The 57,671-nt window shown below is 54.5% G+C and carries 49 protein-coding genes, 1 rRNA gene and 2 other annotated features (1 of these 52 running past the window's edge); all 50 genes read left to right on the top strand.

Annotation, left to right across the window (positions count from 1 at the left end; translation table 11 throughout):
- Nucleotides 1-721, top strand: the 3' portion of a protein-coding gene (locus EHV15_RS00250; RefSeq protein WP_128629512.1) for a hypothetical protein. The gene continues 161 nt to the left of window position 1, outside the view; 721 of the gene's 882 nt are visible here — the last part of the coding sequence; its start codon lies beyond the left edge, outside the window; it ends in the stop codon at nt 719-721.
- A 181-nt stretch (nt 722-902) separates the two neighbouring features.
- Complete coding sequence (gene tig / locus EHV15_RS00245) at nt 903-2,339, top strand: trigger factor (protein WP_128629511.1); 1,437 nt, start codon at nt 903-905, stop codon at nt 2,337-2,339.
- Between the two features lie 270 nt (nt 2,340-2,609).
- Nucleotides 2,610-3,194, top strand: coding sequence for an ATP-dependent Clp endopeptidase proteolytic subunit ClpP (gene clpP / locus EHV15_RS00240; protein ID WP_036620457.1), 585 nt, complete (start codon nt 2,610-2,612; stop codon nt 3,192-3,194).
- 19 nt (nt 3,195-3,213) lie between these two features.
- On the top strand, nt 3,214-4,470 hold the full coding sequence (gene clpX / locus EHV15_RS00235; RefSeq protein ID WP_128629510.1) for an ATP-dependent protease ATP-binding subunit ClpX: 1,257 nt from the start codon (nt 3,214-3,216) through the stop codon (nt 4,468-4,470).
- Between the two features lie 18 nt (nt 4,471-4,488).
- Nucleotides 4,489-5,610 (top strand): flavodoxin-dependent (E)-4-hydroxy-3-methylbut-2-enyl-diphosphate synthase, encoded by a 1,122-nt coding sequence (ispG, locus tag EHV15_RS00230; RefSeq protein ID WP_128629509.1) that lies wholly within the window; start codon nt 4,489-4,491, stop codon nt 5,608-5,610.
- A gap of 480 nt (nt 5,611-6,090) precedes the next feature.
- Complete coding sequence (lonB, locus tag EHV15_RS00225; RefSeq protein ID WP_128629508.1) at nt 6,091-7,809, top strand: ATP-dependent protease LonB; 1,719 nt, start codon at nt 6,091-6,093, stop codon at nt 7,807-7,809.
- A 137-nt stretch (nt 7,810-7,946) separates the two neighbouring features.
- Entirely contained in the window at nt 7,947-10,283 is a 2,337-nt protein-coding gene (gene lon / locus EHV15_RS00220) for an endopeptidase La (protein ID WP_128629507.1), read from the top strand.
- Nucleotides 10,284-10,368: 85 nt separating this feature from the next.
- Complete coding sequence (gene yihA, locus EHV15_RS00215; RefSeq protein WP_036620467.1) at nt 10,369-10,965, top strand: ribosome biogenesis GTP-binding protein YihA/YsxC; 597 nt, start codon at nt 10,369-10,371, stop codon at nt 10,963-10,965.
- Between the two features lie 172 nt (nt 10,966-11,137).
- Nucleotides 11,138-11,725 carry a non-ribosomal peptide synthetase module gene (locus EHV15_RS00210; RefSeq protein ID WP_128629506.1) on the top strand — a complete coding sequence of 196 codons (588 nt, stop codon included), beginning with the start codon at nt 11,138-11,140 and terminating at the stop codon, nt 11,723-11,725.
- Between the two features lie 324 nt (nt 11,726-12,049).
- Nucleotides 12,050-12,448 carry an adenosylmethionine decarboxylase gene (gene speD, locus EHV15_RS00205; RefSeq protein WP_128629505.1) on the top strand — a complete coding sequence of 133 codons (399 nt, stop codon included), beginning with the start codon at nt 12,050-12,052 and terminating at the stop codon, nt 12,446-12,448.
- A 206-nt stretch (nt 12,449-12,654) separates the two neighbouring features.
- Nucleotides 12,655-14,049: a glutamyl-tRNA reductase gene (hemA, locus tag EHV15_RS00200; protein ID WP_128629504.1), complete on the top strand. Its 1,395-nt coding sequence runs from the start codon at nt 12,655-12,657 to the stop codon at nt 14,047-14,049.
- A 164-nt stretch (nt 14,050-14,213) separates the two neighbouring features.
- Entirely contained in the window at nt 14,214-14,870 is a 657-nt protein-coding gene (locus EHV15_RS00195; RefSeq protein WP_128629503.1) for a precorrin-2 dehydrogenase/sirohydrochlorin ferrochelatase family protein, read from the top strand.
- Nucleotides 14,867-15,862 (top strand): hydroxymethylbilane synthase, encoded by a 996-nt coding sequence (gene hemC / locus EHV15_RS00190; RefSeq protein WP_128629502.1) that lies wholly within the window; start codon nt 14,867-14,869, stop codon nt 15,860-15,862. The genes EHV15_RS00195 and hemC overlap by 4 nt, the downstream gene beginning before the upstream one ends.
- Before the next feature lie 6 nt (nt 15,863-15,868).
- The gene (gene cobA / locus EHV15_RS00185; protein WP_128629501.1) at nt 15,869-17,413 is read left to right on the top strand and encodes a uroporphyrinogen-III C-methyltransferase; all 1,545 of its coding nucleotides are present in this window, start codon (nt 15,869-15,871) and stop codon (nt 17,411-17,413) included.
- A 958-nt stretch (nt 17,414-18,371) separates the two neighbouring features.
- The gene (gene hemB / locus EHV15_RS00180; RefSeq protein ID WP_128629500.1) at nt 18,372-19,376 is read left to right on the top strand and encodes a porphobilinogen synthase; all 1,005 of its coding nucleotides are present in this window, start codon (nt 18,372-18,374) and stop codon (nt 19,374-19,376) included.
- 62 nt (nt 19,377-19,438) lie between these two features.
- The gene (gene hemL, locus EHV15_RS00175) at nt 19,439-20,740 is read left to right on the top strand and encodes a glutamate-1-semialdehyde 2,1-aminomutase (RefSeq protein ID WP_128629499.1); all 1,302 of its coding nucleotides are present in this window, start codon (nt 19,439-19,441) and stop codon (nt 20,738-20,740) included.
- The gene (locus EHV15_RS00170; RefSeq protein ID WP_128629498.1) at nt 20,737-21,678 is read left to right on the top strand and encodes an RluA family pseudouridine synthase; all 942 of its coding nucleotides are present in this window, start codon (nt 20,737-20,739) and stop codon (nt 21,676-21,678) included. Before hemL ends, EHV15_RS00170 begins: the two co-directional genes overlap by 4 nt.
- Nucleotides 21,679-21,761: 83 nt before the next feature.
- The gene (locus tag EHV15_RS00165) at nt 21,762-22,352 is read left to right on the top strand and encodes a TetR/AcrR family transcriptional regulator (RefSeq protein WP_128629497.1); all 591 of its coding nucleotides are present in this window, start codon (nt 21,762-21,764) and stop codon (nt 22,350-22,352) included.
- Nucleotides 22,353-22,412: 60 nt separating this feature from the next.
- Complete coding sequence (locus EHV15_RS00160; RefSeq protein WP_218571208.1) at nt 22,413-23,354, top strand: ATP-binding cassette domain-containing protein; 942 nt, start codon at nt 22,413-22,415, stop codon at nt 23,352-23,354.
- Between the two features lie 15 nt (nt 23,355-23,369).
- Nucleotides 23,370-24,503 carry an ABC transporter permease gene (locus EHV15_RS00155; RefSeq protein WP_128629496.1) on the top strand — a complete coding sequence of 378 codons (1,134 nt, stop codon included), beginning with the start codon at nt 23,370-23,372 and terminating at the stop codon, nt 24,501-24,503.
- Nucleotides 24,504-24,521: 18 nt separating this feature from the next.
- Nucleotides 24,522-25,634: an ABC transporter permease gene (locus EHV15_RS00150; RefSeq protein ID WP_128629495.1), complete on the top strand. Its 1,113-nt coding sequence runs from the start codon at nt 24,522-24,524 to the stop codon at nt 25,632-25,634.
- Nucleotides 25,635-25,759: 125 nt separating this feature from the next.
- Nucleotides 25,760-27,118 carry a LysM peptidoglycan-binding domain-containing protein gene (locus EHV15_RS00145; RefSeq protein ID WP_128629494.1) on the top strand — a complete coding sequence of 453 codons (1,359 nt, stop codon included), beginning with the start codon at nt 25,760-25,762 and terminating at the stop codon, nt 27,116-27,118.
- Between the two features lie 86 nt (nt 27,119-27,204).
- Nucleotides 27,205-27,478 (top strand) — a binding site (T-box leader).
- A 156-nt stretch (nt 27,479-27,634) separates the two neighbouring features.
- Nucleotides 27,635-30,307, top strand: coding sequence for a valine--tRNA ligase (locus EHV15_RS00140; protein WP_128629493.1), 2,673 nt, complete (start codon nt 27,635-27,637; stop codon nt 30,305-30,307).
- Nucleotides 30,308-30,622: 315 nt separating this feature from the next.
- Nucleotides 30,623-32,002, top strand: coding sequence for a bifunctional folylpolyglutamate synthase/dihydrofolate synthase (locus EHV15_RS00135; RefSeq protein ID WP_128629492.1), 1,380 nt, complete (start codon nt 30,623-30,625; stop codon nt 32,000-32,002).
- Between the two features lie 59 nt (nt 32,003-32,061).
- A complete protein-coding gene (gene murC / locus EHV15_RS00130; protein ID WP_246061876.1) occupies nt 32,062-33,384 on the top strand; it encodes a UDP-N-acetylmuramate--L-alanine ligase in 1,323 nt (440 codons plus the stop codon).
- 608 nt (nt 33,385-33,992) lie between these two features.
- Nucleotides 33,993-35,267 carry an SPOR domain-containing protein gene (locus tag EHV15_RS00125; RefSeq protein ID WP_246061225.1) on the top strand — a complete coding sequence of 425 codons (1,275 nt, stop codon included), beginning with the start codon at nt 33,993-33,995 and terminating at the stop codon, nt 35,265-35,267.
- Nucleotides 35,268-35,432: 165 nt separating this feature from the next.
- Nucleotides 35,433-36,035 carry a Maf family protein gene (locus EHV15_RS00120; protein ID WP_128629490.1) on the top strand — a complete coding sequence of 201 codons (603 nt, stop codon included), beginning with the start codon at nt 35,433-35,435 and terminating at the stop codon, nt 36,033-36,035.
- 181 nt (nt 36,036-36,216) lie between these two features.
- Nucleotides 36,217-36,906, top strand: a complete 690-nt coding sequence (gene radC, locus EHV15_RS00115; protein ID WP_128629489.1) for a RadC family protein — start codon at nt 36,217-36,219, stop codon at nt 36,904-36,906.
- 39 nt (nt 36,907-36,945) lie between these two features.
- Nucleotides 36,946-37,980, top strand: coding sequence for a rod shape-determining protein (locus EHV15_RS00110; RefSeq protein WP_128629488.1), 1,035 nt, complete (start codon nt 36,946-36,948; stop codon nt 37,978-37,980).
- A 104-nt stretch (nt 37,981-38,084) separates the two neighbouring features.
- Entirely contained in the window at nt 38,085-38,990 is a 906-nt protein-coding gene (gene mreC, locus EHV15_RS00105) for a rod shape-determining protein MreC (RefSeq protein ID WP_128629487.1), read from the top strand.
- Nucleotides 38,987-39,517 (top strand): rod shape-determining protein MreD, encoded by a 531-nt coding sequence (mreD, locus tag EHV15_RS00100; protein ID WP_128629486.1) that lies wholly within the window; start codon nt 38,987-38,989, stop codon nt 39,515-39,517. Before mreC ends, mreD begins: the two co-directional genes overlap by 4 nt.
- A gap of 80 nt (nt 39,518-39,597) precedes the next feature.
- Nucleotides 39,598-40,257 carry a septum site-determining protein MinC gene (gene minC, locus EHV15_RS00095; RefSeq protein ID WP_128629485.1) on the top strand — a complete coding sequence of 220 codons (660 nt, stop codon included), beginning with the start codon at nt 39,598-39,600 and terminating at the stop codon, nt 40,255-40,257.
- A gap of 3 nt (nt 40,258-40,260) precedes the next feature.
- Nucleotides 40,261-41,055 (top strand): septum site-determining protein MinD, encoded by a 795-nt coding sequence (gene minD / locus EHV15_RS00090; protein ID WP_128635093.1) that lies wholly within the window; start codon nt 40,261-40,263, stop codon nt 41,053-41,055.
- Nucleotides 41,056-41,061: 6 nt separating this feature from the next.
- Nucleotides 41,062-42,207 (top strand): FtsW/RodA/SpoVE family cell cycle protein, encoded by a 1,146-nt coding sequence (locus EHV15_RS00085; RefSeq protein WP_128629484.1) that lies wholly within the window; start codon nt 41,062-41,064, stop codon nt 42,205-42,207.
- A 510-nt stretch (nt 42,208-42,717) separates the two neighbouring features.
- Nucleotides 42,718-43,662, top strand: coding sequence for a M23 family metallopeptidase (locus EHV15_RS00080; RefSeq protein WP_128629483.1), 945 nt, complete (start codon nt 42,718-42,720; stop codon nt 43,660-43,662).
- Entirely contained in the window at nt 43,655-44,509 is an 855-nt protein-coding gene (locus EHV15_RS00075) for a M50 family metallopeptidase (RefSeq protein ID WP_128629482.1), read from the top strand. Before EHV15_RS00080 ends, EHV15_RS00075 begins: the two co-directional genes overlap by 8 nt.
- A gap of 114 nt (nt 44,510-44,623) precedes the next feature.
- Nucleotides 44,624-45,805 carry an Rne/Rng family ribonuclease gene (locus EHV15_RS00070; RefSeq protein ID WP_128629481.1) on the top strand — a complete coding sequence of 394 codons (1,182 nt, stop codon included), beginning with the start codon at nt 44,624-44,626 and terminating at the stop codon, nt 45,803-45,805.
- A gap of 80 nt (nt 45,806-45,885) precedes the next feature.
- Nucleotides 45,886-45,971: a sequence feature (ribosomal protein L21 leader region), on the top strand.
- A 13-nt stretch (nt 45,972-45,984) separates the two neighbouring features.
- The gene (rplU, locus tag EHV15_RS00065) at nt 45,985-46,296 is read left to right on the top strand and encodes a 50S ribosomal protein L21 (protein WP_128629480.1); all 312 of its coding nucleotides are present in this window, start codon (nt 45,985-45,987) and stop codon (nt 46,294-46,296) included.
- Between the two features lie 13 nt (nt 46,297-46,309).
- Nucleotides 46,310-46,642 (top strand): ribosomal-processing cysteine protease Prp, encoded by a 333-nt coding sequence (locus tag EHV15_RS00060; RefSeq protein ID WP_128629479.1) that lies wholly within the window; start codon nt 46,310-46,312, stop codon nt 46,640-46,642.
- 18 nt (nt 46,643-46,660) lie between these two features.
- Nucleotides 46,661-46,972, top strand: coding sequence for a 50S ribosomal protein L27 (gene rpmA, locus EHV15_RS00055; protein WP_036620517.1), 312 nt, complete (start codon nt 46,661-46,663; stop codon nt 46,970-46,972).
- Nucleotides 46,973-47,161: 189 nt separating this feature from the next.
- Nucleotides 47,162-47,929, top strand: a complete 768-nt coding sequence (locus EHV15_RS00050; RefSeq protein WP_246061224.1) for a Spo0B domain-containing protein — start codon at nt 47,162-47,164, stop codon at nt 47,927-47,929.
- Nucleotides 47,920-49,233, top strand: a complete 1,314-nt coding sequence (gene obgE / locus EHV15_RS00045; RefSeq protein WP_128629478.1) for a GTPase ObgE — start codon at nt 47,920-47,922, stop codon at nt 49,231-49,233. The genes EHV15_RS00050 and obgE overlap by 10 nt, the downstream gene beginning before the upstream one ends.
- A 149-nt stretch (nt 49,234-49,382) precedes the next feature.
- Nucleotides 49,383-49,820, top strand: coding sequence for an ACT domain-containing protein (locus EHV15_RS00040; protein WP_128629477.1), 438 nt, complete (start codon nt 49,383-49,385; stop codon nt 49,818-49,820).
- A gap of 84 nt (nt 49,821-49,904) precedes the next feature.
- Nucleotides 49,905-51,191, top strand: coding sequence for a homoserine dehydrogenase (locus tag EHV15_RS00035; RefSeq protein WP_128629476.1), 1,287 nt, complete (start codon nt 49,905-49,907; stop codon nt 51,189-51,191).
- A 27-nt stretch (nt 51,192-51,218) separates the two neighbouring features.
- Entirely contained in the window at nt 51,219-52,289 is a 1,071-nt protein-coding gene (thrC, locus tag EHV15_RS00030) for a threonine synthase (protein WP_128629475.1), read from the top strand.
- Complete coding sequence (gene thrB / locus EHV15_RS00025; protein ID WP_128629474.1) at nt 52,286-53,254, top strand: homoserine kinase; 969 nt, start codon at nt 52,286-52,288, stop codon at nt 53,252-53,254. The genes thrC and thrB overlap by 4 nt, the downstream gene beginning before the upstream one ends.
- Complete coding sequence (pheA, locus tag EHV15_RS00020) at nt 53,251-54,156, top strand: prephenate dehydratase (RefSeq protein WP_128629473.1); 906 nt, start codon at nt 53,251-53,253, stop codon at nt 54,154-54,156. Before thrB ends, pheA begins: the two co-directional genes overlap by 4 nt.
- Complete coding sequence (gene ilvE / locus EHV15_RS00015; protein ID WP_128629472.1) at nt 54,156-55,037, top strand: branched-chain-amino-acid transaminase; 882 nt, start codon at nt 54,156-54,158, stop codon at nt 55,035-55,037. Before pheA ends, ilvE begins: the two co-directional genes overlap by 1 nt.
- Before the next feature lie 164 nt (nt 55,038-55,201).
- Nucleotides 55,202-57,160 carry a LysM peptidoglycan-binding domain-containing protein gene (locus tag EHV15_RS00010; RefSeq protein ID WP_128629471.1) on the top strand — a complete coding sequence of 653 codons (1,959 nt, stop codon included), beginning with the start codon at nt 55,202-55,204 and terminating at the stop codon, nt 57,158-57,160.
- Between the two features lie 433 nt (nt 57,161-57,593).
- A 16S ribosomal RNA gene (locus tag EHV15_RS00005) occupies nt 57,594-57,671 on the top strand; the annotation flags it as partial.

The following is a 57,671-nucleotide window of genomic DNA, read 5'->3' as shown; positions in this document are numbered from 1 at the left end:
CGAAGCTTTTCCCGAGCTTCAGAACGGGGCTCCGGACGCGGAAGATTACGGCCATGAGACGGAAGAAGCATTGGCCAGACGGCATGTCGAAGCGAAGCTTGAGCAGGATCAGGATTATGCCGGTAAACTGCTGAGCGCGGTAATGGATAAACCGTTGTCGGAGCAAACCCTTTTGGCTTTGGACCAGCTTGCTTATTTGGACCGCCCGGAAGTGGATGAAGCGCTGACCGAATGGTTGCATCAAGAGGAACTCCATCCGCTGCTTCAGTATCGGGTGCTGCAGACGCTGCGCCGCCGCGGTACGATGGGATCGCTTTCCATGATGCGTGCCGGGGAAAAGGTGGAGGTTGAAATCGAATCGGTTCCGCTGAAACCCGATGAATTTCCTCCGGCCGTCCAGGAGGTGCTCGAAAGGGTGGGGGAGCAGACGCAGGTGCACGATCCTACTTTGTTTTATTTTGCCCAGGAGCTATGGTCGCAAATTGTTATGGGTTTGTACGGCGGGAGGGACTATCGTTCATTGATTGATGGCGACGACACGGTCATTGACATTTGGGCGGCGGCGCTCCACCAACTGGTCACGGACAGCCTGCCGGACGGAAAAACCGACGAGGAAATCCGCGCGTTGTACGGCATTACCGACGAGCATAGACTTCGCTTTGAGCAGGTTTGCCGGTCGATCCGCCTTTTTTTGGCGGTGAGCGGTGTTCAAGAAAGATAGGCACTGGGGAATTATTGGCTCTACGATCGGCTCTTGTAAAAAGATGTATTGTTGTTTATAATATAATGGTTATTCTGATCGTGTCCATAGAGACAGCTATGCTGGAACCATGATAGCTGTTTTATACGCGATTCGGTTTCAGTATTTTAGTATATGTGAAATTTGGAGGGGAAGGCATAAAATGAAAGCAACCTGGGAAAAAATAGAGAAGAACCTCGGCGTTCTCGAGGTCGAAGTGGAGGCGGAACGTGTAGCCGCCGCACTTGATAAAGCGTTTCAAAAAGTGGTAAAAAAAGCGAATGTTCCTGGCTTCCGTAAAGGCAAAGTGCCTCGGCCGATCTTTGAAGCCCGTTTCGGCGTAGAAAGTCTGTATCAGGACGCCATCGACATTTTGCTTCCTGAAGTATACAGCGAAGCCGTTGATCAAACGGACATTTTCCCGGTGGACCGTCCGGAAGTGGACGTTGAGCAGTTTGAAAAAGGGCAACCGTTCAAGTTCAAAGCGAAAGTGACGGTTAAACCGGAAGTGAAGCTTGGCGATTACAAAGGTGTGGAAGTACCGGCGGTCAGCGCGGAAGTTTCCGAAGATGAGCTGAACGAGGAGCTTGAGCGTCTGCAGCAGCGCCATGCCGAATTGGTTGTCATCGACGAAGAAGCCGCGAAGAATGGCGATACTACCGTTATCGACTTCGAAGGTTTCGTTGACGGCGTTGCGTTTGAAGGCGGCAAGGGAGAGCGTCATTCCCTGGAGCTTGGAAGCAATTCGTTCATCCCTGGCTTCGAGGATCAAGTTGTTGGAATGGCTACCGGCGATTTCAAGGACATTACCGTAACTTTCCCGGAAACTTACCATGCTGAAGAATTGGCCGGCAAGGAAGCCGTATTCAAGGTGAAAGTTCATGAAATCAAACGCAAACAGCTCCCTGAGCTTGACGACGAATTTGCCAAGGATGTCAGCGAATTCGATACGCTGGACGAGTTCAAAGAAGACTTGAAGAAGCAACTGCAAAGCCGCAAGGAACAAGAAGCCAAAGGTGCCCGCGAAGCGGCTCTCGTTGACAAAATCGGCGAAAGCGCGGAAGTGGAAATTCCGGAAGCGATGGTCCGCAATGAAGTGGAAAACATGGTGCGCGATTTCGACAACCGTCTTCGTTCCCAAGGCATGAACCTGGAATTGTACATGAACTTCTCCGGCCAAACGGTTGACGATCTGAGAGCCCAAATGAAGGACGACGCGGAAAAACGCGTTCGCAACAATCTGGTGCTGGAGCAAATCGCCAAAGCCGAAGAGATCAAAGTGTCGCAGGAAGACGTCGACAAAGAGCTGGCGGAAATGGCCGAAGCTTACAAACGCTCGCCGGAAGAAATCCGCAACATTTTGGCGGCTAACCGTTCGCTGGGCAGCTTGAATGAAGAAATTCTGATCCGCAAGACGATCGATTTCCTGCTGGAAAACAGCAAGGAAGTGCCGGCCGAGGAAGCGGAAGCGCCGAAAGCGAAGGAAGAAAGCAAACCGGCAGCCAAGAAAACGACGAAGAAATCGACGAAGGCGGCTGAATCGAAAGCCGACGCCGACGCTGACAAAAAAGAAGCGGAAGAGGCTAAGGACGAGGAATAGTCTAACGCAAGGCATTCCCGGTTGCAGACAGACAAGCCTCCCATGAAATACATCAAGATAAACGTTAGGGCACGTATACAAATGCGTGCCTTAATTTTTCATCATTTGCCGATACATTTATTTCCATTTGGCATCGGACAGGCCTGCGGTTATATAATGTGTAAAAGTCAACATAAACTGTATCGTGTGAAAAATGACATGAGGCTTTGAACATGGTAGAATGTTTCTGTAAACCGAAAGGGAAATTGAAAAAGAAAAGAGGTTGGTCGCATGAGCCTGGTACCTATGGTCGTAGAACAAACGAATCGGGGAGAACGATCTTACGATATCTATTCAAGACTTCTCAAAGATCGCATCATTTTTCTCAGCAACGCTATTGATGATGAAGTTGCCAATCTCGTGATTGCCCAACTGTTGTTTTTGGCGGCCGAAGACCCTGAGAAAGATATTCACCTGTACATTAATTCGCCGGGTGGTTCTGTCACTGCCGGGATGGGGATATATGATACGATGCAATACATCAAGCCTGATGTGTCCACGATCTGCGTAGGAATGGCTGCGAGCATGGGATCGCTGCTCCTTACGGCCGGGGCGCCTGGCAAACGTTTTGCTCTGCCCAACAGTGAAGTCATGATTCATCAGCCGCTTGGAGGCGTTCGCGGTCAGGCGACGGATATTAAAATTCATGCCGACTGGATTATCAAGACGAGACAGAAGCTCAACCAGATCTATGTGGAGCGAACGGGTCAACCCCTTGAGAAAATCGAGCGCGATACAGACCGTGACTTCTTCATGAGCGCGGAAGAGGCTAAGGACTACGGGATTATCGACAAGGTCATCACATCAGCCCATTAAATCATAAAGGGGTGTTTACATGTTTAAATTCAATGACGAAAAAGGACAACTGAAATGCTCGTTCTGCGGCAAATCGCAGGAGCAGGTACGCAAGCTTGTAGCCGGACCGGGCGTTTATATATGCGACGAGTGTATCGAGCTGTGCACGGAAATCGTGGAGGAGGAGCTCGGGCACGAAGAGGAGCTGGACCTCAAGGAAATTCCGAAACCGAAGGAAATCCGCGATATTTTGGACCAGTATGTCATCGGCCAGGAGCAGGCGAAGAAATCGTTGTCCGTAGCGGTTTACAATCATTACAAACGGATCAACACGCAAAGCAAGATCGAAGACGTGGAGCTGCAAAAGAGCAACATCCTGCTGCTTGGACCGACCGGTTCCGGCAAAACGCTGCTCGCGCAAACGATGGCGAAAATTTTGAACGTTCCGTTCGCGATCGCCGATGCGACTTCCCTCACGGAAGCCGGATATGTCGGCGAAGACGTGGAGAATATTTTGCTGAAGCTGATTCAAGCGGCCGATTATGATGTGGAAAAAGCGGAACGCGGCATCATCTATATCGACGAAATCGATAAAGTGGCGCGCAAATCGGAGAATCCGTCCATTACCCGCGACGTCTCCGGCGAAGGTGTTCAGCAGGCGCTGCTGAAAATTTTGGAGGGCACCGTGGCTTCGGTTCCTCCGCAAGGCGGGCGCAAACATCCGCATCAGGAATTTATCCAAATCGATACGACGAACATTTTGTTCATTTGCGGCGGCGCGTTCGACGGCCTGGAGCAAATGATCAAACGCCGGATCGGCAAAAAAGTGATCGGCTTCAACGCCGTAAACGACGGTCAAAAAGACCTGAAGCCGGGCGAATATTTGTCGATGGTGCTGCCGGAGGATTTGCTCAAGTTCGGGTTGATCCCGGAATTCGTAGGGCGTTTGCCGGTCATCTCGACGCTCGAGCCGCTGGACGAAAAGACGCTCGTACGGATTTTGTCCGAACCGAAAAACGCGCTGGTCAAACAGTATCAGAAGCTGCTTGAACTCGACAACGTCAATTTGACGTTTGAGTCCAAAGCGCTTGAGGCGATTGCGCGCGAAGCGATCAAACGCAATACCGGTGCGCGCGGACTTCGCGCCATTATCGAAGGCATTATGCTGGATGTGATGTATGAAGTGCCGTCCCGCGACGATATTACGGACTGCGTCATCACCGAAAAAGTCGTCGTGGAGAAAACTGCGCCCGAGCTGGCCACGAAGAAAAACAAAAAGCAGGAAGAGAGCGCGTAAGGCTGGGAGAGACCTGAAATGACATTCTTGAGACAAGATACGCGGCCGGTCAAAGTCGGAAATCTGACGATCGGCGGCAGCAACGAAGTCATCATCCAAAGCATGTGCACCACCAAAACGGCGGATGTGGCCGCCACGGTAGCCGAGATTCTTCGTTTGGAGGAAGCGGGCTGCCAACTGGTGCGCGTGACGGTGAATAATGAGGAAGCGGCTGCGGCGATCAAGGAAATCAAGAAGCAAATCCACATCCCGCTCGTCGCCGACATCCATTTCAACTATAAGCTGGCCCTTATGGCGATCGAGAATGGCATCGACAAGGTGCGGATCAATCCGGGCAACATCGGACGCCGCGAGAAAGTGGAAGCCGTTGTCAAGGCCTGTAAGGAGCGGGGGATCCCCATTCGAATCGGCGTCAACGCCGGGTCGCTGGAGAACCACCTGCTGGAGAAATACGGTTATCCGACGCCGGAAGCGATGGTGGAAAGCGCCTTGTTCCATATCGGCATCCTGGAGGAATTGGACTTCCACGACATCATCGTGTCGCTGAAAGCTTCCGACGTTCCGATGGCGATCGCGGCTTATTCGAAAGCGGCGGAAGTGATTCCTTATCCGCTGCATTTGGGGATTACGGAAGCCGGAACGCTGTTTTCGGGGACCGTGAAGAGCGCGGCCGGCATCGGCGCGCTGCTGTCAATGGGCATCGGCTCGACGCTGCGCATTTCGCTGAGCGCCGATCCGGTGGAGGAAGTGAAGGTCGCCCGCGAACTGCTCAAAACGTTCGGTCTGATCACCAATGCGGCTACATTGGTGTCCTGCCCGACCTGCGGCCGGCTGGATATCGATCTGTTTTCCATCGCCAACGAAGTAGAGGCGTACATCGCGAACCTGAAGGTTCCGATCAAGGTGTCCGTGCTCGGCTGCGCGGTTAACGGACCAGGTGAAGCGCGGGAAGCCGACATCGGCATCGCCGGCGCCCGGGGCGAAGGCCTTTTGTTCCGTTACGGTGAAATGATCCGCAAGGTGCCGGAAGCCGAACTGCTTAATGAATTGAAAAAAGAAATCGACCACATTGTGGAAGTGTACGAAGCGACCGGAGAAATTCCCGGACGCAAAGAACACCGCGCCCACGTGAAAGCTTAACTAGTTGAACCGCAAGCTGCCGACGACAAGGCGGCTTGCGGTTTTTTTTTGACATTCTCGAATTTAATAAATTTCGGTCATGGTAGAGGGCGATGCGCAGGTAGAGAGGAGGGAGAAGAGGAATCTGGGGGCTAAGGGACACCAGAGCCGTTATTTGCGAAAAAACGGAGGTTTACAAAATGTAACGGACACAGATGACCTTATTTACCTCAAATCGGCCTGGATGAACGGGTTTAGAGCGAAATAGGGTCGTGTGTGTCCGTTAGGCTGGGAAATACCCGGGAAATGGGGGGATAAGGTCGCTGGTGTCCGTTAGAGCAGCGTCCAAGTAGAAGTGAGAGCCGCTAAAGGACGCCGTCAGGCGTTTTTCTTAATATATAGACCGTTTTTTTTCCAAACTATCCGCAAAAACCTCGTTTTACGTTGGTGCGAAAAGGCTATACTACCAAGTATCAGTTAAAAGTGAGGGAGGCGTTCGTCATGGATTTAAATCTCATCCTGATGTCCGTTCAAATGTTTTTTGCCGTCGTAATCGGCCTCTATTTCTGGAACCAGCTGCGCAGCCAGAAAGGAAACCGGGTGGCGGTGGACCGGGAATCGCGGAAGGAGATGGAGAAGCTGCGTAAGCTGCGGGCCATTTCGCTCACCAAGCCGCTGGCGGAGCGAACGCGCCCGGCCTCGATGAACGATATCGTCGGGCAAAAGGACGGGCTGCGCGCATTAAAAGCCGCGCTGTGCAGTGCCAACCCGCAGCATGTCATCATTTACGGTCCGCCGGGCGTGGGCAAAACGGCGGCGGCGCGCGTCGTGATGGAAGAAGCGAAAAAAAATCCGGTGTCCCCGTTTAAGTCCGACGCTAAATTTGTGGAAATCGACGCGACGATCGCGCGGTTTGACGAACGGGGCATCGCCGATCCGCTGATCGGGTCGGTGCACGACCCGATTTATCAAGGGGCCGGGGCGATGGGCGTCGCCGGCATACCCCAGCCGAAGCCGGGGGCCGTGACGAAATCGCACGGCGGGATTTTGTTCATCGACGAGATCGGCGAACTGCATTCCATCCAGATGAACAAGCTGCTCAAAGTGCTGGAGGACCGCAAGGTGTACCTTGAGAGCGCTTATTACAATTCGGAAGATACGAACACGCCGGCGTATATTCACGATATTTTTCAAAACGGGCTGCCTGCGGATTTCCGCTTGGTTGGGGCAACGACAAGATCGCCGCAAGAAATTCCGGCGGCCCTGCGTTCACGCTGCATGGAAATCTACTTTCGTCCGCTGCTGCCGGAGGAAATCGCCCGGATCGCCGAAGACGCGGTGGGGCGAATCGGCTTTCAGCCTTGTCCCGAGGCCGTGGACGTCATTAAAAAGTACGCGACCAACGGCCGGGAAGCCGTCAATATGGTGCAGCTTGCGGCCGGACTTGCCTTGACGGAAAAACGCGACCACCTGCTCGCTTCGGATCTGGAGTGGGTCGCTACCAGCAGCCAGCTTGCGCCCCGGCCGGACCGCAAAATTCCCGAGCGTTCGGAAATCGGCGTCGTCAACGGGCTGGCCGTGTACGGCGCGAATATGGGAACGCTGCTGGAGATCGAAGCGACGGCGGTGCCGGCGGAAAAAGGGCGGGGCATCTACAATATCACCGGCGTGGTGGACGAAGAGGAAATCGGCGGGGGCAGCCGCACGCTGCGCCGGAAGAGCATGGCCAAGGGATCGGTGGAGAACGTGTTGACCGTTCTGCAGCGAATGGGCCTGCACCCTTCCAATTACGATCTTCATATTAACTTTCCGGGCGGAACGCCGATCGACGGACCGTCCGCGGGCCTCGCCATCGCTACCGCGATCGCTTCGGCGATCAAGCGGGTGCCGGTGAACCATCAGATCGCCATGACCGGCGAACTGGGCATCCACGGCAAAGTGAAGCCTGTCGGCGGCGTCGTGGCCAAAGTGGAAGCGGCGTTCCAGGCGGGGGCGACGACCGTGCTGATCCCGAAGGACAACTGGCAGTCGCTGTTCGAGGGACTGGAAGGCTTGCGCGTCATCCCCGTCGAGACGGTGGCCGAGGTGTTCCGCCATGTGTTCGGTCCAGAAGCCGAGAAAAATCTGGACCTGTCGACCGGGGGAGAGCTGTTCGCCCCGACTCCAGCGCCCGCGCCGTTTTTGCATGCGGAATCTCCATCGCAGGGCGGCACGATGTAGGAGCCGTTCACGGCTTGCCGGGAATGGCCCGCGGGGGGCGGCTGCTTCTTAAGCGGCCGCTCCTCATTGGTGTTTTTATGTAACATTTGCTAAAATAGCAATGATATCTAACGAGAACGTTTGGAGGTGCATAAGCGATGGGACCGCATAAATCAAAAGGCCGGCGCTTTCCTTTGCTTCCCTTACGCGGCCTTCTCGTCTACCCGAGCATGGTGCTGCATTTGGACGTGGGCCGCGAGAAATCCGTAAAAGCTCTGGAAAAAGCGATGGTCGAAGATAACTTGATTCTCCTCTGTTCTCAATCCGAAGTGAACATTGAAGAACCGACTCAGGAAGATATTTTTCGTATCGGGACTGTTGCGAAAGTCCGCCAAATGCTGAAGCTGCCCAACGGCACGATTCGGGTGTTGGTGGAAGGGATGGAGCGCGCCGAAATTATCGAATACCTGGATAATGATGAATATTACGAGGTTATCGCCAAGGAGCGTCCGGAGGAAGAAACGGTCGATCCGGAAATCGACGCGCTGATGCGCACGGTTTTGACCCAATTTGAACATTATATCAATCTGTCCAAGAAGGTCACGCCGGAGACGCTTGCCGCGGTATCGGATATCGAAGAGGCGGGGCGCCTCGCCGACGTGATCACCAGCCACCTGTCCTTGAAGATCAAGGACAAGCAAGAGATTTTGGAAACGATCGATGTCCGGAAACGGCTGGAGAAGCTGCTGGACATTTTGAATAATGAGCGCGAAGTGCTTGAACTGGAGCGGAAGATCAGCCAACGCGTCAAGAAGCAGATGGAGAAGACGCAGAAGGAATACTACTTGCGCGAGCAGATGAAAGCGATCCAGAAGGAGCTTGGCGAGAAAGAAGGCCGGGCCGGAGAGGCGGAGGAACTGCGCGCGCAAATGGAAGAGAATCAGCTTCCGGACAAGGTCAAGGAAAAGGTCGAGAAGGAAATCGACCGGCTGGAGAAAATGCCCGCAAGCTCGGCGGAGGGCGGCGTTATCCGCAATTACGTCGATTGGCTGTTAAGTCTGCCGTGGCATAAAAAAACGGAAGACGACCTGGATCTGGTCAAAGCTGAACAGGTGCTGAACGATGATCATTACGGGCTGGATAAGCCGAAGGAGCGGGTGCTGGAGTATCTGGCCGTGCAAAAGCTGGTCAAAAAGCTCAAAGGCCCCATCCTTTGCCTCGTCGGGCCGCCCGGGGTGGGCAAAACCTCGCTGGCCCGTTCGATCGCCCGCTCGCTCGGCCGGGAATTCGTCCGCATTTCGCTCGGCGGCGTGCGCGACGAAGCGGAGATCCGCGGCCACCGGCGCACGTATGTCGGCGCCATGCCGGGGCGCATTATTCAGGGCATGAAGACGGCGGGGACGCTGAATCCGGTGTTCCTGCTCGACGAGATCGACAAGATGGCCTCCGATTTCCGCGGCGATCCTTCCGCGGCGCTGCTGGAAGTGCTTGATCCCGAGCAGAACAATACGTTCAGCGATCATTTTATCGAAGTGCCGTTCGATTTGTCGAACGTGATGTTTATTACGACGGCCAATGCGGTACACAACATTCCACGCCCGCTGCTGGACCGGATGGAGATGCTGTTCATTCCGGGTTATACGGAGCTGGAGAAGCTGCAGATCGCTACCCGCTACCTGCTGCCGAAGCAGAAGAAGGAGCACGGTCTTGCGCCGGAACAGCTGGAAATCGGGGAGGACGCGCTGCTGCGGACGATCCGCGAATACACGCGCGAATCGGGTGTGCGGGGTCTTGAGCAGCAGGTTGCGGCGCTCTGCCGCAAAGCGGCCAAGCAAATCGTGTCCGACAGCAAGGAGAAGATCGCGATCGGACCCGAGGAGATCAAGGATTACTTGGGCGTGCCGAAATACCGCTACGGCGTTGCCGAGCTGGAGGACCAGATCGGAACGGTCACCGGGCTGGCCTGGACGGAGGTCGGCGGGGAAACGCTGATGATCGAAGTCACGGTCGTTCCGGGCAGCGGCAAGCTGACCTTGACCGGCAAGCTGGGCGATGTCATGAAGGAGTCGGCGCAGGCCGCGTTCAGCTATACCCGTTCGAGAGCGGCCGAGCTTGGCATCCCGCTTGATTTTCACGAGAAAAACGATATCCATATCCATATTCCCGAAGGCGCGATTCCCAAAGACGGACCGTCGGCCGGGATTACGATCGCCACAGCGCTCATTTCCGCGTTGACGAACCGTCACGTCTCGAAGGACGTGGCTATGACCGGGGAAATAACGCTGCGCGGCCGCGTGCTGCCGATCGGGGGACTGAAGGAGAAATCGCTGGCCGCCCACCGGGCCGGCTACCGGAAAATCCTGCTCCCCAAAGACAACGAGCGCGATCTGCGCGACATCCCCGAAAGCGTCAAGGAGGAGGTCGAGTTCGTGCCGGTGTCCCATATGGATCAGGTGCTTGAGCACGCGCTCGTGGAACATCCCGAAGTGCATTAACGCGGCTTAAGATGCTGGGTTGAGATCCTGGATTATAGATTTAATCCACAGCTTATAACCGCGCTTGTAGAGAGGATTTGGAACGATGAAAGTTACGAAAGCTGAATTTGTGATCAGTGCCGTGGGTCCAAACCAATATCCCGACGACGCCTTGCCGGAAATCGCTCTGGCAGGGCGTTCCAATGTCGGCAAATCATCTTTGATCAACCGCATGATAGGCCGCAAAAATTTGGCCCGCACGAGTTCGACTCCCGGAAAAACGCAGCATTTGAATTACTACCGCATCAACGACCAGCTCTATTTCGTGGACGTCCCCGGTTACGGTTACGCCAAAGTATCGAAATCGCAGCGTGAAGCCTGGGGCAAAATGATCGAAAAGTATTTAATGGAGCGGGAAACGCTGAAGCTCGTGATCCTGATCGTCGATCTAAGGCATCCGCCTTCCAAGGACGACGAACTGATGTACGATTGGCTGAAGGCGTATGAGCTTCCGGTTTGCGTCGTGGCCACCAAGGCGGACAAGGTGCCGAAAACGCGCTGGCCGAAGCATTTGAAAATCATTAAGGAAGCGCTGGTCCTGCGGGCCGGAGATCCCGTCATCCTGTTCTCTTCGGAGGAAGGCATCGGGAAGGATGAGCTGTGGGGGCTGATCAACAAATCAACGGATATGGAAGGGATTTGAAGCAGTTTCCGCAGGAAAGTGAGCATGAAGCGGGATTTTTACGGTTAAAAACGGCTGAATCCGGTTTTTTCTGAAAAATGGCGTGAATTCACGTTTTGATCGCTGAGCAAATGCTTTTGATCGTAGTGTATAATTATGATAAAGCGATTGTAAAAGAATTGAGGAGATTTGTATGGCTCAGCGGTTAGCCACAGAGTATGTTAACGCCAGTTTGCGTTTGTCGGAAGTTCAGATGTCGCAGTTTATTCACAAAGTGTACGATCCTCATGTACGCCAGCGGGTGAAGGTGCTCGATAACGGCGGGCAAGAGGTGGTGCTGGAGGATGACGGCGGGGAGGAAGTGCATCTGCCTTTTGACCGTAAAGACGGATATTACGTCTGTGAATTGTCTTTCCGCTTGGAACAACCCCATCTCACGAACGTGATGAGACTGCTGTTCGCGGCTTTCAAAGGCAGCGGCATGGTAACGAGAATTTATAATGGATTCATGATGATGTATTATTATCAGGAAGGCCGGGTTCGCAAAATCGTCGAATATTCCCGGGATTCCTACAAGCTTGTTTTTGAACTCAAAGATACGGTGGGAGAACTGACACGCATCTACCGCAGCAATGAGGCGGAGATCGAGATCGGCCGAATCCGCAAGAACATCAACGCTTTGCTTGACGCCCGCTTTATCGCGCAGGACGCCGGGGAAGTGGAGCGGATCGACGCGGAATTGCGGAATTGTTCCCGGAGATTGTTCGTGCTCGAGGCTTAAATTTTCCGGAGCGCCGGAAAGGCGGAAAGTGAAAGTCACCCTTGGTCTGAAAACGGCATAAAGTATTAGGGAAAGCTACCCAACCTGATGGGTAGCTTTTTTCAGGTAAAGGCGGAAGGGGGATGCAGCGCTTTTTTTAAAAAAAGGTTGCATTTGTCCCCGAGAGATGTTATTTTTAATCTCGTTGAAAAGAATATAGGAACCAGGATTCACTCAGGACATGGAGATGTTGCGAGAGATTTTTCCCTCGGGAAGTGAATGACGTAGGTCCTAGCGGATGAAATTTTTTCAAACATTTTATTCCTAGGAAGGGGGAACCGGAAGATGGAACATTCAACTTTCGGAAGACACGTTGCTGCTGATGTTTGGGGAGTCGACTTCGATGTACTGAACAATGCGGATCTCCTCGAAGCTCATTTGGTGGAAGCCGCCGAAGCTTGCGGAGCCACGGTGCTGTCCATGCAATCGAGACAGTTCGAACCACAAGGCGCTACGGTGCTTGTGATGCTGTCGGAGAGCCACCTCTCGATCCATACGTATCCTGAGAGAGGGTTTGCCGCCATTGATTGCTATACTTGCGGAGAAATGGTGGATCCCGGGTTGGCCGTCGATTACCTGGTGTCCGTTTTGCAACCGGAGAAAATTTACGCGAAGCAACTGGTTCGCGGGCTGGGCGAACTGGAAGTCGAAGATTCGCCGTCCAAAAAAGCGGAATTTGCGTAATCCATCATAGATTTTGGAAATATGGGAAAAATAAGATAACCATGGAACAATTCCATGGTTATTTGTTTTGTTATCGCCGACTTCATAAATAATTCATAAAAAACTCACGGAAACGAACGAGTTATGGACGTCCTCTGTGATATAATTAACATAGTTTGTTTACAGTTGGTGATTAGACATCTAATAAGGAGGCAGGTGAACTTGCAATGCACGTTGTCGTAGTCGGGTTAAACTATCGCACGGCGCCTGTGGAAGTCAGAGAACGCTTCTCCTTCGCGGAGAAAGACATGCCGCAAGCGCTGCAGGAGCTCTTACGCACCAAAAGTGTATTGGAAGGCGTTATTATCGCGACCTGCAATCGGACGGAAATTTATGTGGTAGTCGATCGTCTGCACATGTGCGGGTATTTTATCCGCAGCTTTATGGAACGCTGGTTTGGGGTTCCGCGTGAAGAATTTACCCGCCATTTATATATGTATGAGGATGAACAAGCGGTACGCCATCTTTTCCGGGTCGCCTGCGGCCTCGATTCGATGGTGCTGGGCGAAACGCAGATCCTTGGTCAGGTTAAAAGCGCGTTTTTGCTGTCGCAGCGCGAGAAGGGAACGGGGACCTGGTTCAACATGCTCTTTAAGCAAGCCGTGACGCTTGGGAAACGCGCCCATTCGGAAACCGCCATCGGCGAAAGCGCCGTTTCCATCAGCTATGCGGCGGTGGAGCTGGGCAAACGGATCTTCGGCAGCTTTAGCGGCAAGCGGGTGCTGATCCTCGGCGCCGGCAAAATGAGCGAGCTGACCGCGAAGCACTTAAGCGGGGGCGGAGCGGAGGAGGTCCTCGTCGCCAACCGGACCTATGCCCGCGCCCAGGAGCTCGCCGCCAAGTTTGACGGCACGCCGTGCACGATGCAGGAGGCGATGGAGCGGCTGGCGGACGTGGATATCCTGATCAGCTCCACCGGAGCGGAAGGATACGTGATCACGTCGGCGCAGGTCGCGCGCAGCATGAAGCGGCGCCCGGACCGCCCGCTCTTTATGATCGATATCGCGGTGCCGCGGGATATCGAGCCGGAGATCGGTGAGCTTGAGAATGTGTTTTTGTATGATATCGACGATCTGGAGGGTATCGTGGAGAACAACTTGGAGATGCGCCGGGCCGAAGCGGTGAAAATCGATAAGATGATCGAAGAGGATATGCAGGTGTTTGCGAACTGGCTGCAAACGCTTGGCGTCAAACCGGTGATCCGCGCCCTGCAGGAAAAGGCGGCCCATATCCATGAAAGCACGCTGGACAGTATGTTTAATAAGCTGCCTGAGCTGGATGAGCGCCAACGCAAGGTGATCCGGCGCCTGACCAAAAGCATCTTAAACCAGATGATGCATGATCCGATCAACCGGATTAAGGAGCTGGCCGGCGAGAATCAGGGCGCTGAAGCGCTGGAGATGTTTACGCAGATCTTTGCGCTTGAGAAGTATCTGGAAGCGGATGCGGCCGCGCCGTCGGGAGAGGAAAGCGTCGCTTCCCTCGAAATCCAAGATGGCGTGCCAACCGAAGCGCCTTTTGAGCGCGAAACCGAACTTCCTTTGGCAAAGGTGTCGGTTTAACATTTGAATTAAGAAAGAGAAACGGCCCTGGGGAATGCCCTGAGCCCTCTGCTTGATTTCTCGAATTGCATGGCTGTGGAATTCGAAGGAAAGCGGGAGGCGCGGGGTTTTTTTATATGGTATGCTATTAACGTGATGAACCAATTGTCCGGGAGTGGATAACGATGCCGCATTATGTGCCCGTCATGTTGAATTTGGAAGGCCGCCGCTGCGTGATCGTCGGCGGGGGTACTGTTGCCGCGCGCAAAGCGGCCGCTTTGGCGGAGGCCGGGGCGGCCGTCACGGTGATTAGCCCCAGCGTGAAGGCCTGGCTTGAGGATGGCGTTCGGGAAGGGAGCATTGATTGGTTGGCGCGCGAGTATCGGGAAGGGGACCTGAAAGGGGCGTTCCTCGTGTTTGCGGCCACCGATTCCCGGCAGGTGAACGCTGGGATCGTGAAGGAGGCGGAAACGCTGGGGATTCCAGTGAACGATACCGCCGACGGAGCGCGGGGAAGTTTCATCACCCCCAGCGTCGTCCGCCGCGGAAAGCTGGTGATCGGGGTGTCTACCTCCGGAGCGGGGCCTGCGGCGGCCCGGGAATTATGCCGCGAGATCGACCGGCGTTTTGGCGATACATATGAACGGTATGTCGAATTTCTAAGCTTGGCCCGGACTCGGGTCAAGGAGCAGGTGGAAGATAAAGAGCAGCGCAAACGGCTGTTGGCCAGGCTGGGAGAGCTGGATATTTTGCCGTCGATCCGGCAAGGCGGCTTCACGCCGTGGAGCGAAGCGGAGATCGCGGCCTGGATCGAAGAAGAACAACGGAGGTATAGGGAATGACGAAGCGTACGATTGTGGTAGGAACAAGGCAAAGCCAGCTGGCTTTGAAGCAAACGGCACAGGTGATCGACGATTTGAAGGAACTATGCCGGGCGCACGGAATTCCTTTTGAGTTCGAGATCAAAAAAATCGTCACCAAAGGCGACCGGATCCTCGATGTGACCTTGTCCAAAATCGGCGGCAAGGGGTTGTTCGTCAAGGAAATCGAACAGGCGATGCTGGACGGGGAAATCGATATGGCGGTTCACAGCATGAAGGATATGCCGTCCGTGCTTCCGGAAGGGTTGATCAACGGGGGCGTACCGCTGCGGAAGGACCCGCGGGACGCGCTCATTTCCCGCAGCGGCCTTGATTTGAACGAGCTGCCGCAGGGCGCGCGCGTCGGCACGAGCAGCTTGCGCCGCTCCAGCCAACTGCTGTCCTGCCGGCCGGATCTTGTGCTGGAGCCGGTTCGGGGAAATATCGATTCCCGCCTGCGCAAGCTTGAGGAGGAAGGGTTCGACGCGATTATTTTGGCGGCGGCGGGCCTGCAGCGGATGGGCTGGGAGGACCGGATCACGGCTTACCTGTCCGCGGATGTCTGTTTGCCGGCGGTCGGCCAAGGCGCGCTCGGGATCGAATGCCGGGAGAACGATGCCGAGCTGCGGGAGCTGTTATCTTTGTATAACGACCCGGATACCGCGCTTACCGTGGCGGCGGAGCGCCGTTTTCTCGCCATGCTGAACGGCGGCTGCCAGGTGCCGATCGGCGCATACGCGACTTTGGAGCGGGCGGGCGGACAAGCGCCGGAAGAAGGCGGCGCGAGCGGCGGTGAGGCGGGCTCCGCCCACGCTTCGCGGATCAGGCTGACCGGCATGGTTGGCTCGCCGGACGGCCGGGTCATTTTGAAGGAGAGCGCCGTAGGGAAAGATCCGGTGGCCTTGGGCGAGCAAATTGCCGAGCTGCTGCTGGCCCAAGGGGCGGACGCGTTACTAAAGGAAGCCAAGGAGTGAATGGACATGGCGGGGAGAGTATATTTGGTTGGTGCCGGCCCGGGGGATGCGCGGTTGATTACGCTAAAGGGGCTGGATTGCATCGAAAAGGGCGATGTCATCGTATATGACCGTCTGGCCAATCCAAGCCTTTTGAGAAAAGCAAAGCCGGGAGCCGAGAAAATTTACGTCGGCAAACGCACCGACCGGCATACGATGAAGCAGGAGGACATCAGCCGGCTGCTGGTCGATTTGGCTCTGGCGGGAAAAACCGTGGTGCGCCTTAAGGGCGGAGACCCGACCATATTCGGCCGGGGAGGCGAGGAGGCCGAACTGCTGCGCAAGCACGGGATTCCGTACGAAATCGTGCCGGGCATCACCGCGGCGATATCCGTTCCAGCATATGCCGGCATCCCGGTTACCCACCGCGATCTGGCTTCCTCCGTATCGATCATCACCGGCCACGAAAGTCCTGATAAGCTGGATTTGTCCATCAACTGGGAAAAGGTGACGAATGCCACGGGCACGCTTGTGTTTATGATGGGCGTGGCGAATATCGGCTATATCAGCAAACAGCTGATCGCTTACGGGCGTCCGCCGGAAACGCCAGTAGCACTGGTGCGTTGGGGAACCCGGGCGGAGCAGGAGACGCTGACCGGGACGCTGGCCGACATCGAGCACAAGGTGCTTGACGCCGGCTTCAAGCCGCCGGCCGTGATCGTCGTCGGCGAGGTGGTGAACCAGCGCGAGCAGCTCTTGTGGGCGGAGTCCATGCCCTTGTTCGGCAAGCGCATTTTGGTGACGCGCTCCCGTACCCAGGCGAGCGATCTCGTTCGCGGCATCGAGGAGTTGGGCGGCGAGCCGTACGAGTTCCCGGTCATCGAGATCTCGATGCCGAGAGGCGCGGCGCTGGAACGGACGGACGAGGCGCTAAGCCGCCTGGAGACGTACGACTGGGCGTTTTTCACCAGTGTCAACGGCGTCGACTATTTCTTCAAGCACCTGGAGAGACTGGGAAAAGACATTCGTGCGCTGCATAAGGCGCGTATTGCTGCCGTAGGGCCGGTCACGCTGGCGGCGCTGCGCGAGCGCGGCATCGCTGCCGAGGAGTTGCCGGGCCGGTTTCAGGCCGAAGGCCTGTTGGAAGCGTACGGCCCGGAGCTTGTGCCCGGCCAAAGCGTGCTGCTGCCGCGTGGGGATCTTGCCCGGGCGTGGCTGCCGGAGGCGTTGCGCGATCAAGGGCTGGCCGTCACCGAGGCGGTCATGTATGAGACGGTCCCGGCCGGCGAAAAGGACGAAGAGCTGCTCAAACTGCTGGAGAAGGGCCGTATACATGCCGTGACTTTCACCAGCTCCTCGACGGTGACCCATCTTTTGGCCGCGCTGTCGGGCATGGGCGTAGCCGATCCGGTGGCGGCGCTGCGGGGCGCGGAGATCGCCTGCATCGGGCCGGTCACCGCGCACACGGCGGAGGAAGCGGGGCTGCGCGTGTCAATCCTGGCCAAGGAGGCGACGATCCCCAGCCTGATCGAGGCCCTTTGCGATTGGAAAGAGCGGGGCGCCTCGGTCTAGCGGCCGGCACGAAGCGACCGGCCGGTCATGATGGCGGAGGATCGGGGAACATGTGGTAATCGTCAGTAAGGTGGATGATCAGGAAGCGTGCGGTTAACGGTTAGTAGACGATTCTGGAAATAACGTTAGCAAGATGGCAAGTGAAGACTTGAGAAAACGGCAAAATTAGTCTATTGAAGATTTCGGGTAACAACATAAAGGAAAAAAAGGGCGCTATTTCAGCGATATCCCCCATGTTGCGTGAAATAGAGGAATTTTATGGCGCTATTTTTACGATTTAGTAGCGAAAGGCCGCCTTTCGACCTGCTCATCGAAGAATAAGACCCAAAAGTTCCCCTATGGTGATGAATAGGCTTAAATTCGGAAAATAAGACCCTAAAGTTCCTCTATTTTATGGGGACGATACTGAGCACAAGTGATCCATGGCCCCTGTCCGTAGATAAGCCATATTATTTCCGGATCATTCTACTAGTAAGGTGGATGATCAGGGAGCATGTGAAAACAGCCAGTCCAGCCAGTCCGGTGATTGATCGGGCTGTATGCGCTCGATGGCTGGTGCAACGGCAGATCGGACCTAAAAGTTCAGGTTTTCGAGCCAGAACTGGGTTTGCCGGAAATCTAACGGTTGTAACAGCTGCTATTTTACGAAAAAAGCTCTTTTCTAAATTCTAACGGTTGTGAGCGACGTTATTTGCCTTAATCTGGGCCAAAATAGCCGGTTTTAAGTGAAATAAGCACTATGGCAACCGTTAGAGTTTGAAATCAACGTTTCTGGAACAAATAGCGTTTGTGGCAACCGTTAGAATCGTTTTGTGGAGCGCTCCAGTTCTTAAGATTCCGCAGAAAAAAGGCGCTCCGGTCCGGGCTAGGTTCAAAGACCGGCCGATTCTTTTGTTCAAATACAGCTTTTAATGCACTGACGGGATAGGCTCCCGTTTTAATACAGGAGGTTAATGTGATGAACTATCCATTTGTAAGACATCGCCGTTTGCGGCAATCGGCGGCCATTCGCGGGATGGTGCGCGAGACGGTGCTGACGGTGGACGATTTTATTCAGCCGATTTTCGTGACGTACGGCAGCGGCGTGAAAAACGAGATTCCTTCCATGCCCGGCGTGTTTCATTTCTCGCTGGATACGCTGGAGGAAGAAGTCAAGGAGATCGTTGATCTGGGCATTCCGGCGGTGCTGCTGTTCGGCATTCCGGAAACGAAGGACGCCGTGGGTACTTCCGCCTTTGTCGATAACGGCATCGTGCAGGAGGCTACGCGGGTGATTAAAAAACGTTACCCGGATCTGCTCGTCGTCGCCGATACCTGTCTTTGCGAATTTACCGATCACGGCCATTGCGGGATGGTGCACACCTACGAACGGGACGGTCATGTATGCGGGGACGTGCTGAACGACGAGTCGCTGGAACTGCTCGTGAAAACGGCGGTTTCGCAAGCAAAGGCGGGCGCGGACATCATCGCCCCGTCCAATATGATGGACGGATTCGTGCAGGCGATCCGTACGGGACTCGATGAAGCGGGCTTCACCCATGTGCCGATCATGTCGTATTCCGTCAAATACGCTTCGGCTTTTTACGGGCCGTTCCGGGAAGCGGCCGATTCCGCGCCGCAGTTCGGCGACCGCAAATCGTATCAAATGGATCCGGCCAATGCGCGGGAAGCGCTGCGCGAGGCGGAATCGGACGTGCTGGAAGGCGCGGACATGCTGATGGTCAAACCGGCGTTGGCGTTTATGGACGTGTTGCGCATGCTGCGGGATCAATTTGATCTGCCGTTGGTGGCCTACAACGTCAGCGGCGAATATTCGATGGTGAAAGCGGCCGCGCAAAAAGGCTGGATCGACGAACGCGCGATCGTCACGGAGACGCTGCTCGGGATGAAACGGGCCGGCGCGGACATCATTATCACTTATTTTGCCAAAGATATGGCGCGGTGGTTGCGGGAGAAACGTTAACCGGATGTATTTTCGGATGGATGAATGGTTAGGAAGATAAGATCCATAGGAGGGGATTCGGTATGAATCACACGATCGGACGGCGGGGCGAGGAACGGTCCCGGAAGGCTTTTGAAGAGGCGAAAAAGGTGCTGCCCGGCGGCGTCAACAGCCCGGTGCGGGCATTTAAATCAGTTGGCTTGACGCCGATGTACATCGACCACGGGATCGGTTCCCGCGTGTACGATATCGATGGGAACAGCTTTATCGACTATGTGGGGTCCTGGGGCCCGCTGATTATGGGGCACGCGCACCCGGAGGTCGTTAAAGCGCTGCAGGAGACGGCGGCGAAAGGGACGAGCTTCGGGGCGCCTACATTGCTGGAAACGGAGATGGCCAAGCTGGTCGCGGAACGCGTGCCTTCGATCGACGTCGTGCGCATGGTCAATTCGGGCACGGAAGCGACGATGAGCGCGATCCGGCTGGCCCGCGGCTATACCGGACGCAGCAGAATCATGAAATTCGAAGGCTCCTACCACGGCCATGCCGACAGCCTGCTGATCAAGGCGGGGTCCGGCGTGGCGACGCTTGGTTTGCCGGACAGTCCCGGCGTGCCGGAAGGCGTGGCCGCGAACACGATTGCGGTGCCGTATAACGACCTGGAATCGGTGAAGCTGGCTTTCGAGCGTTTCGGCGAAGAAATCGCCGGGGTGATCGTGGAGCCGGTTGCCGGCAACATGGGCGTCGTACCGCCGCAGCCCGGCTTCCTGGAAGGGCTGCGTAAAATCACGGCGCAGTACGGCAGCCTGCTGATTTTTGACGAGGTCATGACGGGCTTCCGCGTCCATATGAACTGCGCCCAGGGGCGGTTTGGCATCACGCCGGATTTGACCTGCCTCGGCAAGGTGATCGGCGGCGGCCTGCCGGTCGGCGCCTACGGCGGCAAACGCGAAATCATGGAGCAAATCGCCCCGACGGGTCCGATTTATCAGGCCGGCACGCTGAGCGGCAACCCGCTGGCGATGGCCGCCGGTTACACAACGCTGTCGCTGCTGACGCCGGAGGTGTACGAGCGGCTGGAGCGGCTTTCCGCCAAGCTGGCGGACGGATTTGAGCGAAACGCCAAAGAGCGCGGCATTCCGTGCACAATCAATCGCGTGGGCTCGATGGTCTGCCCGTTTTTCACGGACCGGCAAGTGGTTAACTACGAAACGGCCAAAAGCAGCGACCTCGATCTGTTCCGCCGTTATTTCACCGCGCTGGTGGAGGAAGGGATCAATGTGGCGCCTTCGCAGTTTGAAGGCATGTTCGTATCCGGCGTGCATACCGACGAGGATATCGAGCGGACGATCGAAGCGCACCGCCGCGCGCTGCAAAAGCTGTGAGCGCGCGGATTTCCGCTGTGCGCCGGGGCGAGTGGCTGGAGCTGATGCCCGGCAAACTGCCGCCGGCCGAAGGGCAGGACCGGCTTGCCGCCGCCCTCGCCTGGCTTGAGGGGAGCTACAGCGCTCCCCCCAAGCTGCTGCGGCGGCTGCACGCCGAAGGCGGCGTCAAGCTGGCCGGGGATCGGCTGCGCTTGCGGGTGTTTCCGCCGAGGGAGTCCGGATTCGCTCCGATAGAAGCGGAAGCGGAGCAGCTTGCGATTTTGTATGAGGACGATTTTAGCCTAGTTGTACATAAGCCGGCCGGGGTCAAAGTCCATCCGGACGGCAGCGGAGCTGGTGCGGCTGCGAAACCGGGGGCCCCGCAGGCCACATTAGCCAATATGGTCGCGGCGCTGTACGCCGGCCGCGGAGAAGCGGTGGCAGCCGCGCATATCCACCGCCTGGACGATTTCACGTCCGGGCCGGTGCTGTTCGCCAAAAACGAATACGCCCAGCTCAAACTGGACGAGGCGATGAGCCGCAAGGTGATCGGGCGGACGTATATCGCTTTCGTCCACGGCATCGTCAGCCCCGAGCTACAGGTGATCGATCAGCCGATCGGCCGGGACCGCCACCACAATCAGCGGCGCCGGGTTTCCCCAACCGGCAAGCCGGCGCTGACCCGGGTGGAGCTCGTCGAGGTGTACCCGCCTCATGACGCCAGTCTGGTCCGGCTTACGCTGGAGACGGGACGAACGCATCAAATCCGCGTTCACCTCAGCGCCGCGGGACATCCGCTTATCGGCGATACGCTGTACGGAGGAAGCGCGGCGCACTTGCCGCACCAGGCGCTGCACGGGGAACGCCTGGCCTTTCCCGATCCGCTCACGGGAGAGACCGTGGCCGTTGAAGATCCCTGGCCCGATGCGCTGCAAAAGCTGCGTGCGAAGCTTCGCTAGCCGCAGCTTTTTTTATTGACAAGCAAAAGTGTTTGATTTAAACTTACTAAGTAATCATTAAGTGAAATGAAGTGGTGAAACAAATGGAGAAACTCAATTTACGGCAGCAAAAAGGTCTGGAAACAAAAAACAGATTAATCGATTCCGCTTTAAAAGTTTTTTCCGCAAAAGGCTTCGATGCAAGCACGACGAAGGATATCGCCAAGGAAGCGGGAACTACGGACGGATTGATTTATCACTATTTCAAATCGAAGGAAGAGCTGCTGTGGGCTGTCGTCGACAAGCATTCGCTGATACCGTCCCTTAGAGACGCCGCCGATCAGACGGATCCCGATGTGCCGCTCGAATCGCTGCTGACGAAATACTTCGGACAACTCCTGCACAGGCTGAATGAGAAGACCGACCTGATCGTAATGTTCTTCGGAGAGGCCCAGCGCAAACCGCAAATCCGGGAATATCTTGTCAGCCTGATTGAAGAGGGGCTCAAACCGCTGTATTTTCTGTTAAAAGACCGTACCGCCTTGAATGAAGAAGAACTGCGTTTGGCGGTAAGAAACATCCAAACGGCTATGGTCATGTATTTCCTGCTGTATGACCGGTTTACCCGGAACGAAGAGACAAGAGAGAGTTATATTCATACGACTGTCCAGCAGTTTTTAAAGATCTTGGGTTAATTTTTTTAACTATATTATTGAGTGAGTACTTAGTAAGTAAAATGGAGAGGATGAGCTTTTGTGAGTGTTGTTGCATTGAATCATGTCGAAATGTCCTATCCCCGAAAAAATCGGGAGCGTTTCTACGCCCTGGAGCAGTTATCCATTGAAGTTAATCAGGGTGAAGTTTTCTGCTTGCTCGGTCCGAACGGTTCCGGCAAGACGACGACCATTAATCTCATCAATGGACTCTCCCGGCCGACCCGGGGGGACGTCCGAGTGTTTGGGCTCGATCCCGCCAAAGAGATGCGGACCGTCCGCCGCAAACTGTCCGTCGTCCCCCAGGAGACTGCACTGTACAATGATCTGACGGCCAAAGAAAATCTGCTGTTTCACGCGCAGTACTATGGGATCGAAAAACGGATGTGGACCTCGCAAATCGGCAAGCTGCTGGAATTGGTCGGCCTGAGCGAAAGGCAGAATGACCGTGTGGGAACGTATTCGGGGGGGATGCAGCGGCGGCTCGCGTTAGCCCGGGCCCTTCTGACCTCGCCCGATCTGATTTTGCTTGATGAGCCCACCTTAGGCGTTGACGTTCAGTCGCGGAATTCGATATGGACCCGCATCCGGGAGTTGACCGGGGAAGGCAAAACCGTATTTTTGACAACCAATTACATGGAGGAAGCGGACTCGCTGGCTGACCGGATCGTCATTATCGATCGGGGAAGCGTCGTGGCTTCCGGTTCACCGCAGCAGTTGAAAGAGAGGATTACCGATAACGCCATGGCATTGATTTTCGAACGGGAAAATGATGCCCGGACTGCTTTTGCGCGGCTGGGTGGAGAATGCTCTCCAGTGCTCGAAGCGAATAAGGTGCTGGTCAAAGTCGCCGATAAAAAGACCGCTTTGCGCATGTTGAAATCGTTTGACGCCGAAAACGACGGGCTCATCAGCTTCGAGTGGAAGGAACCGACATTAAACGACGTCTTTCTGCATTTTACCGGACGCCAATTAAGGAACTGATCGGAGGGCAAAGCCATGTTGAAAGGAATCAAGGTGATCGTTTGGAAGGATCTCAAAATTACCCGGAGGAATCCTTCGTTGATGGTACTTAGCATTATCGTGCCCGTTGTATTCGTTTTTCTTTATTCGTTGATCACTCAAGTGTCCGCCACCAATCCAGTCGTGATCGCAAGGGAATCGGAAGGGGAGTTCAGCGACCGGTTTGTGGGGATTCTGACGGACATGAGTTCGGTCGACGGCCCCTACTTTATTGTCCAAACGACCGACCCGAACGAAGCTTTCCGGCGGTATGAAAACGGGGAAGCGGAAGCGCTGATCGAGATCCCGGCGGCTTTTGACCAAGATCTCAAGCAGCGAACCTCGGCTCCGGAAGTTAAACTCTATGTTCATAATATCAACTCGGATGCCACCAAAAATTTTCAAATCCGCTTGTCGCACGCCATCTATCTGTTTCAACAGGCAACGGCCCCGGATCATAACATCGAGATCGTCCAGCAATATGCGAAGTTTCCCCGGGACGTGTCGATGAAACTGTACATTTCCATCGGCCTGCTCATGTTCGCCATAACGTATACATCCATGGTCAATACCGGAATGCTCATTGCGCGGGAATGGGAGGAACGGACGAGCAAGGAAATCGTGCTTACCTCCATCGGCTTTCTTCCTTTTGTATTGGGAAAATGGGTTACCGCCTTTTTGCAGACGCTCATCAGCGTCGTGTTCGTATTGGGGATTATGAGTGTTACGCTGTCTTTTCCGATTACCCGAATGGCCCCCATTTTGTGGTTTTGGATTGCCCTTTTGTTCCTGTTCGGCGGTGCGGTCGGCAGTATGCTCGGGGTGTGGCTGCGTAAGTCGATGCCGGTCATTACTCTGTCCGCCGTGATTGGAATTTTTCTCTATTTGGTTTGCGGCAATGAATCCTCCATTCGCGGGTTCGCTTACGGGGGACCGGTCGAATGGCTGTGGCGATTATCGAGCCGGATTCCGGTTTCCGATGTGGTGGAAAATATGCGGAGCACCTTTCTTGCCTCCGCGGCAGCATACGAGTTTAAGGGTTTGCTCCTCATGCTCGCGTTCACGGCGCTGTTCGTTTTCATGTCGGTGTTCCGGTTAAAGAGAAACTTGTCTTATTCCCAAGGACAGTAGGAGAGGCGGCTTAGAAAAATGAAAACTTCTCTATATGCGGCAGTCGGAATGTATGTGCGTAATTTGAAGATTTTAAGCAGGCAAAAACAGCTAATCATCGCTCCTATACTACTGCCGCTGATTTTAATGTTCCTAACGGCGGTTATTATGGGAGCGGGGGGTGATCAGTGGCCTGTAGGGGTAGTTGATGAGGCAAATAACGCGCAATCGAAGTCCCTTGTGCGGAGCATCGAGCAAAGTCATTCCAATATAACGAATTATTATAATGTGGTGGAGAGGGATTTGCAGAAAGCGAGAGCCAAAGTCAAAGAAGGACGTCTGCAACTATTGATACGGATCCCTTCCGACTACGCGGATTCCAAAAACGTATATATTGAGACGTTTAACATCAATAGCGATATGATGAAAAATGTAAGGCTGCGGTTGGAGCACAGTATTTTGAATGAGTTGGCTTTAAACGGCGATCTCCGGGTAGTGCCGAAACTGATCACGGAAAAACCGCATGATGTTTGGAGAGTATCTTACATCGCCGGAAGCTGTCTGCTGCTTTCTCTCTTTATGGGGGCGACGATAACGGCGGCCAATCTGCACGCTTTTGAAAATGAGAACAGAACGAAGAAGGAAATCCTTCTGACCCCGCAGCCGTTATGGTTGGCCGGTCTGGGGAATGTAGCTGCGGCCGTAACCACCGCCGTCGTCTGTTCGGTCCCCTCCTTGTTGCTTGCGGTTTTCGTCTTTAAAATGAAAATTTACACATTGCCGCTGCTCCAGGTTTATCTGATGATGATTCCGGTGATGATCGCCTGCGCTTGCGCCGGGTTATGGTTGGCTCATGTTTTGAAAAATTACCGGGTGCTGCAACCGGCCGTCATCGTGTTGTCGATCGCAAGCTTTTTCGGAACCGGAGGATTTATCGGCGTCACCGTGCTTCCGGAAGCATCCCAAACGTTTGCCCGGTACTGGATCGTCTCGCGGGTGTTTCAATGGTTTAATCCCGTGCTTCATAACTTCAGGGCAGGATTCATGGCGGAACAGGTGATTAGTATGACGGCCGCAGCCGCAATCGGGCTGGCCTTGATTCCCGCACTTTATAGGTTAACGGACAAAAGGAGTTTTTCGGGCGGTCAGTGAAACCGAGGATAGCAAAAAGCTGGCATGCACTCTTTTTCGGGGGCATATAGATAAAACGAGGATGATTTGGATCATGACAAATGGATGCTAAATCATGTTTGGATATGCTGAAAGGAGGTAGCGTTTTGGCTGATCAATCCTATGGTCTTCGTTTTGATATTTACGAGCGCGTTCATTTATCGGAAGATGTGATCGGCATTGAAGAGCTGGAGGAAATTGAACTTTACCCGAAAATTCAGGTCATTCCCGGGGAGGAATATGCTTCATTAAGAGGTCATTTGCTTCTGGCCGGTTTGTATCGGGGGGAAGGGGAGACCCGCAGCCTGGAGCATTGGATCCCCGTAGAAATTACGATCCCGCTCAGCCGGGTGAACCGGCTGGAGGATATCACGGTGGAAATTGAAAATTTCGACGTGGATCTGCTCAGCGCGCGCAGCTTGAACATTACCGGCGTTTTGTCGCTCCAGGGGGTGGAAACATCTTCTCTGGCGGTGGAGGCCGACAGCTGGAAGGATCGGGAATTTACAACCGCCCACGTCGTTCCGGCCATTCGTGACGAGGAAGAGACGGGCGGTCTCTCCTTTGCGGAACAGGAAGAAGTCCATGCCGTACCCGAGCTCCCGAAACTTACGGAATGGCAGGCGTTTCCGGAAGAAGTGCTGAAAGAGCAGCGGGGTGCGGACGAGCCGGAGGCTGAGCCGACCTCTCTATGGTTGGAGGAAGAGAACGAGGCGCCGCCTGCCGGGCCATGGACGGACAAGGAATACGCCCTTCCGGCCCAAAGCTTGCCGCCGCAATCGGAGTTTGAGCAGTTCAATGACGTATGGTTCAAAGAGGTAATGTCCCCTTTTGCCGAGCCGGAAGCTGCTGAACGTTTGAGTGAACCGGTGAAACCTGAAGCCGCCCCCGCTCAAGCCGCCGAAAAAGAACCGCTGCAATTCGCAGCCCAGGACAACGAACTGGCTAACGTAACGGCAAGCGAGGCGGAATCGCAAGAACCTGCCGTTCCTTCATTTTCCGAAGCTGTAGAGGAAAAAGCAGCGGGCGGGCCGAATAAAGCCGCCGCCGAGGCGGCCAAGGAGCCGGAAAACCCGGCGCACGCCGAAGCGGAAGAGAAAAAAGAACTGAAGATCGCGCTTGGCAGCAAAAAAGGCACCGAAGAAAAAGAAAGCGAGTCTTTTGGCCTCAAGAAACTGATTTCTTCGCGGCCTCAGCACGATCTGCCAACGCAAGCGGAGTTTTCCGGAGCGGACCCCGAGGCGGCGGAGGCAGGCGATGACGAGGAGCTCCTGTGGAAAAATCTTTTTATTCAAGGCAGCGAGGAACAAACCCCGTTCCGCAAGGTCAAGCTGGTGATCGTGCAGCGGGAAGAAACGCTGGATGACATCGCTGAGCGTTATCATTTGAGCTCCCGCGAGCTGCAGCTTTACAATCGCCTGTCCGAAAACCATTTGGCGGAAGGGCAGATTTTGTATATTCCGTAGGCGCTTAATCCATGATGGACGGCTGAATATTGACTCCCGCAGGTTTCCAAGTTATGATAATATAGATTCAAGCAAAATGATTGTTGTCATCGACTTGGAATGGGAAGAGTAGGGCAGTGAACCCTTCAGAGAGCGGAGTTGGAACGCTGAAAGATTCCGCAGGATTTTAGCTGGCCGAAGTCGCCCGGGAGTCGTTCGTTTGAGCGGAGATAGCCGTTAGAACGGACCGGTAGCAGCCGTTATCTGCTTGAGTGTCGCGGTTTTTTAACTTTTTTGCCGGATCAATGACGGCCGGCAAAGGAAGGCTGGATACTGCGAAACAAAGGTGGTACCGCGAAAGTAAAGCCTTTCGTCCTTTGAGACGAAAGGCTTTTTTTGTTTTTGCGGCGGGTGTCCCGAGGGAGGTACGGCCCGCTGCAAAGGAAAGCGCCCGGGGATAATCGCGGTTTGGTTTATGCGCGCGGATTATCTTTGGCAAGTGAAGGCGATGCTTATTTGTAACGGAGGTTGAATGGTATGACGGAAAACCAAGGTCAACAAAGTCAAACGGAAATGCCAACGACGTACGACCCCAAATCGGCCGAACAGAAGTGGTACCGTTATTGGATGGAGGGGGGCTTTTTCAAAGCCGGGCAGCGTCCGGACGCGCAGCCGTTCACGATCGTGATCCCGCCGCCAAACGTGACCGGCATGCTGCATATCGGCCATGCGCTCGATTTTACGCTGCAGGATATTTTGATCCGGACGAAACGGATGCAGGGGTATGACGCATTATGGGTGCCGGGATCGGACCATGCGGGGATCGCCACGCAAACGAAAGTGGAGCAAAAATTGCGTGAGCAAGGCGTCAGCCGTTACGATCTGGGGCGCGAGAAGTTCCTGGAACGCGTCTGGGAATGGAAGGATCAATATGCCGCCACGATCCACGAGCAATGGGCGAAAATGGGCTTTTCGCTTGACTATTCGCGCGAGCGTTTTACGCTGGACGAGGGGCTTTCCCAAGCGGTTCGCGAGGTGTTCGTGAAGCTGTACGAAAAAGGCTTGATTTACCGCGGCAAATATATTATCAACTGGGATCCGGCCGCGCGCACCGCGCTGTCCGATATCGAGGTTGAATATAAAGAAGTGGGCGGCCACCTGTATCATCTGCAGTATCCGCTCAGCGACGGCAGCGGATTTATCACCGTGGCGACGACGCGTCCGGAGACGATGCTCGGCGATACGGCCGTGGCGGTTCATCCGGAGGACGAACGGTACCGGCATTTGGTCGGCAAAACGCTGCGCCTTCCGATCGTCGGCCGGGAAATCCCGATTATCGCAGATGAATATGTCGAAAAAGAGTTCGGCAGCGGCGCGGTGAAAATTACCCCGGCGCACGATCCGAACGACTTCGAGGTGGGCCTGCGCCATAACCTGCCGCAAATCAACGTCATGGACGAAAGCGGCACGATGAATGGGGAAGCCGGCAAATACCAAGGGCTGGACCGCAGCGAATGCCGCAAGCAAATCGTCAAGGATTTGCAGGAGCTTGGCGTTCTCATCAAAATCGAAGACCACGTGCATCAGGTCGGACACAGCGAACGGACGGGCGCAGTGGTTGAGCCGTATTTGTCGACCCAGTGGTTCGTGAAAATGAAACCTCTCGCGGAAGCGGCCATCGCGGCGCAAAAATCCGGGAAAGGCGTCAACTTCGTACCGGACCGCTTCGAAAAAACTTATTTGCACTGGATCGAAAACGTACGCGACTGGTGTATTTCCCGCCAGCTGTGGTGGGGGCACCGGATTCCGGCCTGGTACTGCGAGGCGACCGGCGAAATGGTTGTGGCCCGCAGCGAAGAGGAAGCGCGCGCCAAACTTGGACGCGACGATCTGAAGCAGGACGAGGACGTGCTCGATACGTGGTTCAGCTCGGCTTTGTGGCCGTTTTCGACATTGGGCTGGCCGGACGAATCCAGTGCGGACCTGAGGCGTTATTTCCCGACCGACGTGCTTGTGACCGGATACGACATCATCTATTTCTGGGTAGCGCGGATGATTTTCACGTCACTCGAATTCAAAGGCGAAATACCGTTTAAAGATGTGCTGATGCACGGGCTCGTGCGCGACAGCGAAGGGCGGAAAATGTCCAAATCGCTGGGCAACGGCGTCGATCCGCTCGAAGTGATCGAGAAATACGGCACGGACGCGATGCGCTACATGATTTCGACGAGCAGTACGCCGGGGCAAGACCTGCGTTTCCGCTGGGAACGCGTCGAACAGGCGCGCAATTTCGCGAACAAAATCTGGAACGCCTCCCGGTTCGCTTTGATGAATCTGGACGGGGTGACTTACGACGATATCGATATCAGCGGAGAGTTGTCGACGGCCGATCGCTGGATTTTGCACCGTTTCAATGAAACGGCCAAAGAGATCACCCGCCTGATCGACGCTTACGAGTTTGGGGAAACCGGGCGCCTGCTGTACAATTTTATTTGGGACGATCTTTGCGACTGGTACATCGAATTCGCCAAGCTGTCCCTCTATGGGGAAGATGCCGCGGCCAAGCGGAAAACACAGTCGGTACTGGCCTTCGTGCTGGACCGTACGCTGCGGATGATCCATCCGTTCATGCCGTTTATTTCCGAGGAAATATGGCAGCATTTGCCGCATCAAGGCGACACGATTACGCTGGCCGCATGGCCTGAATACGACCCGGCTCTGGAAGCTCCGGACGCCGTTCAGGAAATGAATCTGCTGATCGACATCATTCGCGCCGTGCGCAATATCCGCGCCGAAGTGAACGTGCCGATGAGCAAAAAAATCGAGCTCGTGGTTAAGCCGGGCAGTTCCGAAACGCTCGAAGTGATCGCCCGCAACGAACATTATATCCGCCGGTTCTGCAACACTTCGGAATACGAAGCGTCCTTGACCACGGCCGTTCCCGACAAGGCGATGACCGCCGTTGTGACCGGAGCCGAGCTGTATTTGCCGCTGTCCGGGCTGATCGACATCCAGCAGGAAATCGAGCGTTTGAACAAAGAGCTTGATCACCTGAACAAGGAAGTGGAACGGGTGGAGAAGAAGCTCGCCAACGAAGGGTTCGTGTCCAAAGCGCCGGCAAAAGTCATCGAGGAGGAGCGCGCCAAGATGGCCGATTATGCCGAAAAACAGGGCAAAGTGCTGGCCCGGATCGAGGAACTTAAGGGCTAGGCAATATAAGTTGAACTAAAGAAATGTGGAAGTTAGGCAAGAGGGTTCAATATTCTAAATGAATGTACACTTTAGAATATTGAACCTAGGTGAAATGATTCTGAAGAAACTAAAAGCTTTCTGGAAGAAAGCTGCATCGGAAGCATATGCTTGGTCGCCTTTGTGAGCGGATTTCTACAGCATCTGAATTTAGTTCAATTAGAGAAATCTGCGAACAACAGCGATCGTAAGAACATTTCACACGGCTGCCCTGATCCGTACAATCAATAGTTCGTTCAGCTTATAGCAAATTAATTCAAAATGAAGGTGAAGACCATGGGGGATCTTACAGACGAGGATATACGGCCGCTTGCGCTGGACAGCTATGAAGAAGCGGTCAACTGGATAAACGGGCTGATTCCGTTCGGAATCCGCCCGGGACTGGAACGCATCGAGCTGATGATGGAGCGTTTGGGAAATCCCGAGCGGAGGCTGAAATTTATACATGTCGCCGGGACGAACGGCAAAGGTTCGTCCTGCGCTTTTCTGACCCGGACCCTGCGCGAATGCGGATACCATGTCGGAACGTTTACGTCTCCTTATATCACGAAATTTACGAACCGTTTCCAATACGACGAAGCGGATATTCCCGAAGAGACGCTCCTTGAGCTCGCGCGCCGGGTGTTGCCGCTCGTGCGGGAAATTGCCGAAACCGAGCTCGGTTCGCCGACGATGTTTGAGGTTAGCACGGCCATTGCAATCCTTTATTTCGCCGAGGTCTGTTATCCCGATGTTGTGGTATGGGAGACCGGCCTAGGGGGAAGGATGGATGTTACCAATATCGTCACGCCGATCGTTTCGCTGATTACGAATATCGGTTATGATCATATGGACGTGCTTGGCGATACCATCGAGCTGATCGCCCGCGAGAAAGCGGGCATCATCAAACCCGGGGTTCCAATCGTGAGCTGCGTGGAGCAGCCGGAAGCGATTGCGGTGCTAAAGGAAACGGCTGAGGCCAAGCGGGCGAATCTTTATTTGCTCGGTGAGCAGTTTAGGTTTGAACGCCTGGAGGTTGGCAGCAAAGCGCAGACTCTGCGGTTTCAAGGTCCTTTTCGCGAACTGGACCTCGCCATCGGCATGCAGGGGCAGCATCAATGCCAAAATGCGGCCGGAGTGATGATGGTTCTCGAAGTGCTGCGGCAGTATATGGCCTTCATTTTGGAAGATGAACCGCTGCTGGACGGCTTCCGCTCCGCCTTCTGGGCAGGACGTCTTGAACTCGTGAAGGAGGAGCCGCGCATCGTGCTGGACGGAGCCCATAACCCGGAAGGCGCGGCGGCGCTGGCAAAAAGCCTTCCGGAAGTTTACCGTTACCGCAAGCTGCATATGATGATGGGGATGTTAGCCAACAAGCATCATCTCGGCTACTTCAAGCATATATTACCAATAGTGGATACGCTTATTCTGACCGAGCCCGATTTTCGCCGAAAAATGGATGCCGACGCGTTAAGTGAGCTCGTGACCGAACTTAAGGGATCGGAAGCGAAAGCGGAGTTGAAAATCATCGTAGAACGTGACTGGAAAAAGGCCCTTTCGCTTTTGGAGTCACGGACGGAACGGGAGGATCTTGGGGTAGTGACGGGCACGTTGTATTTAATTTCGGACGTGCGGGCGGCCCTTTTGCATCAAACCGATTCTGAAAAAGGCTGGTGACCATTTTGTTAAATACTACGGAACAACATGTACATTTTATCGGCATCGGCGGCTATGGCATGAGCGCCATTGCCCGCGTCATGCTGGAAATGGGCTATACCGTCACCGGATCGGATGTGGCAGCCCAGGAGTTAACGGAGAAGCTCGCCGCCAAAGGAGCGAAAATCTATATCGGACATACGGCCGAGCATGTGCACGGAGCAGACCTGGTCGTCTATTCGACGGCGCTGCCACAGGATAACGTGGAGCGGATCGAAGCGCAGGAGCAGGGAATCCCGATCCTGCATCGTTCGCAAATGCTCGCCCGGCTGCTGAATGAACGGAGCGGGATCGCGGTGGCCGGGACGCACGGCAAAACGACGACCTCCTCAATGATCGCGCTGGTGATGGAGAGCTGCGGGGCGGACCCCACTTACATTATCGGCGGCGAGCTGATGGATGTCGGCACAAACGCCAAAGCGGGACAGGGCAAATTCGTTGTCGCGGAAGCGGACGAGAGCGACGGCTCCTTCCTGCAGTATCATCCTTGGATTGGCGTCGTGACCAACATCGAAGCCGACCATTTGGAAAATTACGGCGGCGATTTCGGCCGTCTTAAGGAAGCATACGTTCAATTTTTAAACCAGATCAAACCGGGAGGCAAAGCGGTCGTTTGCGGCGATGACCTGAACGTGACGGAGCTGCTGCCAAAGCTGGCGTGCGGCACGATCACTTACGGCATCGACACGGCCTGCGATTATTCGGCCCACGATATTGAGCTGGGCGATCGCTGCGTCACGTTCAAGATGAGACGCAGAGGCGAGGAGTTGGGCACGGTCGAATTGTCCGTACCGGGCCGGCATAATGCGTATAACGCGATGGCCACAGTCATCGTCTGCCTGGAAGCGGGGATTCCGTTCGCGGATATTACCGAGGCGTTGCGGAAATTCCATGGGGCGAAGCGGCGTTTTCAGGTGCTGGGGGAAGCGGACGGCATCCTCATCATCGACGATTACGCCCACCATCCGACGGAGATTCAGGCCACGATCGCGGCGGCCAAAGCGACCGGCAAACGGATTATCGCCGTCTTCCAGCCGCAGCGCTATACGCGGACCTTCTTCCTGCTCGATGCGTTCAGTCGGGCGTTTGGCGACGCGGAAGAAGTGATCATCACCGACATCTATTCCCCGGCCGGGGAGAAGCAGATTGAAGGGGTGCATTCCGCGAGGCTGGTGGAATTGATCAAGGAAAACAGCAACGCCGGAGCCCGGTATCTGCCGACGAAGCAGGACGTGCTTCAGGAGCTGCAAGGCCGGCTTCAGCCCGGCGATCTGGTGCTCACGATGGGCGCCGGGGATATCTACAAGGTTGGCTACGAACTGGCCAAAGGATTGTCCAGCTAACGGCCAAGCTGCGTGGGGCAGAACATCATGCAAAACCGTTAAATACTAGAGTGCTCCCTCCGGGGAGCATTTTTTACATTCGGGGAAGAAGGAGCGCGCGGTTATGATGGCGGCGGCGCGGGAAGTGCGGCCATAAGGGTAAAAAAGGCTCAACCTAGATATCGGCGCTTGCACTTGGCTTCTCTAACGACCAACCTAACGACCAACCTAACGACGCTACCACGACCAACCGTCGGCCATCAAAATAGCGGTATTTTATGTACTTATTATCCGGAGTCATGCCTGTTCATCCCCATTAGCGGCATTTTTTGTCCTTATTTAGCTATGAACGGTCCAGAACGCAGGCATTCCCCAGCAATTCTAAAAAATAACGACATAAATTGTCTCTATTTCTCTCAGATTGACAGATATGGCCGGATTAACGACATTTTTTGCCCTTATTTTTTGAGGTTGCAGCTTTACTCGGTTGATTCAATACATAAGAACACCCAACTTAGAGGCGGCAGTTTTCTTAACTTGATTCACGGACGTTTAGCGAACTCCAAGGCATATCATTCTTCCTTTTCTCATAAGGTAGGATAGATGAATGGACAAGGAGCGTGCGGACCGTGAACAAAGCGAAAATGACATTCCGTTTTGACCAAAACGAACGGGAGGTTCGGGCGATAAGCCCGGATCAGGACCACGAAAAAACCGATGCGGCCGCGTGGCGGTATGCGGTTGAACTCCCAGCAGAGGATAGGCCATGGAAGAAGGAACCCGAAGCCGAAATTGTACCTGTAGAGAGACCTGCCCGATACCGTGCGGTGGAGGCGGCGGAATCGTGGGGTGATCCGTTTACCGATCATACAGGGATGGGATTGACGGTTTTTCCGGGGGGACGGGCAAAAGGGGATTTGGTGGATGAAGCGCACGATTTTGACGGAAAAGCGGCGGCGGAGCCATATAACTTGCAAAATGACGCCGATGATCCATGGGGCCCTCGGTATGAGGATACGCCTTATTACACTCGTCCCCCCAAATCGTCCGGCTCAGGCTGGAAGGTGGCGGGTTCGTTAACCGGGGCGATCGTTACCGGTGCTTTATTTGGCTATGTTGTATTGTCCCTGTTTAACCAGGAGATGCAGATTCCGCTTCCCGGGATTGGCGCGTCGCAGCAAAGCGCGGCCGATCAGCCGGCCAGTCTTCCGGCGATGGCCGGAACCGGAGCGGTAGGAGAGACGGTTGAGGAATCCGTTCCACGGATCAGCTTTGCACTTCCGGAGCAGACGTACTATTTTCTCCAATACGGGGTGTTCAGCACGGCTCAAGGCGTGCAGCTGGCGCAGGAGGAACTGCAGGCTTCCGGGCTTGCGGCCGCCCGCGATACGGTCGATGAGAAAAGGGTCTATGCGGGCGTATCGACGGACCGGGAACAATCCAAGCTGCTGAGCGGCCAATTGAAAGCCGCCGGCGTACACCTGATCCTGCATGAGGTGGCTTTGCCCGCTACAGCCAGCGCGGAGTTTGCGGGCGATCGGGAGGCGTTGGAGGGGTACATGGCGCAAAGCGCCGAACTTGTACGTTTGCTGAGCACCACATCGGCATCCCTGCTTAGTGACGCTGACCCGCAGCCGCTGGGAGATGAAGAGGTTAATCAATTGGGCCGCTTGCACCAATCCTGGACGGAAAGCGCGGCGGCGGTGCGGGGCAAATGGCCGACGGCTCTGGAAGCTTACGCCGGGGAAATGGAAAAGGCGATGAACGGGGCTGTCGAAGCTTTGGGGGAATTTGATAAAAGCAGAGCGAAAACGCTGCTGTGGGAGGTGCAAAACGAGATGATGCGCTTCATCATGGCGGAGCAGGTTATCATTCACGGCGTGAACCCTGGGGAGAACCGCTGAAGCATATCCGAGGCGAGGGATGGAAATACTTTCCCCTGCCTTTTTTGTGTTTGTATTGAGCATGAAATAATCTTATAATAAGTTAGTGTCAAAAAATGGCGAGGATGACAGCGGTAAGTTGTCGATTGTCCCCGCCCTGTGAATTCCTTGAAGGAGAGTCCGCTATTGGAAACCGCACAATTACGCCGGATTATTCTCGCTTCCACATCACCCCGCAGGCGTGAATTGATTTCTTCTTTGCAAATCCCGTTTCAAGTCGTGCCGAGCCATGCGGATGAATCGACGCCGCCAGGATGGGCTCCGGAGCAAATCGTTATGGAGCTTGCCGGCCGAAAGGCGGATGTGGTATATCATTCGCTGGAATCGTCCGAACGGGATGCGGTGATTGTCGGAAGCGACACGATCGTCGTCCGCGATGGGGTTGTTCTCGGCAAGCCGCAGGATGAAGCCGAAGCGGCCGAGATGCTGCGATCCTTGCAGGGCCGCAGCCATACCGTATTTACCGGCGTGGCTTGCGTGGACGGTTTAACCGGCAGAAGGATGGTCGATTACCGTTCGACGCTGGTGACGATGAAGACGTTGACCGAAGCGGAGATTCAGGCCTACGCCCGGAGCGGGGAAGGTCTGGACAAAGCCGGGGCTTACGCCATTCAAGGCCTGGGGGCCACGATCGTCACCGGCATTGAGGGTTGCTATTTCAATGTCGTTGGTTTACCTTTATCTTTGCTTGTAGACATGCTGGCGGATTTCGGCATTCGCGTACTCTAAGAGGTAGTTCAAAAAGTCTGACTTTTTGAACACTTATTTTAATGGGATCGGCGGTCAGCCGCACTCTTGCCGAAAGGCCGCCTGGAAGTGGTAAAGCATATCCTTCCGCGAGACGCTTAGAAAGCCATGCCCGGGAAATTCCGGGCTTAGCTGATAAACTATCGGAAGCGAGGGATTGTGCATGAAAACCACTTCTTACATGCTCAGAGATCTTCCCATGGAGGAACGGCCAAGAGAACGCATGATGGAGTTTGGCCCGGGAGCTCTCAGCAACGCGGAACTGCTGGCGATATTGCTTCGAACGGGCACGCGCAGCGAATCGGCCATTCACATGGCTCAGCGCGTGTTGTCCGAAATCGGCGGCATTCGCGGTCTGGTTGATCTTAGTTTGGATGAAATGATTCAGATCAGGGGTATCGGCCCGGCGAAAGCGATCGAGCTTAAAGCGGGGATCGAGCTGGGACGGCGGCTGGCCAAATCAAGGCTGCCGGAGTCCGAAACGATCCGCAGCCCGCATGTTGCGGCGGAGCTGCTGATGGAACAGATGCGGTATTTGCAAAAGGAACATTTTGTTTGTCTTTTTTTGAATACGAAAAATCATATCATTGCTCAAGAGACGCTTTCCATCGGAAGCTTGAACGCTTCCATCGTTCATCCGCGCGAGGTGTTTCGCGCCGCGATCAAGTGCAGCAGCGCTTCGGTCGTTTGCGCGCACAATCACCCGAGCGGCGATCCGACGCCGAGCGCCGAAGACATCCGGATGACCCGCCGGCTTTGCGAAGCTGGCGAGATCGTAGGCATTGACGTATTGGATCATATTGTTATCGGAGATGGAAAATTTGTCAGTTTGAAGGAGCAGGGCTTGATGTAATATAATAGTTTAGATACAGAAGGAAAGGAAGAAAACAGCATGTTGGGTGGCTTTACGAAAGACTTGGGAATCGATTTGGGAACGGCGAATACGCTCGTTTATACGCGCGGTAAAGGAATCATAGTAAGAGAACCTTCGGTAGTGGCGATACATACCGATACGAAAAATATTGTCGCCGTCGGCGAATCCGCAAAAAAGATGATCGGCCGTACTCCCGGTAACATTCGGGCGATTCGTCCGATGAAAGACGGGGTTATCGCCGATTTCGATACAACGGCCACCATGATCAAATACTTCATCAACCAGGCGCAGAAGCAGCGTTCGCTATTCCAACGCCATCCGAATGTAATGGTTTGCGTGCCGTCGGGAATTACGGCGGTTGAGCAGCGCGCCGTCGAGGACGCGACGAAGCAGGCTGGAGCGCGCGAAGCCTATACGATCGAGGAGCCATTTGCCGCGGCGATCGGCGCCGATCTGCCGGTTTGGGAACCGACCGGGAGCATGGTGGTCGATATCGGCGGCGGCACCACCGAAGTAGCGGTCATTTCGCTCGGCGGCATCGTCACAAGCAAATCGGTGCGTGTGGCCGGAGATGAAATGGATGAAGCGATCATCCAATATATCAAACGTCAATATAATTTAATGATCGGGGAAAGAACCGCAGAACAGCTGAAGATGGATATCGGATCGGCTATGGCTCTCGAGCAGGTGGAAACGATGGAAATCCGCGGGCGCGATCTCGTTAGCGGGCTTCCGAAGACGATCACGATCACCTCGGACGAAATTTCCGAAGCGCTCAGCGATACGGTTGGCGCGATCGTTGAAGCCGTCAAGGTCACCCTTGAGAAATGTCCGCCGGAGCTTGCCGCCGATATTATGGATCGGGGCATCGTATTAACCGGCGGCGGCGCCTTGCTGCGCAATCTGGACAAACTGCTGGCCGGAGAAACGGGGATGCCCGTCATCGTGGCCGAAAATCCGCTGGATTGCGTAGCGATCGGCACAGGCCGCGCTTTGGACAACATCCACTTGTTCAAATCCAAGAGCAGCTCCGCTCTTCGCTCCAGACGTTGATCCATCGTCATAACGATGCAAACACCCCTTATCACGAAGCGGCGCCGTCCTTGTAAAATTGGGCGGCCTATGCCGTTTTTATCAAGAAAACGTAAGGTTGGAGGGTGCTGAAACTGTTTAAGCTGCTAGGCAATAAAAGATTGTTTATTTTGCTCATGGGACTTATTTTATTTATTGCGGTTATGGGTTTTACGCTGGGGCCGAGAACTTCCCTGTCCTGGCCGGAAAAATTCGTCAAAGACACGGTTGGCTTCGTGCAATACGTGTTTTACAAGCCCGCTAGCTACATAGCGGGCTTGTTTGAAGATATCGCGAACCTGCGCGCGCTGCAGGAAGAAAACGAGCAGCTTAAAATTGCATTAGCCCATTATACCCGGGATAAGGCAACTTATAACTGGATTGCGCAAGAGAACGAGCGGTTGTATAAAAAGCTGAAGTTTACCGAAGAGCAGGCAAGACTTTATGACTACACTTGGAAAATCGCTCAGGTCATCAGCGTAAATGACGATCCGGTAAACAGTACGATCGTACTGAATATCGGCGCCCGCGAAGGCGTCAAAGAGGGGATGGCCGTCACGTCGGAAACCGGGCTTGTCGGCGTGATCAGCCACGTCAGCAACCTGACTTCCACCGTAAGGCTGGCGACCTCGATGGACGCCAAAGACCCGAATTCGAACGGAATCGCCGTGACGGCGCAAGGTAAAGAAAATGACGTGTTCGGGATGGTCGAGACGTACGACAAGGAGAAAGGCATGTTCCTCATGACCCGGATTGATGATGGGACTCCGCTCGTCAAGGACGATCTCATCGTATCTTCGGGCGTCGGCGGCGCTTTTCCCCGCGGCATGATTATCGGCACGGTGGAGGAAATTCAGGTTGGCGAATACGGCCTGACGTATACGGCAACCGTGAAGCCGGCGGCCAGCTTTACCGACTGGAAGGAACTGTTCGTCGTGTTCACGCCGGAAGTGCCGGAAATGCCTGAAGTGCCGGAAGGTGAAGGCAAGTGAATAAACGAAAGTATATTTTTATCCTGCTGCTCTTCGTTTTGTTTATCGTGGAAGGAACCATCGTGCCTTGGCTGATTCCCGGCCCATGGCAAGCGCGGATCGTCCCGCACCTGGTTTATATCTGCCTTTTGTTCGTTTCGGTTTATGACCATCGGCATGCGGGGCTTATTATGGGGCTCATTTTCGGGTTGCTTCACGATGTCGTTTATTATGGTGCGCTGATCGGCGCGTATTCCTTCGCCATGGGATTGTCCTGCTATTTGATGGGCCTTTTATCCCGTTCGCAGCGCGCGCCTATGCCGCTCATGATGATTATCGTGATTTTCGGCAGCCTGCTGTTCGATTCCATTTTGTTCGGCACTTATTCCTTGTTCGAATTAACGCATCAGCCGTATACCTGGGCGCTCCAGAACCATATCATCCCCAATCTGTTCGTTCAGTTCTTGTTTGCTCTGGCGATTTACGTTCCCCTGCGTAAGCAGCTCGAAATGATAACCAAAAGGCGTTCCCCCGAGGAGAAGGCTTGACGTCCGCGTACTTTTCCTTGCCGCTCAAGCAGGAACTTTTCTGCCCCTGCACGAATTGATAAGGAGGGAGGGACAGGCTAATGACGGTGAAATCCAACCACGTGACGATCAAAGGAATCAAGGACGGCCTGGTTTTCCTGCTGGACGACAAGTGCGATTTCTCAATTCTTCTGGAGGAACTCCGCTATAAATTGGAGTTTAGCCATCAGCATATTTTAACGGGGCCGATCATTCACGTTGACGTGAAGCTTGGCATGAGGCTTGTTACCGAAGATCAGAAGGAAATGATTCTTGATATATTGAAGCAAAAAGGCAATTTGCTTGTCCGTTCCATCGAAATGCCTGCGATCGCGCAGGAACAAGACGAAAACGCGGTTACGACGCTTGCCGGGATCGTCCGGTCGGGGCAGGTGCTTCGCCATGACGGAAATTTGCTGTTTATCGGGGACGTAAACCCCGGCGGGACGATCTGCGCCACCGGGGATATTTTGATCCTCGGCGCTCTGCGGGGGATGGCTCACGCCGGCTTCTCCGGCAACGAGAAAGCGGTTATTGCCGCCTCCTATTTGGCGCCGACGCAGCTGAGGATCGCCGAAACGATCAGCCGGCCTCCAGACGAATGGGAGAACCGGGAGACGAGCATGGAGTTCGCTTTTTTGCGGGACGGGAAAATGCAAATCGACAAAATCATCAATATGACCCGGGTCAGACCGGATTTTAACGTGTTTAAAGGGGTGTGAATGATGGGAGAAGCTATCGTAATTACGTCCGGCAAAGGCGGCGTCGGCAAAACGACAACCTCGGCCAATATCGGAACCGCGCTTGCGCTGCTGGGCAAAAAGGTGTGCCTGGTCGATACGGACATCGGTTTGCGCAATTTGGACGTGGTCATGGGGCTGGAGAACCGGATCATCTACGATTTGATCGATGTGGCCGAAGGCCGCTGCCGGTTAAACCAGGCGCTTGTGAAGGACAAGCGGTTCGACGAGCTGTACATGCTGCCTGCCGCCCAGACAAAAGACAAAAACGCCATCTCGCCCGAGCAGGTCAAAGACATCGTGCTTGAGCTGAAGAAGGACTTCGAATACATCATCATCGACTGCCCGGCCGGCATTGAGCAAGGCTTCAAAAACGCGATTGCCGGAGCGGATCAGGCGATCGTCGTGACGACGCCGGAGCACGCCGCTGTCCGCGACGCGGACCGGATTATCGGCCTGCTGGAAAATTCGCATATCGGCGCGCCCAAGCTCATCGTCAACCGGATCAAGGTCAACATGATGAAAGCCGGGGACATGCTGGATATCGAAGGGATTTTGCAGGTGCTGAACATCGATCTGATCGGCATCGTTCCGGATGACGAGAAAGTTATCAAAGCGGCCAATAGCGGCGAACCGACGGTTATGAATCCCGATTCGACGGCGGCCATCGCCTATCGCAACATCGCGCGGCGCATTTTGGGAGATACGGTGCCCCTGATGCTGCTCGATCAAAAGAAGGGCGTATTTACGCGCTTCAAGAAGTTTTTCGGAATGGGTTGATCTTCGTTGTTGTTTAAACTGAAAAAGCTGGACTGGGTGATGGTCGGTATACTGGCCTTGTTTATGGTTTTCAGCACCCTCTTGGTCCGCAGCGCCATTGCCCCGTATGATTCGGAATTTCAAGGGTATGATTTAAAGACCGTTATTTTTTATATCCTCGGCTTTATTGTCGTGTTCGGGATGGCGCTGGTCGATTATCGTTCCCTGCTTCGTTACAGCTGGTATAGTTACGGAGCTGGTTGTCTTCTGCTTATTTTGGTGTATTTGTTTGCGCCGGAAATCAACGGGGCGCGAAGCTGGTTTCGGATCGGCAGCCTGCTGTTTCAGCCGGCCGAGCTGGTCAAGGTGATCCTGATTCTGGTCACGGCGTATCTGCTTGGCCAGAGGCAGGGCCAGGCATTACGCTTCCGCGGCGATATCATACCGATTTCGCTGATCACGCTTGTCCCTTTTTTTCTGGTGCTTATTCAGCCGGACCTCGGCAACGCGATTATCTATTTGGTCGTTTTGGTTGGCATGCTGTGGATCGGCAATGCGAAATACAGCCATGTGTTGATCGCCCTGACGGCCGCCGTTGCGGCCTTGATTGTGTTTGTAACGCTCTTTAATGCGTACAATGAGCAGATCCGCGATTATTTGGAAAGTCATAAGAAGGTGCACTGGTACCAGCGGATCAATACGTTTATCAATCCGGACCAGGCTTCAAACGACGATAAGCACCAGTCGAACTACGCTAAGATCGCTATCGGCTCCGGGGGGCTGCTCGGCGACGGGTACATGAAGGGCGAATTGAAAAACAAAAAGTTCGTGCCCTATCCGTACTCGGATTCGATTTTTGTCGTGGTGGGCGAGGAGTTCGGGTTCCTTGGTTCTTCGCTGCTGCTGCTGCTTTATTTTTTGTTTATTTACAGGATGATCCTCATCGCGCTGCGCTGCATCGACAAAAGGGGAGCCTACATCATCGTAGGGATCGTGGCGATGTTCCTGTTTCAAATCTTCGAAAACGTCGGCATGATGATCGGCCTGATGCCGATTACCGGCATTACGCTGCCGTTTATCAGCTACGGGGGAACCTCGCTTTTGATCAACATGCTGTGTATCGGGCTGGTGTTCAGCATTAAGCTGCATCAGGAAAAATATAAAGTAGAGTGAAGCAAGCCGGTGCCGGGAGGCGCCGGTTTTTTGGACCTTATAGAATTTATAAAATTTCGGGTCTGGTAGAGGGCGAAGCGCAGGTAGAGAGGGGAGGAAAAGAGGAATCAGGGGGCTAAGGGACACCAGAGCCGTTATTTTCGAAAAAACGGAGGATTGCAAAATGTAACGGACACAGACGACCTTATTTACCTCAAATCGGCCTGGATATACGGGTTTAGAGCGAAATAGTGTCATGTGTGTCCGTTAGGCTGGGAAATACCCGGGAAATGGGCGGTTAAGGTCGCTGGTGTCCGTTAGAGCAACGTCCAAAGTAGAAGTCAGAACCATTAAAGGACGCCGTCAGGCGTTTTTCTTATGCGCGGTGTAGGCTAAATCAACTGTATAGTCCCTTGTTCATATTCCGGCCAAGCCCTTCATAAATATTAGTACCACACACTTCGAGTGGGCTGCTGCGGTTCGGGTACGCCACTCAACGAAACGTCTGACTTGACCGGGGGGACTGAGGAGATGGGCGTGAAATCAAATGTGAAAAAACGGAGAGCGGAGCGGATTAGGCAGTTGACGTTGGAGGATGCGGCCGGTCCTCTCCTCCCGGACGGGGGACGGGACTCCGGTAGCTATAGCGCGGTTCGGCCCGGGCTGGGCGGCTCGATGGACTCTAAAGCAGGGACTCGTCCTGGAGGACATCCGCAGAGCGGAGAAACCGGGACATCAGGATTCGACGCCGAACGTGATCCCGAATTGCTGTGGAAACGCGGGCAAGGCCGCTGGGAGGAGCTTTACGGCGGTTTTGGCGGCAAAGAAGATCCCCCGCCCCCGGCAGGCAAACGCTCTTCCTTTTGGACGGCGATGTTCACTCGGCTTGTGATCAGCGCGCTGCTGTTTTTGGGGATTTGGGGAATAGAGAGGTACGAGCCGTCCTGGTCGCTTCCGGTTCGCGCGTTTGTCGCGCAGTCGCTGACCGAGGAGATGGATTTTCAGGCGCTGGAAACCTGGTATGAACGTTATTTCGGCGGCGCGCCGTCGTTTATTCCGATTTTTAAGCACCATGAAGACAACGGGTTAAAGGTCGGGGCAACGAGCGGATTCGTTGCTCCCGTCTCCGGCAGCCCTGCCGGCTCGTTTGCGCTTAGCTTGAAGGGGGTAGAAATTATTCCGGAGCAGGCGGAGAATGGAGTTGTTCAGGTAAAAAGCATAGCAACCGGGCGGGTTCTCGGCGTAACCCGGGATCCGGCGAAGGGCGAGACCGTTACGGTCCAGCATGCCGATGGTTACATCTCCATCTATGGCCGTCTGGAGCAAACCGCCGTCGAAAAAGGGGATTGGCTGGAAGGGGGCGATATCGTCGGCACGCTTCCGCCGGGAACGGAACCGCCGCTCCCGACCTTGTATTTTGCGCTGCAAAAAGATGACCGGTATATCGATCCGGCGGATGTGATTCCGTTTGATTAAATGGGGCGGAATGACGATTTCCTTTCATCCTTTGTTTGTCATCATTATGCTCATGTCGGTATTGACCGGCCATTTTTTGGAGCTGCTGTCTCTGTTTGCGATCGTTTTTATCCATGAGCTCGGCCATGTGGCCGCGGCGCGGATGTACGGAATCCGCGTGCTGTCCGTGCAAATGCTTCCTTTCGGCGGCGTTGCCGTTATGGAGGATGCGGGAGATCTGACGGCCGGGCGGGAAATCGCCATCGCTTTGGCGGGGCCATTGCAAAACGTGCTGCTCATCTTCGCATCCTTGCTCCTGCATGCGGCCGGTTTGTGGGACGGGCCTTTTCTGGACTATTTTATCCGAAGCAACATTTTGATCGCCTTGTTCAATTTACTTCCGATTCTGCCGCTGGATGGCGGAAAAATCAGCCAAGCCTTCTGCAGCTTGCTGCTTCCTTACCACGCCACGCTGGTCTGGTCCTACCGCATCAGCCTGCTGTTCAGCGCCATGCTGATCGCGTACTCGCTGCTGCCGCTCCTGCTGCTTCGGGAAGGACTGCAGCTCAATATACTGATGATCGGCATCTTTTTGCTCTATTCGAACGCCATCGATTACCGGAATATTCCTTACCGGTTTTTGCGCTTTCTCGTAAACCGGGACCGGAGCTTTTCCAGGCATCTGATGAACGGGACTTTAGCCCAGCCGATTGTTGCCGAAAAAGCGAAACCTTTGGACCATATCTTGCGTCTATTTAAACGGGAAAAATACCATTTCATCTACGTCATGAATCATCAAGGGAATATCGTTGCCGTTGTACCGGAACAGCGCGTCATTTCCTCCTTTTTAAGATTAAAAAATTTTTAATTTCAGCGCGGCTGAGTGATTCTTTTTTCCGACGGGGGGCTCGGAGCTTAAGGTGCACAGTCATGGTATAATGATACAGGTATGATTCTGCTAGAACGTTAGAAAGGTGAGATCATGAAAAGGATGATTGTTCACTGCGGATCCGGCTCTACCGAGGTGGCGCTTCTGGAGAACGGCAGACTGGTGGAGTATGCGGCGGAGCGTTCTCAGAACAGAGGCCTGGTCGGCAGCTTTATTAAAGGTAAAGTCGTTAATGTCATTCCCGGCATGCAAGCCGCTTTTGTGGATATAGGACAGAAAAAAAACGCGTTTTTGTATATTGATGATGTGCTTCATCCGCATTTGGAAAAGCAGCCCAAACCGAAGCCGTCGATTACGGAGCTGCTGAAGCCCGGCCATGAACTGGTCGTTCAGGTCGTGAAAGAAGCGATCGGCAACAAAGGCGCGCGGGTGACGACCCATTATTCCTTGCCCGGGCGCTGGCTGGTGTATATGCCGACGGCCGGTTACGTCGCCGTGTCCAAAAAAATCGGCCGCGAGGAAGAAAGATTCCGGCTGAGAACGATTGGCGAGGAGCTGAGGCAAGAGGAGGAAGGACTCATCCTGCGGACGGTGGCCGAGGACGAAGGCAGCGCGGCGATCGGCGAAGACCTTGACCTGCTGCGGGGGCAGTGGGCTTCGATCCTGCAGGAAGCCGGGGACGCCGCGGCTCCCGCTCTGCTGCATCAGGATCTAAGCGTCGTGCAGCGGTTGATGCGGGACGTCTACAGCCCGGAAACGGACGAGCTGATTGTGGACTGTTCGGAACAGGCCGATGAAGCGCTGGCTTTTTTGCGCAAAATGCTGCCGGGAGAATCGCCGCGCATCATCGTATACGAAGACGAACCGCCTCTGTTTGAGCATTACGGGGTCAAGCCGCAGCTCGACAAGGATTTCCAACGCAAAGTTTGGCTGCCCGGCGGCGGCTACCTCGTTTGGGACACGACCGAGGCTCTGACCGTGATCGACGTGAACACGGGAAAATACACCGGGGGCGCCGACTTGGAAGATACGGTGTTTCAGACGAATTTGGAGGCGGCCCGGGAAATCGCCCGGCTTGTCCGGCTGCGCGACACCGGCGGGATCATTATTATCGATTTCATCGACATGGACCTTGATGAGCATCGTGAGACCGTTTGGGAGCGGCTGGAGCAATCGATGTACGGCGACCGGACGCAGCATCACATCTTGGGCTGGACGCGGCTCGGACTGCTGGAGATGACGCGAAAAAGAATCCGTGCGGAAAATTCGTTGTGATCTTGGCTGAAAAACAAATTGATATTGTCGGCACCACATGCTATTATAGTAAGGTATGTGTCACTAAGTATATGCTTGTGCACATGCTGTAACCGCTCCGGTCGGGTTGACAAGTCCGCTTGCCTTCGGACAGCGGCACCTGGATCAGGCGAGTCTGAGACATGAGGAGGTGCAAGCAAATGTACGCAATTATCGAAACCGGCGGTAAACAATACCGTGTTCAAGAAGGCGATGTGCTTTACATCGAGAAATTGGACGCAGAGGACGGCGCAAGCGTAACGTTCGACCGTGTGTTGGCAGTATCCAAAGGGGAAGGTTTGGTGGCGGGAACTCCGCTCGTATCCGGCGCTACTGTTACGGCAAAAGTCGAGAAACACGGCAAAGGCCAAAAAGTGGTCGTTTACAAATACAAACCGAAAAAGAACTACCACAAAAAACAAGGTCATCGCCAGCCGTACACGAAAGTAACGATCGAGAAAATCCAGGCGTAAGAAGGTGCGGTAGTTGATTATCGTCTCCATTTTGCGCAGGCAGGATAACGGCATCGCGGGCTTTGAGGTGGAAGGCCATGCCGGCTACGCGAAGGCCGGGGAGGACATCGTATGCGCCGGCGTTTCGGCCGTTACCGTAGGTACGGTCAACTCCATTGAGGAGCTGACGGCGGTCGTGATGGATTCCCGGATGAAGAACGGCTTTCTAAGCGCGAGTCTTCCTTCCGCGGTTCGGCCGGAAGCCGAGGAACAGGTGCAATTGCTGCTTGCTTCCCTTGTCGTTATGCTGAAGAGTATCGAAGAATCATACGGGAAGTATATTCAGATACAGGACGTCATCATTTAAAGAAGGAGGTAGACTACAATGTTGAAATTGGATCTCCAGTTGTTCGCTTCGAAGAAGGGCGTAGGCTCCACGAAAAACGGACGCGACAGCATCGCGAAACGCCTTGGCGTGAAACGTGCTGACGGCCAAGTCGTGACGGGCGGAAGCATCCTCGTTCGTCAACGCGGCACGAAAATTCATCCGGGTACGAACGTAGGCATCGGTTCCGACGATACGCTGTTCGCCAAAGTCGACGGCGTCGTGAAATTCGAGCGTTGGGGTCGCGATCGCAAAAAAGTGAGCGTCTACCCTGTAGAAACCGCTCCGGTAGCGGCTACGGTTGAAGCCTAAGCGGCGAAGCCGTACGAAATGAAGCTAGCTGCAAAGCCCTGGCACAATCAAGTGCCAGGGCTTTTTAAATGTCGGGATATCGATCATTTTCGATTGACTAAGTGGAGCGATTTTGAAGCCGGGTTTATGTTATACTTGGTTAAGATGCCAGGGTGGCAAGCTCACCCAATTCGTTAGGGGAACGGGGAAATGATGAAACATCGGTTCACGGTGCCGACGATCGGCGTGCTGCTTGCAATCGCTAGTCTAGCCCTCCATTATTACGTAAAATCACCGATCGGACATGCGGTTATAAGCGGTTGCCTTTTCGTCTTGTTTTGGTTGTATGTGCGGCATATCAGAAAACGGGCGGCGAACGAGCGAAAGCATTTGCTGGAATCGGTACAGCGAACGGCTTCGGCGACGCTTAGCCACCATCGCCATGATTGGATGAACGACCTGCAGATTTTGTACGGATATATCCGGATGGGCAAATTTGATAAATTGACCGGCTGCGTGGAAAGAATAAAGGAACGAATGGCTGTGGAAAGCAAGATATCGAGGCTCGGCATTCCGTCGCTCGTGTTTTATTTGCAGTCGTTCCGCGAAGTGAACGGCTCGGTGCAGCTGGAGGTTGAAATCGAAAACGACTTGCAGCTTGGGAGTCTGCTCACGACGGATGACGCGGAGGAATTGACGGAAGCTATCGTGGAAACGATCAGAGCTTATCAGTATACCGGCCGGTCTTCGTGGGGTGAAGTACTCCTGTTGAAAATGTCCATCACGCGGGAGAACGGCGAGGTGCTGGTGCGCTTTGATTCGCTCCACGCACCGGGCAACAAAGAAGCGATAAAGCGCCAAATTGAGGAATGGGCGGAGGGCAAACGGGTTCGCGCCGAACAGGTTGAATCGGAATTCTCCGCTTTTCGGCTTCGGATTTCCTGCGGGAACTTAAATGAGGTGAATGCATGTTTGTAGATAAAGCGAAGATTTATGTCAAGGGAGGCGACGGCGGCGACGGGATCGTCGCGTTCCGCCGGGAGAAGTACGTACCCGAGGGCGGCCCGGCCGGCGGCGACGGCGGCAAAGGCGGGGACGTTATTTTCCGGGTGGACGAAGGCTTAAGGACGCTGATGGATTTCCGCTACCAGCGCCATTTCAAGGCGCAGCGCGGGGAGAAGGGGCGGAACAAAAGCCAGCACGGAGCTAATGCGGACAACATGATCGTCCGCGTGCCTCCGGGCACGGTCGTGATCGACGACGACACGCAGGAGGTGCTCGCCGATTTGACGCGCCACGGCCAGCAGATTGTCGTGGCCCGCGGGGGTCGTGGGGGTCGCGGCAATATCCGCTTCGCCACGCCAAACAACCCGGCGCCGGAGCTGGCCGAGCACGGTGAGGAAGGCGAAGAGCGCTGGGTGGTGCTCGAGCTGAAGGTGATGGCCGACGTCGGATTGGTTGGTTTTCCGAGCGTCGGAAAGTCGACGCTGCTGTCGGTCGTGTCGGCGGCCAAGCCGAAAATCGGCGCCTATCATTTTACGACCATCACGCCGAATCTCGGGGTGGTCGATGTCGGCGAAGGGCGCAGCTTTGTGATGGCCGACCTGCCGGGGCTGATTGAAGGGGCCCATGAAGGGGTCGGCCTGGGGCATGAATTTCTGCGCCATGTGGAGCGGACTCGTCTCATTATCCATGTCGTCGACATGGCGGGTTCGGAAGGGCGCGATCCGTTTGACGATTGGCAGAAGATCAACGACGAGCTCAGGCAATATAACGCCGATCTGGAGCATCGTCCGCAAATCGTCGCCGCCAACAAAATGGATATGCCGGAGGCGGCGGAAAATCTGGAGAAATTCCGCAAGCAGGTCAGCGAGGTTCGCGGCGACCTGGAAATTATGCCGATCTCCTCATTCACCCGCCAAGGGGTTCAGGAGCTTGTTTACCGCGCGGCCGATCTGCTCGATCAAATTCCGGAAGCTCCGGCGATTGAAGAAGTGACCGAGCTGGAGGAGCGGAAAATTTACAAGCTCGACAAACGCGAGGATGAAGGGTTTACGATCCGGCGGGAAAACGAGACCTTTATCGTGGAAAGTGTAAAAATCGAGCGGATGATGAAGCGGATGCAGCTTAATTCGCATGACGCGATTTTAAAGCTGGCCCGGACGCTGCGCCATATGGGCGTCGACGAGGAACTTCGCAAACGCGGCGCCAAGGACGGCACGCCGGTACGCATCGGCGACTTCGAATTCGAGTTTGTGGAAGGCAGCAGTTATTACTATTGACTAGAAAGCACCTTTGAGGTGCTTTTCTTGCTATCAGCGGCGACAGCGGAAATTCGTTGTATTTACGGCAAAAGCCATTGCCACCTAATCGACTTTCCGGTATAATGTCCACTATACAAAAACAAAAGTCTCTAAGGAGAGGACGTTTTGTGAAAGAGCATTATTATTTGGTTCGCGAGGACATTTTGCCCGAAGCAGTGGTCAAGACGCTCCAAGTCAAGCAGTTGCTCGCCGCCGGAGAGGCCAAGACGGTTCACGAGGCGGTGGCGCAGGTGGGTTTAAGCCGCAGCGCTTTTTATAAGTATAAAGACGGCATTCATCAATTAAATCAAATCGAACGGGAAAGCATTGTGACCATCTCCTTTGACCTGGAGCACCGCTCGGGAATTTTATCGAAGGTGCTTGCGCTGATCGCCGGCTCCGGAGGCAATGTGCTGACGATTAACCAAAGCATTCCTCTCCAGGGGAGGGCGAACGTCGTGATTTCCGTGGAGACCTCCCGGCTCACCGAGGAATTTGACGCGATGCTGCAGTCGCTTCAGACCATTCCCGGCGTAAGGAGAACGCAAATCGTCGGCCAAGGCTAAGGCGGATAAGCGCGGAAGGGTGGAGCGAAATCATAGAAAATGCTCGCTGCCTAGGGCGTATTGGATAACAGGAGGGGATCGGAAATGAAACCAGTGAAAGTTGGGTTGCTCGGACTTGGCACGGTAGGAACCGGCGTGGTTCGGATCGTGGAAGGGCATCAGGAGGATCTGAGCAGTCAAGTGGGGTCTCCGATACGAATCGAGAAGATTGCGGTAAAAAATTTGGAGAAACCCCGCAGCATCGAAATTGATCCGGCCAAGCTGACGGAGGACCCGTGGGAAGTGATCCGCGATCCGGAAATCGACGTCGTCGTGGAAGTGATGGGCGGTGTTGAACAGACGAAGACTTACATTTTAGAAGCGCTGGAACGCGGCAAACATATCGTTACGGCCAATAAGGATTTGATGGCGCTGTACGGTTCGGAAATTTTGGCCAAAGCGATGGATAATCAATGCGACGTGTTTTATGAGGCCAGCGTAGCCGGCGGCATTCCGATTATCCGGACGCTGATCGAGGGCTTTTCCTCCGACCGGATCATGAAAATTATGGGGATCGTGAACGGGACGACCAACTATATTTTGAGCAAAATGAGCCAGGAAGGCGCTTCTTACGAGGATGTACTGAAGGAAGCACAGCAGCTTGGCTATGCAGAAGCCGACCCGACCTCCGATGTGGAGGGGCTTGACGCCGCCCGCAAGATGGCGATTCTCGCCACGCTGGGCTTCAGGACCAATGTCGAGCTAAGCGACGTTCACGTCCGCGGTATTTCTTCGGTAACACGGGAGGATATTTTGTATGCCAAACGGCTCGGATATGAAATGAAGCTGCTGGGGATCGCCGAGCGGCAGGATGACGAATTCAGCATCACCGTGCAGCCGACGATGGTCAAAAATACGCATCCGATCGCCGCGGTGGGCGGAGTCTATAACGCCGTCTACGTTTACGGTGAAGCCGTGGGAGAGACGATGTTCTACGGCGCTGGAGCCGGTGAGATGCCGACGGCCACTTCCGTCGTCGCCGATTTGGTCGCCGTTGTCAAAAACTTAAAGCTGGGCGTCAACGGCCTGAAGCAAATCGTTCCTTATAAGCCAAAGAAGCTGAAAACCGACGAGCAGATCGCCTATAAAAATTTCCTGCTGCTCCATGTCGATGACAAGGCGGGCGTGCTGGCCCGGATCACCCAGGTGTTTGCCGAATACGAGGTCAGTCTGGATTCGGTCGTTCAATCGCCGAACACGAACTTGGACGGGGCGGAGATCATGATCGTTACTCATCACGCCAGCAAAGCAAGCATGGACAAGGTGATCAACCATTTCGAGTCGCTTGCTGTGATTCATCGGATCAAAAGCGTTTACCGCGTTGAAGGATAAAATTATTTTAAAAAAGGAGTTCATCTCATGAGATACCTCGGACTGCTGGAAACCTACAAAGAATATTTGCCCGTAACCGACAAAACGCCGAAGCTTACGCTGCAGGAGGGGAATACGCCGCTGGTGCGGGCGGAAAATTTGTCGCGGGAACTCGGGCTTGATCTATATTTCAAATACGAGGGGCTGAACCCGACCGGGTCGTTTAAAGACCGCGGCATGGTGATGGCCGTCGCCAAAGCGATCGAGGAGGGCAGCCGCACGATCATGTGCGCCTCCACGGGCAACACCTCGGCGGCCGCAGCCGCTTATGCCGCCCGCGCGGGCATCGACTGCATCGTGCTGATTCCGAACAACAACATCGCTCTCGGAAAACTGGCGCAGGCGATGATCTACGGCGCAAAAGTGATCGCCATCGAAGGCAACTTCGATCGGGCACTCGAAATCGTCCGCGACATTACCGCCAAACATCCGATTACGCTGGTGAACTCCGTGAACCCATACCGCATCGAGGGGCAAAAAACCGCCGCTTTCGAAGTTTGCGACCAGCTCGGCAAGGCGCCGGACGTGCTCGCGATTCCTGTAGGCAACGCCGGCAACATCTCCGCGTACTGGAAAGGCTTTAAGGAATACCATGAACGCGGGAAATCCTCCTCGCTGCCGCGGATGGTCGGCTTTGAGGCCGAAGGCGCCATGGCGATCGTCAAAGGCGAGCCGATTCTGGAGCCGGAAACGATCGCTACCGCGATCCGGATCGGCAATCCGGCAAGCTGGAAAACCGCTGTAGCGGCTGCCGAGGAATCGGGCGGCCAAATCAATTACGTGACGGACGACGAAATTCTTGAAGCGTACCGGACCATTGCCGCCCGTGAAGGGATTTTTGCCGAACCGGCTTCGGCGGCTTCCATCGCCGGCGTGTACAAGCTGAAGCGCGCAGGTTATTTCAAAGGCGGAGAAACCGTCGTTTGCGTCCTTACCGGCCATGGCCTGAAAGATCCGAATATCGCGATCAAGAGCATCGGCGGTGAACCGCTTGTCGTCCAGGATACGGAGGAAGCGGTCATGGATGCGATCGCCAAGCTGCAAGGAGCGCGCGCATGATTCGTGAGGGCGGGGTCCGGGTCAAGGTGCCGGCCAGCACCGCCAACCTGGGGCCCGGATTTGATACGCTGGGCATGGCGCTCCCCCTGTATTCCTGGATCGAAATGAAGCCGGCGGAGACGACCGTGTTTCATCTTTATGGCGGCGAGATGAGCGGGCTGCCGAAGGACAAAAGCAATCTGGTGTATCAAGTCGCACAAATGGTGTTTGCCGAAGCCGGCGTGCAGGTGCCGGAACTGGAAATTTCGATGTATTCGGAAATTCCTCTGACCCGCGGGCTCGGGAGCAGCGCTTCAGCGATCGTCGGGGCGCTGTTTGCCGCCAACCTGCTGATCGGCGCGCCGCTTGACCAGGCCAAGCTGTTCGACATGGCCACGGCGCTGGAGAAGCACCCGGACAATGTCGGAGCCTCCTTGTTTGGCGGCATTATCACAGCCGTATGGGACGGCAGCCACGCGGATGTGCTGCGGATCGATCCTCCGGCCGATCTCGAGGTGCTGGTCGCGATTCCCGATTTTCAGCTATCCACCTCCAAGGCCCGCGAAGCGCTTCCCCGCCAGGTAAGTTTGCAGGACGCAGTGTATAACGTCAGCCGTACATCGCTGCTTACCGCGGCTTTGGCCGCTGGACGGCTCGACCTGATTCCGGCCGCGATGCGCGACCGCCTTCACCAGCCCTTCCGGGCTTCGCTTGTTCCCGGCATGTCGCGGATTTTGGCGGAAGCGACCGAACACGGAGCGCTCGGGGCCGCTTTGAGCGGCGCCGGACCGACGCTGCTGGCGCTGGCCGACCGGCGGCAGCGTACGGGGCAGAACCTGGAGGTTTTCCTTTTGGACGTTCTTGCTGAGCACGGAATCCGGGCTAGGACGATCTGGCTCGAACCTTGCACATTTGGGGCGATGGAGCTTACTATGGATAAGGAAGGTTCATTTATGGATTACATCAAAGGGGAAGTCAGGACATGAAACGTATAGCATTGCTGCCTGAAGGATCGGTTTCCCACGAAGCGGCGCTGCATCTGTTTGGGGATGAGCCGGTGGAACTGCTTCATTTCAAGCAAATTTCCGACGTTTTTTTAGCCACGGCCAGCGGAAAAAGCGATTATAGCGTCATTCCGGTGGAGAATACGATTGAAGGATCGGTCAGCCTGCATATGGATTGGCTTGTCCACGAAGTGGATATTCCGATGCAGGTGGAATGGGTATATCCGTCGATTCAGAACTTGATCGGCCGGCGGGAAGAATTCGGCGCCGGAGCGCCTGATGGCGATGGCATCGATTTTTCTAAGGTGACCAAAGTGCTTTCTCACCCTGTAGCGATGGCCCAATGCCTGCAGTTTATCCGCTCCCGCATGCCTCAGGCGGAATTGGAGCACGTCGGCAGCACGTCGGAGGCGGTAGAGGTGGTCAAGCAGCATCCCGGCCTGGGATGGACCGCCATCGGGACGAGATTGGGAGCGCAGCATCACGGTTTGGATGTACTGGCCGGCAAAGTGACGGACCATGACAACAACTATACCCGTTTTGTCCTGATCGGCCCGAAGCCGCTGAAGATCGGCGGGAACAACAAACACGTCCAAAGCAAAACGAACCTGGTGATTGCGTTGCCTGAGGATTTTCCGGGGGCATTGCATCAGGTATTGTCTGCGTTTGCTTGGCGCAAACTGAATTTGTCGCGGATCGAGTCGCGTCCAACAAAAAAGAAATTGGGAAATTATTATTTTTTAATGGATGTGCTTGAACCGCTGGATTCGGTGCTGCTCAGCTCGGCGATCGGCGAAATCGAAGCTTTGGGGTGTGGGGTGCGCGTGCTGGGGAGCTACCCTAGTTATTCTTTTGAAGAGCAAACAGCGGAGGTGCAAAATTAATGGCAGAACAAGTCATTTACTTGGATGGACAATTCGTAACAAAAGATGCAGCAAAGGTTTCCGTGTTTGACCACGGCTTTTTGTACGGGGACGGGATTTTCGAGGGGATTCGGATTTATAACGGCAATATTTTCAAGTGCAAAGAGCATTTGGATCGCCTTTACGATTCCGCGAAATCGATTATGCTGGACATTCCGCTGACTTATCAAGAAATGGAGGATGCTCTGGTGGAGACGCTGCGCCGCAATGAGCTGCGGAGCGGCTACATACGGCTCATCGTTTCCCGCGGGGCGGGCAATTTGGGCCTGGATCCGAACCGCTGCCCCAAAGCAACGGTCGTCATCATTGTGGAGCAACTGGCGATTTATTCGGAGGAAGCCTACAAAACCGGCTTGAAAGCCGTCTCGGTTTCCACGCGCAGAAACGTACCGGACGCGCTGAACCCGAAAATCAAATCGCTGAACTACTTGAACAATGTGTTGGTGAAAATCCAGTCGAACCTGGCCGGGGCGGGCGAGGCTATTATGATGAACGCTCAAGGTTACGTAACGGAGGGCTCGGGCGACAATATTTTCATCGTCAAAAACGGGGTTATCACGACGCCTCCATGTTATTTGGGCGCATTGGAAGGAATCACCCGCCAGGCGATCATCGAAATTTGCGAGCGAAAAGGATATAAACTCAAAGAAGAACCGTTTACGCTGCATGACGTTTATGTGGCCGACGAAGTGTTCCTGACCGGGACCGCGGCGGAAGTTATCGCTGTTCGGGAAGTGGACGGCCGGGTGATCGGCGAAGGACATGCCGGTCCGGTGACGCTGAAGCTTCTGAAGGAGTTCCGGGCGATCGTCGATCAGGACGGTTTGAAAGTTTGGCAATAGCGGCTCCGCTGCGGGCGTTTCGATCCTATTTCCCTTTTTCTAGAGGGAGATAGGATTTTTTCTTTATGTTGGATGTCAAAAACCGGGCTCCTGCATAGGATGTTATAAATGGGCCCCGGGCGATAATCACGTTCCGGAGATGATACCTAGGAGGTCTTTAGCGCGTGAAAATTCATATTGTCAAAAAAGGCGATACTTTGTTTGAGCTCTCAAAAAAGTATAATGTGCCTCTGCAGAAATTGATCGATGCCAACCCGCAAATCACGAATCCCGACGTGTTGAACGTTGGCGACAAGGTGAAAATTCCTGCCGAGGCGGTGCCGATCGGCGGGGGGACGGGCAAAATGTATAAGCATGTCGTCAAGCAGGGAGATACGTTGTGGAAACTGGCGAAGGCGTGGGGCCTTTCTTTGCAGACGTTGATTGCGGCGAATCCGCAGCTGAAAGACCCAAATGAGCTGACGGTTGGCGAAATCGTCAATATTCCCGCGGGTGCGGGTGCGGGGCCGATCGGGGATGGGCACGGCAATCCGAATCCAAATCCGAATCCGGAGAATATCGGGACATTGCCGGCCCAAACCGGCAAGAAAAGCACGGCTCCCATCGCAGGCATGGCCGGCAAAAAGAGCACGGCTCCTATAGCTGGGGTGGAAACACCGCCCAAAGCCAATATTGCGCCTGAAGCCGTTCAGCCTGAGCCTGTTCCCAAGGAAGCTCCGAAAGAGGAAGTTCCCAAAACGCTGCCTATTCAGGCGGAGCAGCCGAAAACGGTGCCGATGGAGATTAAAATCGAGGTCGAGCAGATCCAATACGAAACGACCAATCTGCAGCCCGTGAAGATCGAGCCGATCATGCATGAGCCAATCAAATACGAACCGCCGAAATTCGAGCCGATACATTATGAACCTGCCAAGTATGAGCCGATAGCTTATACGCCGATGAAACCGGAACCGACCAGTCTTGCTCCAATCTCGTATGAACCGATGAAACCGGAACCGACCAGTCTTGCTCCAATCTCGTATGAACCGATGAAACCGGAACCGACCAGTCTTGCTCCAATCTCGTATGAACCGATGAAACCGGAACCGACCAGTCTTGCTCCAATCTCGTATGAACCGATGAAAACCGAACCGACCAGTCTTGCTCCGATTTCTTATGAACCGATGAAATCGGAACCGTACAGTTATGGGCCGGTAAGCCCGGCTGCCTATGAACCGATGAAGTCGGAGCCTCAGGCATACTCACCTTTAACTGCCCAATACCCGATGGCGGAGCAGCCTGAATATGCAAACCCGTATTATCCGCAGTATCAACCGCTCCAGCCTACGTCCGTACTCCCCTCAATGGTCTATCCAACTCAATCCCCATGCGGATGTTCGGGAACTGTCCCGTATACTTACCAGCAGCCGGAAAGCTATCATCCTTTTTATCAATACAATGTACCCGCGGAACCCGTATCTTCCTATAATGTTCCATCGTCTCCGCAGGTGCAGGCTGCAATGGGGCATATCCCGGAAGGGGAGTATCCGGGGATATCGAATGCAAACGCACCGATGTATCCGATGCCGGAGGTAGGCGGGATTACCAGCCCGGCCGAACACATGGGCAATCCTATGCTTAACGCGCATCACTATCCGTCATCCGAGCCGCAGTATGTGTCTCCCGAATCCTACGGCATGCCGCCGTATACCCAAGGAGCAGCCTGGCATCATGGTCCGGGATACCTCCCGTATTATGGATCGCCGATGCCGGCATACCCGACTGCGGTTTCACCTTTGTCCCAAGCGCCGTCTATGCCGGGTTATCCTTATCCGGCTCCTTTTACCCAAGGGCTGTCCATGGGAAGTGAACCGCTTAAAGGCGAAGTTAGCCCGCTGGAAAACATGCAAGGTTATTTGCCAAGGGATGGCCAGACTGCGGAAATCCAGACAGATGCCGAACCGACGGGAACTTCGGAAGCTCCGCAAACACGCCCCGCTAAAGATGTTAAAATCTCGGGCGGCCCGGATTCGATAAAACCCCGTAAAAAGCAAAGCAAGTCCAGCACAGGCGGGGCCGGAAAAAAAGCGCGCTCAGGTAAACACAAATCGTCCGGCCGCCGGAATCCGTGGATTAATGCTTAATGTTTTTGGAGCGAGGGCAATGATCCCTCGCTCCCCTTTTTCCATGAATTAACATGCTAAATTGCTTGAGATTAAGCAAACAATATGCTATATTAAATGTCCCCGTTAAATGCGATGCTCTTAAATCTCGTAGGGGAGCAATTGATTTAAATATTTTTTAAAAAAGTTCTTGCTTTTCTTTAGTCAGTATGTTATATTATTTAAGTCGCCGCTGAAACAACGGTGATGAACGAAAACGAAGTTGATCTTTGAAAACTGAACAACGAGTGAGTATTAAATGAGAATTAAAATGGATGAATTCCAATCCGGTTTGCGCCGGCATTGAAATTCGATCCTTTCTCGTCAGTAACTGATTGAGCTAATCGCTCTTTCGAATAAAGTTTCAACTTGGATGGAACACCTCGTACCTTCGGGTACAAGACTCCTTCCAACTTTATTGGAGAGTTTGATCCTGGCTCAGGACGAACGCTGGCGGCGTGCCTAATACATGCAAGTCGAGCGGAGTTAATCG

Origin of the sequence: Paenibacillus oralis (assembly GCF_003863965.1) — a bacterium.
Lineage (GTDB): Bacteria > Bacillota > Bacilli > Paenibacillales > Paenibacillaceae > Fontibacillus > Fontibacillus oralis.
This window is presented reverse-complemented; position numbering and strand designations above follow the sequence as displayed.

Coding starts and splice junctions, on each gene's coding strand:
- EHV15_RS00150 (WP_128629495.1), top strand. CDS start 24,522: ATGAAAACTTCTCTATATGCGGCAGTCGGAATGTATGTGCGTAATTTG.
- ilvE (WP_128629472.1), top strand. CDS start 54,156: ATGGCAGAACAAGTCATTTACTTGGATGGACAATTCGTAACAAAAGAT.
- lon (WP_128629507.1), top strand. CDS start 7,947: ATGGGACCGCATAAATCAAAAGGCCGGCGCTTTCCTTTGCTTCCCTTA.
- EHV15_RS00155 (WP_128629496.1), top strand. CDS start 23,370: ATGTTGAAAGGAATCAAGGTGATCGTTTGGAAGGATCTCAAAATTACC.
- hemL (WP_128629499.1), top strand. CDS start 19,439: ATGAATCACACGATCGGACGGCGGGGCGAGGAACGGTCCCGGAAGGCT.
- hemC (WP_128629502.1), top strand. CDS start 14,867: ATGACGAAGCGTACGATTGTGGTAGGAACAAGGCAAAGCCAGCTGGCT.
- EHV15_RS00210 (WP_128629506.1), top strand. CDS start 11,138: ATGGCTCAGCGGTTAGCCACAGAGTATGTTAACGCCAGTTTGCGTTTG.
- tig (WP_128629511.1), top strand. CDS start 903: ATGAAAGCAACCTGGGAAAAAATAGAGAAGAACCTCGGCGTTCTCGAG.
- EHV15_RS00070 (WP_128629481.1), top strand. CDS start 44,624: ATGAAAAGGATGATTGTTCACTGCGGATCCGGCTCTACCGAGGTGGCG.
- hemA (WP_128629504.1), top strand. CDS start 12,655: ATGCACGTTGTCGTAGTCGGGTTAAACTATCGCACGGCGCCTGTGGAA.
- minC (WP_128629485.1), top strand. CDS start 39,598: ATGACGGTGAAATCCAACCACGTGACGATCAAAGGAATCAAGGACGGC.
- EHV15_RS00140 (WP_128629493.1), top strand. CDS start 27,635: ATGACGGAAAACCAAGGTCAACAAAGTCAAACGGAAATGCCAACGACG.
- speD (WP_128629505.1), top strand. CDS start 12,050: ATGGAACATTCAACTTTCGGAAGACACGTTGCTGCTGATGTTTGGGGA.
- EHV15_RS00165 (WP_128629497.1), top strand. CDS start 21,762: ATGGAGAAACTCAATTTACGGCAGCAAAAAGGTCTGGAAACAAAAAAC.
- hemB (WP_128629500.1), top strand. CDS start 18,372: ATGAACTATCCATTTGTAAGACATCGCCGTTTGCGGCAATCGGCGGCC.
- yihA (WP_036620467.1), top strand. CDS start 10,369: ATGAAAGTTACGAAAGCTGAATTTGTGATCAGTGCCGTGGGTCCAAAC.
- lonB (WP_128629508.1), top strand. CDS start 6,091: ATGGATTTAAATCTCATCCTGATGTCCGTTCAAATGTTTTTTGCCGTC.
- thrC (WP_128629475.1), top strand. CDS start 51,219: ATGAGATACCTCGGACTGCTGGAAACCTACAAAGAATATTTGCCCGTA.
- pheA (WP_128629473.1), top strand. CDS start 53,251: ATGAAACGTATAGCATTGCTGCCTGAAGGATCGGTTTCCCACGAAGCG.
- obgE (WP_128629478.1), top strand. CDS start 47,920: ATGTTTGTAGATAAAGCGAAGATTTATGTCAAGGGAGGCGACGGCGGC.
- radC (WP_128629489.1), top strand. CDS start 36,217: ATGAAAACCACTTCTTACATGCTCAGAGATCTTCCCATGGAGGAACGG.
- cobA (WP_128629501.1), top strand. CDS start 15,869: ATGGCGGGGAGAGTATATTTGGTTGGTGCCGGCCCGGGGGATGCGCGG.
- clpP (WP_036620457.1), top strand. CDS start 2,610: ATGAGCCTGGTACCTATGGTCGTAGAACAAACGAATCGGGGAGAACGA.
- ispG (WP_128629509.1), top strand. CDS start 4,489: ATGACATTCTTGAGACAAGATACGCGGCCGGTCAAAGTCGGAAATCTG.
- rplU (WP_128629480.1), top strand. CDS start 45,985: ATGTACGCAATTATCGAAACCGGCGGTAAACAATACCGTGTTCAAGAA.
- EHV15_RS00080 (WP_128629483.1), top strand. CDS start 42,718: ATGGGCGTGAAATCAAATGTGAAAAAACGGAGAGCGGAGCGGATTAGG.
- EHV15_RS00195 (WP_128629503.1), top strand. CDS start 14,214: ATGCCGCATTATGTGCCCGTCATGTTGAATTTGGAAGGCCGCCGCTGC.
- thrB (WP_128629474.1), top strand. CDS start 52,286: ATGATTCGTGAGGGCGGGGTCCGGGTCAAGGTGCCGGCCAGCACCGCC.
- EHV15_RS00110 (WP_128629488.1), top strand. CDS start 36,946: ATGTTGGGTGGCTTTACGAAAGACTTGGGAATCGATTTGGGAACGGCG.
- EHV15_RS00035 (WP_128629476.1), top strand. CDS start 49,905: ATGAAACCAGTGAAAGTTGGGTTGCTCGGACTTGGCACGGTAGGAACC.
- rpmA (WP_036620517.1), top strand. CDS start 46,661: ATGTTGAAATTGGATCTCCAGTTGTTCGCTTCGAAGAAGGGCGTAGGC.
- EHV15_RS00050 (WP_246061224.1), top strand. CDS start 47,162: ATGATGAAACATCGGTTCACGGTGCCGACGATCGGCGTGCTGCTTGCA.
- clpX (WP_128629510.1), top strand. CDS start 3,214: ATGTTTAAATTCAATGACGAAAAAGGACAACTGAAATGCTCGTTCTGC.
- murC (WP_246061876.1), top strand. CDS start 32,062: ATGAGCGCCATTGCCCGCGTCATGCTGGAAATGGGCTATACCGTCACC.
- minD (WP_128635093.1), top strand. CDS start 40,261: ATGGGAGAAGCTATCGTAATTACGTCCGGCAAAGGCGGCGTCGGCAAA.
- EHV15_RS00135 (WP_128629492.1), top strand. CDS start 30,623: ATGGGGGATCTTACAGACGAGGATATACGGCCGCTTGCGCTGGACAGC.